The 57,671-nt window shown below is 52.8% G+C and carries 52 protein-coding genes and 1 pseudogene (1 of these 53 running past the window's edge); 23 read left to right on the forward strand and 30 right to left on the reverse strand.

Features of this window, described 5'->3' with window-relative positions; genetic code table 11:
• Nucleotides 1–270 carry the start of an XRE family transcriptional regulator gene (locus tag MRJ96_08505; GenBank protein MDR4501474.1) on the reverse strand. It extends 822 nt beyond the left edge of the window, so only the first 270 of its 1,092 coding nucleotides appear in the window; it begins with the start codon at nt 268–270; its stop codon lies beyond the left edge, outside the window.
• Nucleotide 271: 1 nt separating this feature from the next.
• Complete coding sequence (locus tag MRJ96_08510; GenBank protein MDR4501475.1) at nt 272–874, reverse strand: hypothetical protein; 603 nt, start codon at nt 872–874, stop codon at nt 272–274.
• A gap of 155 nt (nt 875–1,029) precedes the next feature.
• On the opposite strand from MRJ96_08510, the gene MRJ96_08515 reads away from it, so the two are divergent.
• From MRJ96_08515 to MRJ96_08535, 5 genes are all read left to right on the forward strand, one after another.
• Nucleotides 1,030–1,911 carry an IS1 family transposase gene (locus MRJ96_08515; GenBank protein ID MDR4501476.1) on the forward strand — a complete coding sequence of 294 codons (882 nt, stop codon included), beginning with the start codon at nt 1,030–1,032 and terminating at the stop codon, nt 1,909–1,911.
• 110 nt (nt 1,912–2,021) lie between these two features.
• Nucleotides 2,022–3,707, forward strand: coding sequence for an energy-dependent translational throttle protein EttA (gene ettA, locus MRJ96_08520; protein MDR4501477.1), 1,686 nt, complete (start codon nt 2,022–2,024; stop codon nt 3,705–3,707).
• A 9-nt stretch (nt 3,708–3,716) separates the two neighbouring features.
• Nucleotides 3,717–3,932 carry a hypothetical protein gene (locus tag MRJ96_08525; protein ID MDR4501478.1) on the forward strand — a complete coding sequence of 72 codons (216 nt, stop codon included), beginning with the start codon at nt 3,717–3,719 and terminating at the stop codon, nt 3,930–3,932.
• Nucleotides 3,933–3,943: 11 nt separating this feature from the next.
• Nucleotides 3,944–4,408, forward strand: coding sequence for a hypothetical protein (locus tag MRJ96_08530; GenBank protein MDR4501479.1), 465 nt, complete (start codon nt 3,944–3,946; stop codon nt 4,406–4,408).
• A gap of 231 nt (nt 4,409–4,639) precedes the next feature.
• Nucleotides 4,640–4,864 carry a hypothetical protein gene (locus MRJ96_08535; protein MDR4501480.1) on the forward strand — a complete coding sequence of 75 codons (225 nt, stop codon included), beginning with the start codon at nt 4,640–4,642 and terminating at the stop codon, nt 4,862–4,864.
• Between the two features lie 138 nt (nt 4,865–5,002).
• Here MRJ96_08535 and MRJ96_08540 read toward each other — a convergent pair whose 3' ends face one another.
• Together MRJ96_08540 and MRJ96_08545 are read right to left on the reverse strand one after the other, a co-directional pair.
• Entirely contained in the window at nt 5,003–5,638 is a 636-nt protein-coding gene (locus MRJ96_08540; protein MDR4501481.1) for a peroxiredoxin, read from the reverse strand.
• Nucleotides 5,639–5,884: 246 nt separating this feature from the next.
• Nucleotides 5,885–6,484: a TetR family transcriptional regulator gene (locus MRJ96_08545; protein MDR4501482.1), complete on the reverse strand. Its 600-nt coding sequence runs from the start codon at nt 6,482–6,484 to the stop codon at nt 5,885–5,887.
• Between the two features lie 729 nt (nt 6,485–7,213).
• Here MRJ96_08545 and MRJ96_08550 point away from each other — a divergent pair.
• A complete protein-coding gene (locus tag MRJ96_08550; protein MDR4501483.1) occupies nt 7,214–7,927 on the forward strand; it encodes a PEP-CTERM sorting domain-containing protein in 714 nt (237 codons plus the stop codon).
• Between the two features lie 102 nt (nt 7,928–8,029).
• Nucleotides 8,030–9,163 (forward strand): beta-propeller fold lactonase family protein, encoded by a 1,134-nt coding sequence (locus MRJ96_08555; GenBank protein ID MDR4501484.1) that lies wholly within the window; start codon nt 8,030–8,032, stop codon nt 9,161–9,163.
• Between the two features lie 201 nt (nt 9,164–9,364).
• Here MRJ96_08555 and MRJ96_08560 read toward each other — a convergent pair whose 3' ends face one another.
• Nucleotides 9,365–11,752: an autotransporter domain-containing protein gene (locus tag MRJ96_08560; GenBank protein MDR4501485.1), complete on the reverse strand. Its 2,388-nt coding sequence runs from the start codon at nt 11,750–11,752 to the stop codon at nt 9,365–9,367.
• A complete protein-coding gene (locus MRJ96_08565) occupies nt 11,749–11,976 on the reverse strand; it encodes a hypothetical protein (protein ID MDR4501486.1) in 228 nt (75 codons plus the stop codon). The genes MRJ96_08560 and MRJ96_08565 overlap by 4 nt, the downstream gene beginning before the upstream one ends.
• 106 nt (nt 11,977–12,082) lie before the next feature.
• Between MRJ96_08565 and MRJ96_08570 the strand changes: the two genes are divergently transcribed.
• Nucleotides 12,083–12,307, forward strand: coding sequence for a hypothetical protein (locus MRJ96_08570; GenBank protein ID MDR4501487.1), 225 nt, complete (start codon nt 12,083–12,085; stop codon nt 12,305–12,307).
• 597 nt (nt 12,308–12,904) lie between these two features.
• On the opposite strand, the gene MRJ96_08575 is transcribed toward MRJ96_08570, so the two are convergent.
• Complete coding sequence (locus MRJ96_08575) at nt 12,905–13,114, reverse strand: hypothetical protein (GenBank protein MDR4501488.1); 210 nt, start codon at nt 13,112–13,114, stop codon at nt 12,905–12,907.
• On the opposite strand from MRJ96_08575, the gene MRJ96_08580 reads away from it, so the two are divergent.
• Complete coding sequence (locus MRJ96_08580; protein ID MDR4501489.1) at nt 13,092–13,418, forward strand: hypothetical protein; 327 nt, start codon at nt 13,092–13,094, stop codon at nt 13,416–13,418. The two genes, MRJ96_08575 and MRJ96_08580, sit on opposite strands and share 23 nt — an antisense overlap.
• Here the strand turns inward: MRJ96_08580 and MRJ96_08585 are convergent.
• The 3 genes from MRJ96_08585 to MRJ96_08595 form a co-directional block, all read right to left on the reverse strand.
• Nucleotides 13,384–13,671, reverse strand: coding sequence for an autotransporter-associated beta strand repeat-containing protein (locus MRJ96_08585; protein ID MDR4501490.1), 288 nt, complete (start codon nt 13,669–13,671; stop codon nt 13,384–13,386). The genes MRJ96_08580 and MRJ96_08585 overlap by 35 nt on opposite strands.
• On the reverse strand, nt 13,668–14,168 hold the full coding sequence (locus MRJ96_08590; protein MDR4501491.1) for an autotransporter-associated beta strand repeat-containing protein: 501 nt from the start codon (nt 14,166–14,168) through the stop codon (nt 13,668–13,670). The genes MRJ96_08585 and MRJ96_08590 overlap by 4 nt, the downstream gene beginning before the upstream one ends.
• 202 nt (nt 14,169–14,370) lie before the next feature.
• Complete coding sequence (locus MRJ96_08595) at nt 14,371–15,270, reverse strand: autotransporter-associated beta strand repeat-containing protein (GenBank protein MDR4501492.1); 900 nt, start codon at nt 15,268–15,270, stop codon at nt 14,371–14,373.
• A 283-nt stretch (nt 15,271–15,553) separates the two neighbouring features.
• Between MRJ96_08595 and MRJ96_08600 the strand changes: the two are divergent.
• A pseudogene (locus MRJ96_08600) lies at nt 15,554–15,769 on the forward strand (hypothetical protein).
• 1,150 nt (nt 15,770–16,919) lie between these two features.
• Here the strand turns inward: MRJ96_08600 and MRJ96_08605 are convergent.
• Both MRJ96_08605 and MRJ96_08610 read right to left on the reverse strand, forming a co-directional pair.
• Nucleotides 16,920–17,594, reverse strand: coding sequence for a response regulator transcription factor (locus MRJ96_08605; protein MDR4501493.1), 675 nt, complete (start codon nt 17,592–17,594; stop codon nt 16,920–16,922).
• A gap of 226 nt (nt 17,595–17,820) precedes the next feature.
• On the reverse strand, nt 17,821–19,047 hold the full coding sequence (locus tag MRJ96_08610) for a response regulator (GenBank protein ID MDR4501494.1): 1,227 nt from the start codon (nt 19,045–19,047) through the stop codon (nt 17,821–17,823).
• Between the two features lie 262 nt (nt 19,048–19,309).
• Between MRJ96_08610 and MRJ96_08615 the strand changes: the two genes are divergently transcribed.
• Both MRJ96_08615 and MRJ96_08620 read left to right on the forward strand, forming a co-directional pair.
• Entirely contained in the window at nt 19,310–20,776 is a 1,467-nt protein-coding gene (locus MRJ96_08615) for an ATP-binding protein (protein ID MDR4501495.1), read from the forward strand.
• 90 nt (nt 20,777–20,866) lie between these two features.
• Nucleotides 20,867–22,063 (forward strand): response regulator, encoded by a 1,197-nt coding sequence (locus tag MRJ96_08620; GenBank protein ID MDR4501496.1) that lies wholly within the window; start codon nt 20,867–20,869, stop codon nt 22,061–22,063.
• Nucleotides 22,064–22,195: 132 nt separating this feature from the next.
• On the opposite strand, the gene MRJ96_08625 is transcribed toward MRJ96_08620, so the two are convergent.
• From MRJ96_08625 to MRJ96_08635, 3 genes are all read right to left on the reverse strand, one after another.
• The gene (locus MRJ96_08625) at nt 22,196–23,335 is read right to left on the reverse strand and encodes a response regulator (GenBank protein ID MDR4501497.1); all 1,140 of its coding nucleotides are present in this window, start codon (nt 23,333–23,335) and stop codon (nt 22,196–22,198) included.
• A gap of 225 nt (nt 23,336–23,560) precedes the next feature.
• Nucleotides 23,561–25,186: an ATP-binding protein gene (locus MRJ96_08630; protein ID MDR4501498.1), complete on the reverse strand. Its 1,626-nt coding sequence runs from the start codon at nt 25,184–25,186 to the stop codon at nt 23,561–23,563.
• 415 nt (nt 25,187–25,601) lie between these two features.
• Nucleotides 25,602–26,498, reverse strand: a complete 897-nt coding sequence (locus MRJ96_08635; GenBank protein ID MDR4501499.1) for an NAD(P)-dependent oxidoreductase — start codon at nt 26,496–26,498, stop codon at nt 25,602–25,604.
• A 216-nt stretch (nt 26,499–26,714) separates the two neighbouring features.
• Here MRJ96_08635 and purE point away from each other — a divergent pair, with 216 nt between their 5' ends.
• The gene (gene purE / locus MRJ96_08640) at nt 26,715–27,221 is read left to right on the forward strand and encodes a 5-(carboxyamino)imidazole ribonucleotide mutase (protein MDR4501500.1); all 507 of its coding nucleotides are present in this window, start codon (nt 26,715–26,717) and stop codon (nt 27,219–27,221) included.
• Nucleotides 27,222–27,253: 32 nt separating this feature from the next.
• Here the strand turns inward: purE and MRJ96_08645 are convergent, their stop codons facing one another.
• Together MRJ96_08645 and MRJ96_08650 are read right to left on the reverse strand one after the other, a co-directional pair.
• Nucleotides 27,254–27,481 carry a DUF1653 domain-containing protein gene (locus MRJ96_08645; protein ID MDR4501501.1) on the reverse strand — a complete coding sequence of 76 codons (228 nt, stop codon included), beginning with the start codon at nt 27,479–27,481 and terminating at the stop codon, nt 27,254–27,256.
• A 24-nt stretch (nt 27,482–27,505) separates the two neighbouring features.
• Nucleotides 27,506–28,171 carry a TrmH family RNA methyltransferase gene (locus MRJ96_08650; GenBank protein MDR4501502.1) on the reverse strand — a complete coding sequence of 222 codons (666 nt, stop codon included), beginning with the start codon at nt 28,169–28,171 and terminating at the stop codon, nt 27,506–27,508.
• 352 nt (nt 28,172–28,523) lie between these two features.
• Here MRJ96_08650 and MRJ96_08655 point away from each other — a divergent pair, with 352 nt between their 5' ends.
• Nucleotides 28,524–29,648 (forward strand): GGDEF domain-containing protein, encoded by a 1,125-nt coding sequence (locus MRJ96_08655; protein MDR4501503.1) that lies wholly within the window; start codon nt 28,524–28,526, stop codon nt 29,646–29,648.
• 15 nt (nt 29,649–29,663) lie between these two features.
• On the opposite strand, the gene MRJ96_08660 is transcribed toward MRJ96_08655, so the two are convergent.
• The 3 genes from MRJ96_08660 to MRJ96_08670 form a co-directional block, all read right to left on the reverse strand.
• The gene (locus MRJ96_08660; GenBank protein ID MDR4501504.1) at nt 29,664–30,641 is read right to left on the reverse strand and encodes an HDOD domain-containing protein; all 978 of its coding nucleotides are present in this window, start codon (nt 30,639–30,641) and stop codon (nt 29,664–29,666) included.
• 274 nt (nt 30,642–30,915) lie between these two features.
• A complete protein-coding gene (locus MRJ96_08665) occupies nt 30,916–32,805 on the reverse strand; it encodes a TonB-dependent receptor (protein ID MDR4501505.1) in 1,890 nt (629 codons plus the stop codon).
• Between the two features lie 347 nt (nt 32,806–33,152).
• Nucleotides 33,153–34,289 carry a DUF928 domain-containing protein gene (locus MRJ96_08670; protein MDR4501506.1) on the reverse strand — a complete coding sequence of 379 codons (1,137 nt, stop codon included), beginning with the start codon at nt 34,287–34,289 and terminating at the stop codon, nt 33,153–33,155.
• A 521-nt stretch (nt 34,290–34,810) separates the two neighbouring features.
• On the opposite strand from MRJ96_08670, the gene MRJ96_08675 reads away from it, so the two are divergent.
• The 4 genes from MRJ96_08675 (at nt 34,811) to MRJ96_08690 (ending at nt 39,313) form a co-directional block, all read left to right on the forward strand.
• The gene (locus MRJ96_08675) at nt 34,811–36,037 is read left to right on the forward strand and encodes a hypothetical protein (GenBank protein ID MDR4501507.1); all 1,227 of its coding nucleotides are present in this window, start codon (nt 34,811–34,813) and stop codon (nt 36,035–36,037) included.
• A gap of 48 nt (nt 36,038–36,085) precedes the next feature.
• The gene (locus MRJ96_08680; protein ID MDR4501508.1) at nt 36,086–37,306 is read left to right on the forward strand and encodes an IPT/TIG domain-containing protein; all 1,221 of its coding nucleotides are present in this window, start codon (nt 36,086–36,088) and stop codon (nt 37,304–37,306) included.
• A 359-nt stretch (nt 37,307–37,665) separates the two neighbouring features.
• Nucleotides 37,666–37,917 (forward strand): hypothetical protein, encoded by a 252-nt coding sequence (locus tag MRJ96_08685; protein MDR4501509.1) that lies wholly within the window; start codon nt 37,666–37,668, stop codon nt 37,915–37,917.
• 460 nt (nt 37,918–38,377) lie between these two features.
• The gene (locus tag MRJ96_08690) at nt 38,378–39,313 is read left to right on the forward strand and encodes a glycosyltransferase family 2 protein (GenBank protein ID MDR4501510.1); all 936 of its coding nucleotides are present in this window, start codon (nt 38,378–38,380) and stop codon (nt 39,311–39,313) included.
• A gap of 185 nt (nt 39,314–39,498) precedes the next feature.
• Here MRJ96_08690 and MRJ96_08695 read toward each other — a convergent pair whose 3' ends face one another.
• The 8 genes from MRJ96_08695 to MRJ96_08730 form a co-directional block, all read right to left on the reverse strand.
• Nucleotides 39,499–40,398, reverse strand: a complete 900-nt coding sequence (locus MRJ96_08695; GenBank protein ID MDR4501511.1) for a hypothetical protein — start codon at nt 40,396–40,398, stop codon at nt 39,499–39,501.
• A gap of 59 nt (nt 40,399–40,457) precedes the next feature.
• A complete protein-coding gene (locus tag MRJ96_08700) occupies nt 40,458–40,985 on the reverse strand; it encodes a hypothetical protein (protein MDR4501512.1) in 528 nt (175 codons plus the stop codon).
• Nucleotides 40,986–41,157: 172 nt separating this feature from the next.
• Nucleotides 41,158–41,637, reverse strand: coding sequence for a hypothetical protein (locus MRJ96_08705; protein ID MDR4501513.1), 480 nt, complete (start codon nt 41,635–41,637; stop codon nt 41,158–41,160).
• Between the two features lie 245 nt (nt 41,638–41,882).
• A complete protein-coding gene (locus MRJ96_08710) occupies nt 41,883–43,637 on the reverse strand; it encodes a hypothetical protein (protein ID MDR4501514.1) in 1,755 nt (584 codons plus the stop codon).
• A gap of 200 nt (nt 43,638–43,837) precedes the next feature.
• Nucleotides 43,838–44,437 (reverse strand): ATP-binding protein, encoded by a 600-nt coding sequence (locus tag MRJ96_08715; GenBank protein ID MDR4501515.1) that lies wholly within the window; start codon nt 44,435–44,437, stop codon nt 43,838–43,840.
• 82 nt (nt 44,438–44,519) lie between these two features.
• A complete protein-coding gene (locus MRJ96_08720; GenBank protein MDR4501516.1) occupies nt 44,520–46,319 on the reverse strand; it encodes a hypothetical protein in 1,800 nt (599 codons plus the stop codon).
• Nucleotides 46,320–46,788: 469 nt separating this feature from the next.
• Nucleotides 46,789–47,205 (reverse strand): globin, encoded by a 417-nt coding sequence (locus MRJ96_08725; GenBank protein ID MDR4501517.1) that lies wholly within the window; start codon nt 47,203–47,205, stop codon nt 46,789–46,791.
• A 308-nt stretch (nt 47,206–47,513) separates the two neighbouring features.
• Nucleotides 47,514–49,229 carry a cation:proton antiporter gene (locus MRJ96_08730; GenBank protein MDR4501518.1) on the reverse strand — a complete coding sequence of 572 codons (1,716 nt, stop codon included), beginning with the start codon at nt 49,227–49,229 and terminating at the stop codon, nt 47,514–47,516.
• A gap of 364 nt (nt 49,230–49,593) precedes the next feature.
• Between MRJ96_08730 and MRJ96_08735 the strand changes: the two genes are divergently transcribed.
• The 5 genes from MRJ96_08735 to MRJ96_08755 all read left to right on the forward strand — a co-directional run bounded on the left by MRJ96_08735 (nt 49,594) and on the right by MRJ96_08755 (nt 54,472).
• The gene (locus MRJ96_08735) at nt 49,594–50,610 is read left to right on the forward strand and encodes an XdhC family protein (protein ID MDR4501519.1); all 1,017 of its coding nucleotides are present in this window, start codon (nt 49,594–49,596) and stop codon (nt 50,608–50,610) included.
• The gene (locus MRJ96_08740) at nt 50,607–51,236 is read left to right on the forward strand and encodes a nucleotidyltransferase family protein (protein ID MDR4501520.1); all 630 of its coding nucleotides are present in this window, start codon (nt 50,607–50,609) and stop codon (nt 51,234–51,236) included. The genes MRJ96_08735 and MRJ96_08740 overlap by 4 nt, the downstream gene beginning before the upstream one ends.
• 63 nt (nt 51,237–51,299) lie before the next feature.
• Nucleotides 51,300–51,806, forward strand: coding sequence for a (2Fe-2S)-binding protein (locus MRJ96_08745; GenBank protein ID MDR4501521.1), 507 nt, complete (start codon nt 51,300–51,302; stop codon nt 51,804–51,806).
• Nucleotide 51,807: 1 nt separating this feature from the next.
• Nucleotides 51,808–54,108 carry a molybdopterin-dependent oxidoreductase gene (locus tag MRJ96_08750; protein MDR4501522.1) on the forward strand — a complete coding sequence of 767 codons (2,301 nt, stop codon included), beginning with the start codon at nt 51,808–51,810 and terminating at the stop codon, nt 54,106–54,108.
• Nucleotides 54,109–54,154: 46 nt separating this feature from the next.
• Nucleotides 54,155–54,472, forward strand: a complete 318-nt coding sequence (locus MRJ96_08755; protein MDR4501523.1) for a cytochrome c — start codon at nt 54,155–54,157, stop codon at nt 54,470–54,472.
• 140 nt (nt 54,473–54,612) lie between these two features.
• On the opposite strand, the gene MRJ96_08760 is transcribed toward MRJ96_08755, so the two are convergent.
• Both MRJ96_08760 and MRJ96_08765 read right to left on the reverse strand, forming a co-directional pair.
• On the reverse strand, nt 54,613–55,590 hold the full coding sequence (locus tag MRJ96_08760) for a hypothetical protein (protein ID MDR4501524.1): 978 nt from the start codon (nt 55,588–55,590) through the stop codon (nt 54,613–54,615).
• Nucleotides 55,580–57,409 (reverse strand): tetratricopeptide repeat protein, encoded by a 1,830-nt coding sequence (locus MRJ96_08765; GenBank protein MDR4501525.1) that lies wholly within the window; start codon nt 57,407–57,409, stop codon nt 55,580–55,582. The genes MRJ96_08760 and MRJ96_08765 overlap by 11 nt, the downstream gene beginning before the upstream one ends.
• Nucleotides 57,410–57,671: the final 262 nt, after the last annotated feature.

Consider the following 57,671-nt stretch of genomic DNA (forward strand, 5'->3'; position numbering starts at 1 on the left):
CTTCGTTGAAATATTCTTTTTTTTTCGCCACATGGGATGTACGCTCACGGGTGCCCCCAGAACTGCATCTGGTTGGCGAAAAAACTCGATTGGGATGTCGTAGGCGAAAGCTGCCTGTTTGAGAAATTCATCCGTGGGAGTCGAAAGAGAGTTCTCGTAACGGGAGAGTGTTACTTGTGGAATATTTAATTTAGTTGCAGCATCCCCCTGAGAGAATCCGCTAGCCTGTCTCGCGACCCGCAGCAACCCATTATTCACAAACGCTTTCATGTTATTTGCTGTCTTCATTTACTTGTTTGTTTGTTTTTCGTGGTTGAACCATCTTGTCAATATCGTTGTCTAACGGAGGTAGTTGAGATTGCGTGATTGGAATAACTGTTGCCTCACCACTCTCTGTAATGGCGTAGCTCCAGAGTCTTCGGTCACCATTTCGAGCAAGTACCGTGATTTCAGCTATGGCGCTTGCTGTTGCATTGAGGGTGTAGACAATCTCAACCTTTTGCACTCCAGGAAATCCTGGTAGATCAGTTTCTAGATCGCGAAAATCCATTTCTGTCTGTGTGCTGATGTTAGAACCCACGCCATGACTATTGGATTTTTTAAAGCGGATTACCAGGCGTTCCTGAATGATAAGCTTGAATGTTTCTCGTTCAAAGATGAATCGAGCTTCAGGATCATCGCTGAATTCATCAATGAGATGATTCGAGAGGTATTCAAAAAGGTTATTGGCTCTCGTCCGTGGCCATCGACTTAATTCCTGGCGTTTATCACTGCTCCACCAATCTATCCACGCCATTTTGTATGATCGATTAATTTTCGTCTCGCGTTCTGATGTCAGGATTGATCGTACTTCTATCTCATCAACAATAGCCATAGATTTTCTCCTTGTCTAAGTTAATAGTTCCTTGTATCATGACGCTACAAAAATATCAATATTTTTTCATATTTCAATCCATAAATCATAAATATTTGAATTACAAGATAAAAATAATGCTTGACGCTAAGCATAAAAGTTCATATAATATACAAATGAACAAACTCACTTTAGCCAAGCGAGTTCAAATCCTCTCAATGCTGGTGGAGGGTTCCTCAATGAGGTCTATTTCTCGTGTGGTGGATGTGAGTATCAATACCGTTACCAAGCTACTTGTTGATGCCGGGAAAGCCTGTGAGGAGTTTCACGATAAGCGAGTACGAAACGTCAAGGCCTCTAAAGTTCAATGCGATGAAATTTGGAGTTTCTGTTATGCGAAGGTAAAGAATGTGAAGACAGCCAAGGCTGCACCAGAAGATGCTGGTGATGTTTGGACCTGGACAGCCCTTGATAGTGAATCAAAGATGATTTTGTCTTGGATGGTTGGAGGACGAGACGTGGGATATGCCACTGAGTTTATGAATGACCTAAAAGAACGTCTTGCTCACCGCGTTCAATTAACGACGGATGGACACAGAGCTTATCTTGACGCGGTATGGGATGCCTTTGGGCCAGATGTTAATTATGCCCAGTTAGTAAAGCTGTACGGTGAGCCAAAAGAGCAAGGACCGGAGAGGAAGTACAGCCCTTCGGTTTGTAACGGTTCGCGAAAACAGAAAATACAAGGCAACCCTGATACTGCTCACATTTCGACTTCTCACGTTGAACGACATAACCTCACCATGAGAATGTCCATGCGCCGTTTTACACGTCTAACCAATGCGTTTTCTAAAAAGCTAGAAAATCACTGCCATGCATTAGCCCTGTATTTTGTCTATTACAACTTCGTGAAGATTCACAAAACCCTGAGAGTGACGCCAGCTATGGCCGCTGGACTGACTGATACGCTCATGGGTATGGATGATATTATAGCTCTTATCGACCAGCGAGAAGCTCCGCCAAAACGCGGACCTTACAAGAAAAGAAATTCAGACTGAGACATTATCCACGGTAGGTCCTGATTGTGGTAGTGTGATGGCCTTTGTTATGGTTGGAATCCCATATAAACTTGGTTATTCACGCCCACGGGCTAAAGGAACATGGATTCATGAGTGCTGATGAGAAGCAAGTGATTTTTTCGTTAATTGGGGTCGGGCGTGTCCATCCGCCCAAAAAACAAGTGTTGAAGGACATCTATCTGTCCTTTTATTACGGAGCCAAAATTGGCGTGCTGGGCTTGAATGGCTCCGGAAAAAGCACCTTGTTACGAATCATCGCGGGAGTCGATCAGGACTACCTGGGCGAGATCACGTTTTCCAAGGGCTATTCGGTGGGGTTGCTGGAACAGGAACCTCAGCTTGAATCAGGCAAGACCGTCAAAGAAGTCGTCGAAGAGGGAAAGGCTGAGCTGATTGGACTATTACATGAGTATGAGGCGGTCAGTGCCAGGTTTGCGGAAGAAATGTCGCCAGAAGACATGGAAAAGTTGATCGAGAAGCAATCGCAGCTCCAAGAAAAAATCGAAGCCGCCAATGGATGGGAGCTCGAACATGAATTAGAGGTGGCGATGGATGCGCTCCGGTGCCCTCCCTCCGACACGGTCGTGGATCATCTTTCTGGAGGAGAGCGTCGCCGGGTGGCACTCTGCCGACTCATGATCCAAGAGCCTGATATCTTACTCTTAGACGAACCGACGAATCATCTCGACGCTGAATCGGTGCAATGGTTAGAGCAACATTTACGGCAATACAAAGGAACGGTGATCGCGGTCACGCATGACCGGTATTTTTTGGACAATGTGGCCGGCTGGATTTTGGAGTTAGATCGAGGCCACGGGATTCCTTTCCAGGGCAACTATTCGTCCTGGCTGGAACAAAAACAGCAGAGACTGGAAAAAGAAGAAAAAGCCGAATCCAAGCGTCGTAAGACGCTGGAACGTGAGTTGGAGTGGATTCGTATGTCGCCAAAGGGTCGCCAAGCGAAAGGGAAAGCTCGGGTCACACGTTATGAGCAACTCATGAGCGAGGAACAGGACCGGCAAAGTCAGGAGTTAGAAATTTATGTGCCGCCGGGGCCCCGGTTGGGAGATGTGGTTATCGAGGCCAAAGGGCTTTCTAAATCGTTTGGAGACAAGCTGTTGTTTGACGGTTTGTCTTTTACGCTGCCGCGTGGTGGAATCGTGGGTGTGATTGGACCGAACGGCGCTGGTAAAACCACGTTGTTTCGTATGGTTATCGGACAGGAAAAACCGGATGCTGGCGACTTCACGATTGGAGAAACGGTCAAGCTGGGCTATGTCGATCAAGACCGGACACTCGATGGCAACAAGACGGTGTGGGAAGTGATTTCCGATGATCAGGAAACCATTACATTGGGGAAATCTGAGGTGAATTCTCGAGGATATGTGTCTCGATTTAATTTCGCCGGTGCTGATCAACAGAAAAAAGTGAACGACCTCTCGGGCGGGGAACGCAATCGGGTACATTTGGCGCGGATGCTGAAGGAAGGCGCGAACGTCCTCTTGCTCGACGAGCCCACCAATGACCTGGATGTGAATACTCTCCGTGCCTTGGAGGAAGGGTTGGAACAATTTGGGGGATGCGCTGTCGTGACGAGCCATGACCGGTGGTTTCTCGATCGTATTGCCACGCATATTCTCGCGTTTGAAGGAGACAGTGATGTGGTCTGGTTTGAGGGAAATTATAGCGACTATGAGGCTGACCGAAAGAAGCGATTGGGAAAATCCGCTGAACGTCCGCATCGAATCCGTTACCGGAAACTGAAACAAGCTTAACGGCATCCTATGTTTGGCCAACGTCCTGAAGTATTGATTGCGCGATCAGTTGGGATCGTCTGTATTGCCCTAGGGTTTGTCCTTGGCATGCATGGGTTAGACCATCCGGACACGATCTGGCTGCCCACGGCTTTGGGATTGATCGTCACCGGGATGATCGCACAATTATTCGCGCTGATTCGAACGTTCATAAGAACGACAGAAAAAAAAGGTCCAAAATCTTAGCGGTGCCATTCATGTCTCAAAGTTCTCTCCGTTCCTGCAACATCATGAGGTTCTGGTGGGGGGCTTTGCTCGTGCTTCTGTTGTGCATCATGGTGAGCTGTGCACATTGGCGCGACAAGTATTTTGAGGGCGGCGTGGGGGAACTTACGCAATTCGACGTGCGAGAACGATTTGGGAAGCCACATATCGTGGAGCACTCCCTGTTAGATAAGCAAACCTTGTGGGTGTACCGCATCGCGATTCCGGAGAGCGAACTTGATCCTTCCGGGCTCAAAGTATTTGGGTCCGGGGTCGCCGAAGTCGGTGAAGCTGTCGCGTCGTTGGTGGGCAAGGGCGGTCAAGGCGGGGCGCCTCGGGACCGTATCGTGTGCTTACGGTATGAACTGACCTTTGATCAAGAACGTATCCTCAGAGAGTGGGTCAGGGAGTTTTGTCAATTGAAAAAGCCGAAAGATCCGTTCGCTGGCGATCAATAGAAGTCCATCAGCGTCGATGCGAAGCTCCAGCGGTACATATGCTTTTCCGCCGGGAGGCGAGATTCTAGAAGAGTGAGTCCCGAGACGAACGATTGTTGACTTGATGATGTAATGCCAATTTTTAAAAGCCCAGCTTTCATACAGCAATGTTTCGCTGTTCATCCTTTGTCGCTCAACGTCAAGATGGTGTCGTTACCTCAAACGGTTGGAATTCTCTGTACGAATTGCAATATGCGACATCGTTTGCAGATTCAGTCTTGTCACACTCAGCTAGGGGAAGAGCCGTTTTCCGAAACCAGCGCTGCGCAAAGTTTAGAGCATTGCATGGCCGATCACGCCATCGATCTGCGGGTCAGTGAGGTTGATGCGAAATCGGGGACCGTGCAATTTCGCTGTCGTGTGTGTCGCCGTGCGTATCATCTGGCGGTCTCCCTGTTCGAAACCCACCAGCGATAAGCCATCCTAAGATCCTTCTGACCGTGAAAAAATGTACGACGTATTAATTCGGACGCGTGCGGTCTGTGTCTGAGAGCAAACAAGAAGAGCCGCTTTGGAGCGGCTCTTCTTCGAAGACACACGTTCATGTTCCGTGACTTATTTATTGGGTTGTGGCGTGTAGCGAAGGTATGGCTTCACGACCCGATGGCCCTTGGGAAAGAGTGAAGGAATTTCTGCATCGGTCACCGCCGGTGTGATGATACAATCTTCTCCATCCTGCCAGTTGGCAGGGGTGGCGACCTTATGCTTGGCCGTTAGCTGTAAGGAATCCACGACGCGAAGCAATTCATCAAAGTTTCGCCCACAGGATGCGGGATAGGTCAACGTAAGCTTGATTTTCTTATCCGGGCCGATGATGAAAACCGAGCGAACCGTCATGTTGTCAAGGGCATTGGGATGGATCATGTCATACAGGTTCGCGACCGTTTTCTCCGGGTCCGCGATAATGGGGTAGCCAACGGTACAACCTTGCGTTTCATTGATATCGTTCACCCAGCCTTTGTGGGAGTCCAATGGATCGACGCTGATCGCTAGCACCTTGACGTTTCTTTTCTTGAATTCATCGTTGATCTTCGCGACCGTGCCCAGCTCGGTCGTACAGACCGGAGTAAAGTCCTTGGGGTGAGAGAACAGAATTCCCCAACTGTCGCCCAACCAATCATGAAAATTGACGGTTCCTTCCGTGGTTTCTGCGGTAAAGTTTGGAGCTTCGTCGCCTAATCGCAGTGCCATACTGTGCCTCGCTTGTTATGAAGTGGATAGATAAAGTCCTCTGAGAGAGAGGGGCTGTTATTCTCGCCTGATTGACTGTTGAATATTGGAACGTGGGGCTGCGCTGACTCTCAGGTGGAAAGTCTACGTCATGGTAGAGAAGATGGTCAACTTCCTTGTGCTCGGGAAAAACGAGGCTTGTAAAAGTGATGTGTCTGGTGAGGAAGTCTCAAAAGAGGAGAACAATCGGATAAGGAAAGCCGGCTGTTACCCCTGAGATTGCGTGATGTGCTGTTCCTGGGTTTTGCTGAGAGCATGGTCGATCATGATTTCAGCAGAACGCCTGGCATGTAGGGCGGCCGTTTTGGGCTGACTCACGTGAGCGGTAATGACGGCGCCTTCCATTAAGAGCAGTAATTGTTCAGCGAGTTCATCGGGTTTTTGTACGTCCAGCTTTTCGATAATCTCCCTCACGTGACGACCAAAGATGCGTTTGTGTTCGGCGGCGGCTTGATTGATGGGGTCGTTCGCATCTGGGAACTCGACCGTGGCGTTGATAAACATGCAGCCACGATAATCTTCCGTCTGAAAAAACTCGCCTAACGTATCAAACAGCGCCAGAAGTTGCTCCCGAGGCGTTGATCCGCGACGTTCCATTTCCCGCATCAACCAATTCCGCGATTGTTCGTCCCGGCGGCGAAGAGCTGCCAAGATCAGTTCGTTCTTCGAACGGAAATGTTTGTACAGTGTCGGCTTCGAAATTCCGGCTTCAGCCAGGATCGCGTCCACACTTACGACATGAAAGCCCTGGTCGTAAAAGAGCTTTAGCGCGGTGTCGATGAGTATATCCCGTGATTTGGCAGTCATCTCATTAGCCCCTTTCTCCTGAAACAACGTAGTTCAGGGCACCTCTAAAAACTGTCTGTCCTTTTCCGCGCGCGGTTTCCTTGCCCTCACAGGAAAAATCCTCGTTTTGAGAGATGCCCTTCATTGCCTGGCCCTGTTGACGTGGCTCGCATTGCTCATGTTCATCGCCACTAGCCCATTTCCTCGAACTCATAAGCATGGTTATGGAGAATCACAAAGCCATAATAGTTACTTACCAGTAATTAATGACTATAACAATTATGTTGACATGTTTGAATATATATGGGGCCTAGCAAGTAAATTTCGATTATATGTAGTGTATCCTTTAAGAGATAAGAAAATTATCTATATAAATTTAAGTTCAAAACATAATTAAGTATTGACAAATACTAACTAGTAAGTAAACATGCTAAAATGCATTACTTACTAGTTAGTAAATGTATTTCTGACATCACAAGACTTGCCAATTTTGAGACACGAGACGTTTTGAGACTACACGTGTCTCTCGATACTTCTCATCGGAGAATGCCTCTCCGAATTATTCACCTTCATTTCTCAACATCATAGGAGGATGCCATGAGACATCACATGGGTAGGTGGGCTTTCATGTTCACAAGACGAGAACCCTGTCACCGTAATGGGAATTTCGAGAAGACAGGTGCCCAGTCGCTTTTCAAGCTGTCCAAATACATAGCCCCGGTCATGATGATCAGCCTTACGATGTTGCTGATGAGTGCTGACCTCCATGCCGCAACTCTGCGCTTCACGAGCGATTCTGCATTTCAGGCGGCGTTGCCGGGTCCGGCATCCGTAGTCAATTTCGACAACGTCAATGCGGGTACACCGATTTTTGAAGGGGTTCCCTTTCAAGGCATGACCTTTATGAGTAACGTCGACACTGTGCCCGGGCGAGCTGGATTACTCGTTTCAGCGCAGTTTCTGACGACCTCACCACTTAATTTTCTGGGCGTGGATGATGGGTTTACGAATGAATTCCTGTTCGGCGATGAACTGACCTTGGATTTTACCGATCCAATACAGGCCATTGGCCTGTCACTTGTCGCTGCCCCTCGCGCTACTCTGGCCAATGATTTCTTACTCGTAGCGGGAGGAGGTAGCGTGTTCAATACAGACATTCCAGAGCAAACCCTGTTCGATGGGGGCGAAGTGTTCTTTTTAGGGCTGATCAGCGATCAGCCATTCAGGACAGCGCAGATAATCAGCTTTGGCGATCAACTGGACACAGCTCTCGGGTTTAATATCGACGATATCACCTCTGTGTCTTCGGCGAATCCCGCAGCAGTCCCGGAACCATCCGCGTTGCTCCTGCTTGGCACGGGCTTGCTGATGCTTGGAGGGATCGCACAAAGAAAAAGACAGAGCCATGCAAAACTTATGGGAACGCCTGACGGGCTCACATCGCTTCCATCTGACGAACCCTAACCCGATTCGAGAGGAGAACAAACAAGGAGATTGTAGCACTCGAACGGCCAACGTATCGATTGTAGTGAGGTCTTATTCACCTTTCACATTTGGAGAATAATCATGAAGATGTTTTTCCATTCTGTAAAAAATTTCATTGGGACAGCCGTGCTAGTCACAACGCTTGGAATCACTGGATTGGCCGATGCGATCGTCTATACCGCCAGCAATGAGATCAGCGGCAACGATGTCATTGCGTTCGATATCGACAGTCGAGGAAATCTCTCTGAAATCGGCCGATTCCCCACGGGTGGGACTGGCACGGGGACTCCGCTGGGAAATCAAGCCGCATTGATGACTGATGCCAGCGATCGCTGGATGTTCGTGGTCAGCCCAGGCAGTGGGGAGATCACCAGTTTTCGCTTGCAGCCGGACGGATTGCAGTTTGTGAACAAACTGCCGTCTGGCGGGTTTCGGCCGTTAAGCGTCACGGTATTCGGCACGTTGGTCTATGTGTTAAATGAGGGAAGCGGAGACGAACAGGATTCCCGGCGCATGCGCTATGATAATCTGAGCGGATTTCGCTTTACCGGTGGCGGGATTCTTGTCCCGATTCCCGATTCCACACGCATCATCGATCGTACACAACTCACTGCGCCAGCGCAGATCGGCTTTAATAAATCGGGAACCGTGTTACTCATCACGGAAAAAGCCACGAATACGCTGACGACGTTCGTTATGCGACGGAATGGCACGCCAAGACGACGACCGGAAAAACGGCTGTCGTTTATTCCGACCCCGTTCGGATTTGCGTTTGGTGATCGGGATTTCGTCTTTGTCACGGAAGCCAACAATGGCGGCCCCGGTATGACCGTCTCCTACCGGATCGATCGAGAAACCGGTGAAGTATCAGGAAGAGTGGGCTCGCTGGAGCAGGGGACTGCGACGTGCTGGACGGTCCTCTCCAGCGATCAGACGGTCGGCTATGCGACCAATACCGGGGATGGCACGGTTTCGTTGTATCGAGCAGGTTTTGGCGGCGACATGGAATATTTTTTTCCAGCCAACCAGGATACGCCTATCCCGACGGGAGCTGGGGTGCGTGATGTCGTGTTAACCCAAAATAACCAGTTTTTGGTCACGCTCAATAACGGAGACGGGGCAATTCGCGCATTTTTCGTGAATCCCACCGGCGCCATTGCGCCACGAGGGACCGCGCCGGTTCCTGGAAGCGTCACGGGGTTAGTCGCCAGGTAGTGAAACAAGGCTATTTATGCATTTCCGAATATGCGCCCCCTGAGTCGTCCACCGGCGGAGAGTATGTGTAAACCTCCGCCGGTGGTCCTGACTCGACATGGCCAAGACGACGGTCAACGTGGATTGGCCCGGTCAACAACTCCGGAAGTGGGGTGTTCCGAATCGTATCCACAAACATCCCTCGGTAGGGTTTTATGATTATTACCATGAAAATCCAATGTTTCCCGTCAGGGTGTGTGTCACCAAACGATCGCTAATTTGGGAGTAATAACTCATCCCAACTTGGTACCTCGATCCTAGGCTCCCCATAATGCTCGTTCCGAGAATCCCTCGATTCTCTCGTGGCTGGTAGGATTGAATACGAAACACGTGACTCGGAACATCAGCAAACCTGGCCGACAACTCGTAATCACTCTCAAAAATCTTTCGATTCCACCTTCCCCAGATATCGCCTATCACTTCCGTCTCTGGACCTAGGTAGACGGGTATCGCGACTCGAAGACCAAGTGATGTGCGGAATGAGTGGGCCGTAAAATCATCGACGGATAGGTTTAAAGATTGAGCGCCTGATTCAGTGCTTCCTTGTTGGTGCAGGTAGGAGTAGTGGAGTGCCAGCAATGGTTGAATTTCCATGTAATGAGAAGACCAACGATGTCCTGACTCAAGATACATGGATGCTTTATACCCATTGAATGTCGAGGCTGCCGTCCGGTCGAGCGTACCAAACGCGATATGACGTTCGTTATCGTAATGATTAAAGGCGAGCGTGACTCCGCTATCAATATACGGTGCTCCTCGTGAGAAACTGCTGTAAAGCCCCAAGAGATAACTATCGATAGTGTGAGTATTCGGCGTACCCTCGAACGTGACATTGGTGGTGGTGTATCCTCCAACTATCCCGAAGAGCCAGGAGGAGCCTAATCGTTTGTCCACACCTAACAGTACGCCTTCGTTGTGAAACTCAAAACCGGCGATGTTGGAGCCATCAGAAAGTTTCCCATAGACACCGAGTCCCTGCATCCAGAACCCAGGCTTCCATAGGGGAAACTCGCCTGTCGTGTGATGAAAGGGCGACCGATCGACCGTGCCTGGTAACCGAAATGTCCCGATGGCTTGGTCGAGATCGGTATGTCCACTCTGAGAGGTAAAGGATTGTGCTTGAAGGTCCTGCAGTGTTTGCTTCCGTCCCTGCCGTAACCCCCAAGCGCGCCGCCTCAAGGTTTGCAAATACAGATTTGTCGATGTCTCAACTGCTGAGATAAGACTTCCCTTAAATTGAGCACCTGTTCCAATCTGTCTGAATGCATCGCGCGCTTGATCGGCGTTCAGCCCCCAAAGCATATTGATAACGGAATCCATGTCGCCGGTAGCTCCGGCGCTGAGGGTGTCGAGTTTGGTCGCGACAGCTAGCTGGTTACTGGTGTCAGCAAGATCCGCAAAGTTTATGGAATTACGTGTAAGACGTAACAGTACACTATGACTGAGATGGGTTAACGTTGGAGTGAGAAATGCGAAATTGTGAGACAGAGAGCCCAGTGTACCGCTCACTCCTCCAGCCGCAGTCAGGATGGTATAGTCGGTCCCTGGGATGAAACCTGATCCCAATGGCTGAACCTCCACGATGCCACCATTGAGCGTGGCTGAACCGGTCACTTGTATCAGGTCAGAATTTCCATTGGGGTCGATTTCGACTTCATACTCGCTATTGGCCTGGCTGGTAAAGTTGCCATTGACCACTAATGTTCCTATTGAGTTTCCCGGCGCAACTTGTCCGAAATTTTCGAATGTCCCAATCTGTCCAATTCCTGAGAGCGTACCTCCTGTTTGGTTGGTGACCGGTCCTACCAGAGAACCGTTCACTTCAAGCCTTCCCGCCGAAATCGTGGTTGTTCCCGCATACGTGTTGGCGCCTGAGAGCATGACCGTCCCCGTCCCTGTTTTCGTCAGCGCACCGGTTCCGCTGAGTACGCCCGTATAGGTGCCAGACCCCGCTTGATCAAACGTCACCATCGCGTTGTTCGTGATATCCCCTTGCAGCGAGGTCGTCGTTCCCCGCAGTGTGCCGGCGCTCACCGTGGTGCCGCCGGTGAAGGTGTTGGCGCCTGAGAGTGTGATCGTCCCCGTTCCCGTTTTCGTCAGCGCACCGGTTCCGCTGAGGATGCCCGCATAGGTGCCAGACCCCGCCTGGTCAAACGTCACCGTCGCGTTGTTCGTGATATCCCCTTGCAGCGAGGTCGTCGTTCCCCGCAGTGTGCCGGCGCTCACGGTGGTGCCGCCGGAGTAGGTGTTCGCACCGCTGAGGGTTAAGGTGCCGGTGCCTTGTTTGACGAGGCTCCCGGTCTCGCTGAGGATGCCGGCGAAGGTGGTGCTGGTGGTGTCGCCGACGGTCAAGGTGCCGGTGCCAAGGAGGGCGGCCCCGGAGCCGGTCAACGAGCCGATGGTGGCGCTGACATCATTCAAGTCCAGGGTGCCGCTGGCGCCCAGGGTGACGGCACTGCCGACCCCCAGGGTGCCGCTGCCGCTGAGTTGGAGGGTGCCGGCCGTGATGTTGGTGGCGCCGGTGAAGGTGTTGGCGCCACTGAGAGTCAACGTGCCAGTGCCCTGTTTGACGAGGCGCCCGGTCCGCTGAGGATGCTGGTGCTGGTGGTGTCGCCGAGGATGCCGGTGCCGAGGAGGGCGGCCCCGGAGCCGGTCAACGAGCCGATGGTGGCGCTGACATCATTCAAGTCCAGGGTGCCGCTGGCGCCCAGGATGACGGCACTGCCGACCCCCAGGGTGCCGCTGCCGCTGAGTTGGAGGGTGCCGGCCGTCAAGGTATTGGCACCCGTGACCGTTCCCGTGCCAGTGCGCCGGTCCCGCTGAGGATGCCCGCATAGGTGCCGGACCCTGCCTGATCAAACGTGACCGCCGCGTGTTGCCTTGCAGCGAGGTCGTCGTTCCCTGCAGAAGGCCGGCGCTCACGGTGGTGCCGCCGGAGTAGGTGTTCGCACCGCTGAGGGTCAACGTGCCGGTGCCCTGTTTGACGAGGCTCCCGGTCTCGCTGAGGATGCCGGCGAAGGTGGTGCTGGTGGCGTCGCCGACGGTCAAGGTGCCGGTGCCGAGCAGGGCGGCCCCGGAGCCGGTCAACGAGCCGATGGTGGCTGACATCATTCAAGTCCAGGGTGCCGCTGGCGCCCAGGGTGACGGCACTGCCGACCCCCAGGGTGCCGCTGCCGCTGAGTTGGAGGGTGCCGGCCGTGATGCGCCGGTGAAGGTATTGGCACCCGAGAGCGTGACCGTGTTCCCGTTTTCGTCAGCGCGCCTGGGATGCTAGGTGTTCAAACGTGACCGCCGTTGCCTTGCAGCGAGGTCGTCGTTCCCTGCAGAAGGCCGGCGCTCGGTGGTGCCCTGGTTTCGACCGCTGAGGGTCAACGTGCCGGTGCCTTGTTTGACGAGGCTCCCGGCTCGCTGAGGATGCCGGCGAAGGTGGTGCTGGTGGCGTCGCCGACGGTCAAGGTGCCGGTGCCGAGCAGGGCGGCCCCGGAGCCGGTCAACGAGCCGGGTAGCGCTGTGGTACTGACATCATTCAAGTCCGTTGAGTTGCAGGTGCCGCTGGCGCCCAGGGTGACGGCACCGCCGACCCCCAACGTGCCGCTGCCGCTGTTTGGAGGGTGCCGGCCGTGATGTTGGTGGCGCGGTGGTGCTGGTGGCGTCGCCGACGAGTGCCGGTGCCGTTCGCACCGCCGGTCAACGAGGTGGTCATCATTCAAGTCCAGGACCGCTGCCGGTGACCTTGTTTGACGCAGCGCTCCCGGTCCGGCCGTCGCTGAGGATGAGAGTCAACGTGGGTGCCTTGAAGGCGGTCTCGCTGAGGATGCCGGCGAAGGCGGTGCTGGTGGCGTCGCCGACGGTCAAGGTGCCGGTGCCGAGCAGGGCGGTCAACGAGCCGATGGTGGTACTGACATCATTCAAGTCCAGGGTGCCGCTGGCGCCCAGGGCGACGGCACTCCGACCCCCAGGTGCTGCCGCTGAGTTGGAGGGTGCCGGCCGTGATGTTGGTGGCGCCGGTGAAGGTGTTGGCGCCACTGAGAGTCAACGTGCCGGTGCCTTGTTTGACGAGGCTCCCGGTCTCGCTGAGGATGCCGGCGAAGGTGGTGCTGGTGGCGTCGCCGACGGTCAAGGTGCCGGTGCCGAGCAGGGCGGCCCCGGAGCCGGTCAACGAGCCGATGGTGGTACTGACATCATTCAAGTCCAGGTGCCGCTGGCGCCAGGGTGACGGCACTGCCGACCCCCAGGGTGCCGCTGCCGCTGAGTTGGAGGGCGCCGGCCGTGATGTTGGTGGCGCCGGTGAAGGTGTTGGCGCCACTGAGAGTCAACGTGCCAGTGCCCTGTTTGACGAGGCTCCCGGTCTCGCTGAGGATGCCGGCGAAGGTGGTGCTGGTGGCGTCGCCGACGGTCAAGGTGCCGGTGCCGAGCAGGGCGGCCCCGGAGCCGGTCAACGAGCCGATGGTGGTACTGACATCATTCAAGTCCAGGGTGCCGCTGGCGCCCAGGATGACGGCACTGCCGACCCCAGGGTGCCGCTGCCGCTGAGTTGGAGGGTGCCGGCCGTGATGTTGGTGGCGCCGGTGAAGGTATTGGCACCCGAGAGTGTGACCGTTCCCGTTCCCGTTTTCGTCAGTGCGCCGGTCCCGCTGAGGATGCCGGCGAAGGTGGTGCTGAGGATGCCCGCATAGGTGCCGGACCCTGCCTGATCAAACGTGACCGCCGCGTTGTTGGTGATGTTGCCTTGCAGCGAGGTCGTCGTTCCCTGCAGAAGGCCGGCGCTCACGGTGGTGCCGCCGGAGTAGGTGTTCGCACCGCTGAGGGTCAACGTGCCGGTGCCCTGTTTGACGAGGCTCCCGGTCTCGCTGAGGATGCCGGCGAAGGTGGTGCTGGTGGCGTCGCCGACGGTCAAGGTGCCGGTGCCGAGCAGGGCGGCCCCGGAGCCGGTCAACGAGCCGATGGTGGTACTGACATCATTCAAGTCCAGGGTGCCGCTGGCGCCCAGGGTGACGGCACTGCCGACCCCCAGGGTGCCGCTGCCGCTGAGTTGGAGGGTGCCGGCCGTGATGTTGGTGGCGCCGGTGAAGGTATTGGCACCCGAGAGCGTGACCGTTCCCGTTCCCGTTTTCGTCAGCGCGCCGGTCCCGCTGAGGATGCTCGCATAGGTGCCGGACCCTGCCTGATCAAACGTGACCGCTGCGTTGTTGGTGATGTTGCCTTGCAGCGAGGTCGTCGTTCCCTGCAGAAGTCACGGTGGTGCCGCCGGAGTAGGTGTTCGCACCGCTGAGGGTCAACGTGCCGGTGCCTTGTTTGACGAGGCTCCCGGCCTCGCTGAGGATGCCGGCGAAGGTGGTGCTGGTGGCGTCGCCGACGGTCAAGGTGCCGGTGCCGAGCAGGGCGGCCCCGGAGCCGGTCAACGAGCCGATGGTAGCGCTGACATCATTCAAGTCCAGGGTGCCGCTGGCGCCCAGGGTGACGGCACTGCCGACCCCCAGGGTGCCGCTGCCGTTGAGTTGCAGGATGCCGGCCGTGATGTTGGTGGCGCCGGAGTAGGTGTTCGCACCGCTGAGGGTCAACGTGCCGGTGCCCTGTTTGACGAGGCTCCCGGTCTCGCTGAGGATGCCGGCGAAGGTGGTGCTGGTGGCGTCGCCGACGGTCAAGGTGCCGGTGCCGAGCAGGGCGGCCCCGGAGCCGGTCAACGAGCCGATGGTGGTACTGACATCATTCAAGTCCAGGGTGCCGCTGGCGCCCAGGGTGACGGCATTGCCATTGCCTAGTGCACCACTACCAAAGAGTTGTAGGGTGCCGGCGATAATGTTCGTTGCGCCAGTAAATGGATTTGAACTGCCCAGCGCGAGTGTGCCGAGACCTTGCTTACTCAATCCTCCGGTCCCCGCGATTGCTTCCGGTAATATCAATGTATAGCCGGAGCTGATATCCCACAGTGGCGTCACCACATCGACGAATAACACACCGCCCAATGCCTGGCCAGCTGTCGAGTCTACACCTCCAGCCGCGCCAGCCGTCACCGAGCTATTGGCAAAGCTTCCATCTTGGATAGTCAGGTTTCCGCCTTGTCTCACAAATATCGCCCCGCCCAAACCCGCCCCGCCCCCGCCTGTAACAAGACCACTACTGCCAGCCCCAGAGCCGGCAATCCCACCATTACTTCCTGCGCCGGCACCAAACCCTCCATCGCCACCATTGCCACCACCACCACCACCGTATCCGCCATTGCCACCATTGCCGCCGCCGCCTCCCCCAAATCCTCCGATTCCTCCAGTCCCATCGGCCCCTATGACGCCAACCCCGCCGCCGCCGCCGCCGCCGCCAAAACCACCGTCTCCACCATCTCCTCCAGTATTCGTGCCCAAGCCGCCGCCGCCTCCACCACCTCCATCGCCGCCAGCCGTCCCGTCTCCTCCCGTTAAAACATTTCCGACTCCTCCCGTTCCACCGTTAGGGGCGCCGCCTGAGCCTCCGAAATTAAGAATACCATCGCCTCCGTCACCGACTTCACCGCCGCCGCTCCCGGCTCCTCCCAGCAAGGCCGAACCTCCGTCACCCACAAGGCCGCCCCCGCCTCCATGTCCAATGGGATCCGCTGGCTGTCCCCCATCTCCACCAAGGCCGCCCCCGCCTCCAAAAACCATGTTTACTGATCCTCCTCCATTTCCACCCACGGCTGAATTTTGATCAAAGTCAACATTTTGAAGAGTGACGTTTGCACCGTCATTCACGAAGAGCCCTCCACCTGCCCCTAGGCCGCCTCCACCTCCAAGCCCTCCCGCGCCTCCTCTTGCGCTTCCATTTTCTACGTTAAAGTTTGAGATTTGAACGGTCCCTGCTCGAACAAAGAAGATGCGGTGAGCGTTATTCCCGTCAATCGTGACCTCGCCTCCAGTTGCGCCACTGGCATCAATTGTGACGGACTCATCGATTAATGGGAGCGCGCTAGATAATGTAATGGTGCCGATGGAGCCTGAGAACACGATTGAATCCGTGCCCCCTGTACTGTTGGCATCTGTGATGGCTTGTCGCAGTGAGCCCGCACCTGTATCGTTGTTGTTGGTGACGGTGAAGATTGCGGAATGACTCGTCGAGGGAATGAGGAACCAGGCAACGCATAAAAGATTCAGTACGGCAATCCGTAATTTCTGAGAAAACCGCAAGGTGAACACCTCTTGTTGCTGTATTGAGTATTGCCGTATTGACCGAATTCTTTGGCAGGGGGACGCCCAAGATCAGTCGATACGTGTTTGGAAATTCTCTCAATCAGAATCTAGGTGGCAGTGTCCCTGTGTAGAGATGAAGGAATACAATGAATGAAAGAGAGGGACTCCAACTGACAATATGAATGATGGAAGATAAACGGAGGTATGAAGACTTGGGCTTGCGCAAGATCAATGAGATCTCTGGTCGAATCGGCTGAACACGTCTGACGACAAATAGAAATTATGGAGGAACGTCTCCCGAGATTGCTGATAAATTCACCGAAAAAATGTGTTGATAGTTCGTACGGTTCGATTTCTTTCCTTGAAGAGAAATCTTTTTACGAGACACGCAATGTAGTGCTGATGAAGAGTTTTCTTCATCAGTTTGCATGAAAGGCGAAGAACGTTCTTTAATCTAATTATGGCGGTTCTTTGCTATGTGATGTAGAGGCTATCGGGCAGGTGTGGCTAGTCCATTGCTCTAAGTTTGACTAGTCCATTCTCTTAAGTTTGATAATTTAGGATTTACTGCTTAGAAGTTTCCCTGATCCTATCAGTGAAGCAATTTGACTCCGTCGAGTGACGTGCAGCTTGCCGAACAGATGCGAGATGTAGTTTTTGATTGTTTTCTCACTCAAATTCAGATTCTCCGCGATTTCTTTATTCGTGAGTCCCTGTGCAATCATGACGGCAATGTGTTTTTCTTTTTCGGTCATTGTCTCCATGCTTGATTGGTCATGATGCCCGGCGTTCGAACGCCACTGCGCTTCCTGCAAAAGCAGGTCGGAGAGATTCGACGAAAGTACCGGTATCCCTGTGTGGAGTAATCGAAGACATCTGATCAGCTCCGCGGCTTTGATATTTTTGAGCATGCAGCTGGTATCCTCCATGTGAGAGACTGTCAGGAACACCTGTTTTTCTGCGCTGCACGCCAGCAACATGAATTTGGCATGAGTATACCGCTTAGCGAGCTGTCGATATGTTTTTAGAGGATTGACGTTTTCTGGAGAGATCGCCCAGATCAGAATGTCGACCGGCTCTGTCGACTTCGCGGATAGTGAATCTTCCGGTGTGTCATATTCACAGGCAATCTCAAATTCGGCTGTTTTTTCAAGGACCGTACGCATGCCTGTGCGCATCAATTCGTTTTCATCGATCAAGATAAGTCGAATGCGTTGAGGGTTTTTGCTCATCAGGAGTATTGAGTCTATTTTGTGAACAAGAGATAGCAGGTTCGGCGTGAGGACCACTCATCTGTGAGAACAGGGATGTTCTACGAAAGATGATGGTGTAAGGCCTTAGCCAGACTCACCAAGAAAATGACCATACGTTGAATGTGGAATCTTAGAATGTCAGGTCGCTATGTTGCAAGATGCGTCGTGGATCGATACGTATGATGCAAAGGATTGGGGTATGCCACTATGATTTTTTGGCCGTACCGGCCTCTGCGAGTTCTGACTCCAGGGGCTGGGTTTCGGGAACCAGGGCTTGAACATGCTCGTTAATGTTTCGCATTTTGTGAAAATTCTTCAAACGCGAGATTAAAAGCGGAGTCGTTTCGAGTCCTTTCGGCACCAATAATGTGCCTTCCGTATCGCGCACTTCTTGCGCCAGAAGCATGTAGGGTTTCAGGTCGTCTAGATGAACGCGTTGCTCGATGTAGGTCACTTCAATGACACATGTCTGATGAAAACTCTCAAGGATGGCGGGGTCATACCATCCTTCTCGAAGACTCAGTTGTTTGACGGCTTCGGCGTGGTCAATCCCACGGCCGATCAGCGCGTCATAATCCAGGGCAATTCTCAAAATTCGAGATCCGATCGGAATCTCGTCGCCTTTTTTCCCGTCTCGTGGACATCCTCCCCCATCAAACAATTTCTCCTGCGATGCGACCATTCGAGCCACTTCCTCCATTCGCGGGATTTTCCTGAGCAGGTCGAAGGCAATGAGCGGGTGTTGGGCGAATAATTCATATTCGTCTTTCGTGAGCGATTCGTCCATATGGACCTTTTGCATGATGGTTTCCGGAATAATCACACATCCTATCTGCGACAGGATGGCCGCCATCTCGTACATCCAAATGTCCGGAAGGTCTAATTGAGCCGCGGTCAGCTTAACACTCCGTTGAATGCGGGATGCACGACTAAATGCTTCGGGGTTGAGTAGGGATAAAATTTCCCCAAGCACTCGAATACAGCCATTCAATGTATCTTTCAATAGCTCGGTTTGCGCCATGACCAGACGATATTGTTCAACGCCTGCCCGTAAAGCTGGAATATAGATTTCTGGTCCACAGGGCTTCTCGATAAAACGAAAGATGTGGCCATCGTTCACGGAATCAATCGCCGTCCGCATATCGGCATTGCCTGTCAACATCATACGAGTGGTGTCAGGTGCAAGTTTTCGAAGTTTCCCCAAGAATTCGACACCATTCATCCCCCCCATTTGCATGTCACTGACGACGACCGCAAAGGGTCCTTTTTGGCTGACGATTTCCAGTGCTTCTTCTCCACTTAATGCCGCTTCAATCTCGAATTCGTTTCGGACGTTTCTCTTGATTCCTTGGATGAGCGAGAGCTTATCGTCAACGATAAGAATTTTAGGGATAGTAGGTGTGTCGTTCATGGCCGTTGCTGGTGGTTCCATATTTTCTTTGATTGCTGAGATATCTATACGTTCCGTTAAGAGTCGTTTCGCTCGGTAGACTGAGATTCCTTTTAACGCTTTCGGGTTTAAAGAAGAAAAACTTGAGAGCGTCTGCTCACGAGAGGAGGCACGATCACCTCACAAGAGGAGTCTGCCAGCGTTCGATTTTCTGGCTTTCTGACGTATGCCTAAGACTTTAATTTACCCTGCAATAGGCCGATAGAGAACGAAGACCATGTAGTGTCTTTCCTGGAGTTGTTCTATGAATCAGAGTCCTTTTTGTCCACGAATCCTCGTCATCGATGAAAATCGAGATATTCATGATGATTTTAGGAAGATTCTTGGCCATGACCAATCCCAGGTGGTCTCCTTCGATGCATTCGATGCGTCCCTATCCGACGATACCGCTACGGTTACTCATGAACAGACCCTCTCGTTCGATCTACAGTTTGCTCAACAGGGAGAGGAAGGCTTTGAAATGGTCAAGCGCGCCATTGAAGAGGATTGTCCATTTTCATTGGCATTTGTCGATAAGGAAAGGTCCCCTGGGTGGGATAGCCTCGAGACCATTTCGCATATTCTGAGGGTTGATCCCAAAATTCAGGTCGTCATCAGTTCAGCCTATTCCGGTTATCTTTGGAGCGATATCGTTCAGCGCCTGGGCATTCTTGATAATCTGTTAATCATCAAAAAACCCTTTGATGAGGTCGAAATCCTACAATTGGCCCATGCGTTGACCAAAAAATGGTCGCTTCAAAAAGAAAACGACGCCTCGTTCGCGGTGCTTGATCATGTCATCCAGGAACGGAGCAGTGAGTTGGAAGAAGCCACGTTCCATCTGAAGCAAGAAATCGAACAACGTAAACACATCGAGGTCGAGCTTCGATTGGCGCATAAGCTGGAGTCAGTCGGGCGATTGGCGGCAGGGGTCGCTCATGAGATCAACACGCCGACACAGTTTATTGGTGACAATCTCTGCTTTCTGAAAGACGCCTTGGCCGACATTTTTCGTCTCATCCAAGAATTCCATGTTCTCTTGGAGGCCCTCGGAAAACGTGAGGACTTCTCCGATCTGACGCGACACGTTCACCAATGTATGGACGATATTCAACTGCCGTACCTCGTCGAAGAAATTCCGAGAGCCGTAACAGACGCCTTTGCGGGAAATTCACATGTCGCCGACATCGTCGGCGCGATGAAGGAGTTCTCGTATCCTGGGACCAAGATCAAGGAACAGACCGATCTCAACGCCCTGATTCGGAATGTGATTCTTGTGGCCAGTAATGAGTGGAAACATGTCGCGTACCTCGAAGCTCATCTGGATCCCTCCCTTCCGGCTATTCCTTGCTTGCCCCAGGAATTCAGACAATGCATCTTGAATCTTCTCGTCAATGCTGCGCATGCGATTTCGGCGCTTCACACGGGGGGAGGAGAAAGGGGCACGATCGTCGTTACCACGCAATTGAAAGACGAAATGGTCGAAGTCACCCTGTCTGATTCTGGGGTTGGTATTCCTGAAGAAATTCAGGATAAAATTTTTGATCCCTTCTTTACGACGAAACCTGTTGGCAAGGGGACGGGGCAAGGCCTGTCTATTGTCCATTCGATCATCGTCGATAAGCTGCGTGGCCGGCTCTCGTTTCAAACCGCGAAGGAGAAAGGTACGACATTTGTGATCACGTTGCCAGTCAACGCGATATCAGAACATCTCTCCGTTGCGATGGTTTGACCAAAACGTCATGTCTCTATACGTTCAAGATGTCGGAAGGCCTTGTCTGTTCTCGATTCATCGAAGGACAGGCTATTGGAGATTCCTGAGATGAAACAACAGGTCCTTTTCGTTGACGATGATCCGTCAATTCTCCGAGCCATGCAACGAGTCATGCGAACGCTCCAGGATGATCTCGATATGGAGTTCAAGGCCAGTTCCAAAGAGGCCCTGCAAGTGATGGAGCATCGCCGATTTAATATCGTGATCTGCGATATGCGGATGCCTGGGATGGATGGCCCGGATTTTCTTGGTGAAGTCAAGGCTCGGTTTCCTGAGGTCGTTCGCATCGTCCTCTCTGGTCACTCGGACGACAGTATGGTGTTTCGAGCGTTAGAGTCGACCCACCAATATCTGGCGAAACCTTGTAGCGCGGAGACCGTCAAGCAGACGATTCATCGTGCCTGTGAGATGCAGGCCTTGCTCACGGATGAGAACTTAAAACGGGTCGTGACCGGCGTGAATCGCTTGCCGAGTCTTCCTAAAATTTATGCCCAACTCGTCGAAGAACTCCGAGAAGATCGCTGTGATCTGGAGCGAGTTGGAGAGATCATCGCGCAGGACAGCGCGCTGTCCATTAAAATTTTACAACTCGTCAATTCGGCTTTTTTTGGATTGTCTCGTCCGATTTCAAACCCCGCCGAAGCGGCGAATCACCTGGGTCTTGATACGGTAAAGACGTTAGCGCTGGTGGTGGAGGTCTTCGAGGCGTTTTCAATCGACCATGTTTCGACATTCTCGATGGACGCCTACTGGAAGCATTGCTTGAGAGTGGGGTTTCTTGCCGGAGCCATCGCCAAACACGAAGGTGGAGATCTGTTGCTCCAGGATCAATCCAAAATGGGTGGAATGTTGCATGATGTCGGAAAGCTGATTCTCGCTTCGTTTGTGCCTGAAGAGTATCAACGTATCCAAGAAGTCGTGATGGCTGAGTCGGTACCTGAATGGCAGGCAGAGGAGCAAATTCTTGGCACGACCCATGCGAGGATTTGTGGATATCTCCTTGGGACATGGGGATTGCCGATGGGCATCGTAGAATCCGTCCTCTATCATCACCAGTTAGATCAACTCTCCGTGGAAACGTTTTCTCCCCCTATTGCGGTTCATGTCGCCAATGCGCTCACCCATGAAGAGGATGGCGTTTCGCCGCAAGACCACAAACTTGACGAAGAAACCTTGGGTCGAATGGGCCTGCTGATGAAGCTTGATGACTGGAGAGGCCTAGTTCAGAAACCACTCACAGAATAAACAATCTGCTGATAAGGATTTTTATGATGGCGAACAGACTTCGTGACAGCGATGCCGTGGGTGGACGTTCTGTTTGGTGGTATCCTCAGCCTCAGCCTTGAGCGTGACGGGATCAGCGGTTTTTGGCGAAGCTCATGTCGTCACCTGTTCTTCCTGCGTCACCACGGCGATCGGTTCTTGTATCGGACACCATTTCGTCCGTTGCGAAAGCCAAGTAATCATCCATTCTGAGAGATCTTGCCCCTTGGCGACGAGGGTCTCGCCCTGTTCGCTGAAAATACCTTCGGCGAGGACCATGTGGGGTTGAAGGGCAGATAAGGGAAGTTTTGAGATAATATGTCGTTGGTCAGGGACAAAAAGCTTTTTTAATGATTGCATGACTGCAGGGTCATACTTTTCCTGATTATCAACAAGGTGTTCATAGGCCTGACCTCTCGGCATATCTTGCATGCGGAGCCTATCAAAGTCGGCTGCGACTTGGAGAAGTCTTGCGCCAATGGGGGGGTGCTCTCGCGTCTGTGATTGGCTGGCGCACTTCACGTCATGATGGTGATGATCTTGGTACGATAAAATTTCCACGACATCTTCCAATCGAGGAATATTGGCTAACACCTTGGCTCCGATGAATGGCGGCTTCTGGGTAGACTCTGTTTGAGAGATTGGATGGCCATTGGCATCTCCAGAAGATGGAGCCATTTCAATGCAATCCATCTGAGAGAGCAGTGCTGCGATTTCGAATTTCCAGCTATTTTCAAGCCCGAGATCTTTGGAAAATTCTTTGACATACCGTCTGAGTCGATTCGCTCGACCCATTGCTTCGGGATTCACCAACGCAAGGACCTCGATTAATGCCTTGACACTTCCTGTGAGCGTCTGTTCGAGCAACTCTTTCTCGGCACGCACCAACCGATATTGTTCAATCCCGGCCTGTAATGTCAGCTTGAAGTCCTCTATCGAGCACGGCTTGGTCAAAAATCGAAATATCTGCCCACGATTGACCGCATTCATGGCGATCTCGAGATCGGCAAACCCTGTGAGGATCACGCGAATGGACTCGGAATCGATCTTCGTAACTTCTTCAAGAAACTGAACCCCGTTCATGTCCGGCATCGCATAATCTGACACGATGACGGCAAACGGACCGTTGGACCGAACGACTTGCAGCCCTTCAGCTCCCCCACCGGCGGTATGGATTTCATAGTGTTCCCGTAAATGGCGGACAAATCCGTTGACGACCTTGGGCTCATCATCAACGAGCAAGAGCTTTTCCATTTCTGCGATTCTCCCTTATCGAGTGCTGAAGGTCTTCGTGTGGCCGTCCGTATTCTGCATGGCGATCGCATCGACGTCCATGGACGCCCTTCTCCTGGCAATTTTATCGGTTGTTCTCTTGGATACCCTTAGGCACGTTCACTCGACAACCGCTCGTTTTTTTCGCTTATTGTCTCTTGTTTTTTGAAGATTCCAGGCTTCTTGTGCGAAGTCTTCTTGCCCTGCTCAGGTAGTGACATCTTCTGTTTTGAGCGGGAGGTGAATAATAAACGTGGTGCCACTTCCCACTGCTGTTTTTACGGTAATGCGGCCTTTATGTTTTTGAACGATGACATCATGCACGATAGCCAATCCCTGGCCTGTCCCTTTTCCCACATCTTTGGTCGTAAAGAACGGGTCAAATATCCGATCGCGAATCTTTTCCGGAATACCGGTCCCGCTGTCCTGGATGCGCAATTCTACCCAATCCTCATGCTTTCTTGTCTGAATGATAATCCGTCCCTTGGGACCTTCTTGGTTCCCGTTGGCTTCCTCGATGGCATGGGCCGCATTCACGATGAGATTGAGTAATACCTGATGAAACTCTCCAGGTAATGCAGGTATCTTCGGCAAGTCGGGGGCCAGATCCGTCTGTACGTCCGCGACGTATTTCCATTCATTGCGGGTTACGGTTACGGTATTGGTAATGGCATGGTTCAAATCAATGGTTTTCTTCTCGGCTGTCCCGGGATGGGAGAATTCTTTCATCGCGCGGACAATTCGGGAAACGTTTTCCGTGCCCTGTAATGCATCGGCGAGGGCTTCAGGTATTTCTTCTTGAATCTGTTTCAGGTCCGATGCTGATAATGGGGAGGGCGGTTGAGGTTCGGGGGATTCGCCGTGAGGCGTCTGAGCCTTGGCTTCAATCTCCGCGATGGCCCAGGAAAGTTGTGAGGAGAGTAAGGCAAATTGGTCTTTCAGGAAGAGCAGATTGTCGCCTATGTATTGCATCGGGGTATTGATTTCGTGCGCAATGCCGGCCGCGAGTTGGCCGATCATTTCCATCCTCTGGGCGAGCGTCAGTTGCGCCTCCAGCTCCTTGCGCTCTGAAATATCTAGTCCCATGATTAATAGCCCCTCGGAGACTTCCTGTTCATTCGTGATTGATGTGACGGTTAAATCCAAAAATCCGTCTTTCTCCGAAGGCCGGGTAAAGAGAATATCCTTGATCTGTCTCGATCTCCCTTCTTCGAGGCATTGAGTCATGGTCGGGCAGAGGATATCCCAATTGAGGGAGAGCAGGGTTTCATCGAAGGCACGGCCTGTCGCGGTCTCCGACTTGACGCCAAAGGCATCTTCTGCGAGGCGGTTCCATCTCGTGACCTGAAATTTTGTATCGACGCCGATGAGAATGGCTGGGATCGCTTCTAAGATATTGGCATTTTCAGCGTGAGCGACTCGCAAATGTTTTTCAGCATTTTTTGCGAGTACCCTGTCTTTCTCCGCGTGTTCCATCATAGTGATGGCTGCCTCTTGGGAGGCTTGTAGTTCTCGGATGAGCTCATTCACTTTATCTTCCATGGTGGCCATGAGTGTTTTTAAGATTGTCAGTACTGATTTGGTCTGACCGCGAGCTTGTCTGAGAGCTTGATTTTTCGATTCGAGTTCATGACTTTTTCGTTTGAGGCGACCGTTCATCACGGACATTATCAGGATGCCACCAACGAGAAAGATCGTTCCGCCTATCAAGGCGACGATGCTTACTATGGAGGTGTCCATTGAATGGACCAGCATACCCATCTGTTGGGATGCAGTTGTAATGGGTACTCCAGCCATCGCGGAATCGTGAATGAATGAGATTGCCAATCCCATGCGTATGGCGCTCCTCCCTATCTTCCAGGTTTTTTGATGAGAGGCGGACTTCTCATGTAAGCCGCATTTGACTCGAATTGCCAACCACGTTATGAAAACGGCGAGGCTGCCTAGCTCAATCATTGGGGGCTCTGTATTGAAATCTGGTTCATCAGGCCGGGATTGCCTTCAATGAGAGAATGGCATGGGTTGTGGTTTGCCCCGAGCGGCGTAACATGGGTCAATTTCTTTTCTTTTGTTATCGGATGATCGGAATCTCGGCTTAATGACTCAAGTCTGATTACAGAAAGTCAATTTCCAAAGAGTCGATATGGCAGGGTAGGCAAAGACGTCGAATAGGGACGACAAGCCGTCATGGAAAGGCACGTGGAAGAAGGTTAATGAGAAAGAATGGAATCGGATAGGGAGGTTCGTTTTAATCACACCGACTTTTAAAGGTAAGTTCTGCGACGGCTGATTTGTCGAGGTCGCCTTTCCCACGTTGAACGAGGCGCGTGTATTGGTCCAGTGTGGCCTGGGCAAGCGGAAGCGAAAGTCCGGCCTCTTGTCCGAGGCGAAGGGCAATGCCTGAGTCTTTGGCCGCATGTGCGGCTGAAAAATAACATTCGTGGTCGCGATTGATCATGTCTTCTCCATCCGTTTCCAGAACGCGTGAAGCCGCGCCGGTTTGAGCAAACACTTCCCGTAACATCGTGAGATCTAAGCCGAGAGCCTCGCCCACGCCTAGCCCTTCCGCAAGGCCAGCCGTGTTGATGTTCATGACCATATTGACCAGGGCCTTTACTTTGGCGGCCTCTCCGGCACGGCCAATATGACGGAGTGCCGAACTCATGGATTGCAGTAATGTTGATGCGCGTTGAAAGGCGTCAGGCGTTCCTCCACACATCAGATAGAGAGTACCTTCCCGTGCTTGGGTAATACTGCTTGCCATACAGGCTTCCAGGCTTTGCCCGCCCCGCTGGCCGACCAATGCCTCGATTTCAACGTGTACGGGAGGAGAGATCGTGGCGCAATTGATGAATAAACGATCGGACGCATGCGTGAGCAAGCTGTCTGTCGAGTCCGGGTTGAAAATGTCGCGCGTGGCCTGATCGTCGCTCACGACGGTGAGGATCGTGTTCGAACTTTCTGCGACCTGAGCCGGAGTCTGGGCCAGTTGGCATCCGAGTTCCTGAGCTACTTTTGTCGACGCCTCGAGATTCCTGTCAAAAATGGCCGTCAGCTTATATCCATGGTCGTGAAGCCGGCGGGCCATATTGGCTCCCATTCGACCGACTCCGACAAACCCGACTCGAAATTCATGTTTCTGCATGGCGCCGTTCTCCTTTAGCGTCCTCACCAGGGATGAAAACTTCCTCACTGTACGTGCTGATCGAGTTGATAGTGTGTACCATGAACCCTGGTGGGTTGTCAGCGAAGAGTCCAGCAAAAAGCTCAGGCAGGAGAGTAGATCTTTCATACAGGATGCAGGTATGGTACTTTCTCTCCCTTGACTTTTTATGAACCTCAAAATGTGAGTAAAGGTGTGATGGCTCAAGAAACTCAATCCTCGTCTCCTCAGGTAGCGATTTTGATGGGGAGTCGAACTGATCTCGAAACCATGAATCATGCGAGTGATATGTTGAAAAAACTCGGGATTTCCTATGAAGTACGAATCTTATCGGCCCATCGTGCAACGGATGCCCTTCTGGACTATGTCGGTCAGGCAGAAGAACGTGGCATTCAAGTGTTTATCGCGGGGGCTGGTGGGGCAGCGCATTTAGCCGGTGTTATCGCAGCCAAGACGATTCTTCCCGTCTTGGGAGTTCCGATGCAGTCCAAGGCCTTGCAAGGCATGGACTCACTCTTGTCCATGGTGCAAATGCCCAAAGGCATTCCCGTTGGGACCTTGGCGATCGGGAATGCTGGAGCGGCCAATGCCGGCTTGCTTGCCGCCGCGATTATCGCGTTGTCGGATAGCGGGGTCCGTGATCGCCTGAAGGCCTTCCGGGAAGAACAGACCCAAAAAGTCTTAGCCGATCAGATCGCGGATTGATCGGTACAGATGAATTGATATCCGTCTCGTCACTACATTGTCCCGTCGCCGTCTTCCTCGAGGCGTTGGAAACGAGGTTGGCGTACACCTGCTTTCTCGATCTCCTCTTCGAACATGTGTTTGGGCCTGACCCATAGTCCATGGTCTCCGTACAGGGCCCGGTACACGACGAATTCTTCTTCGGTTTCCGTATGTTTGGCGCATCCAAGCACCTGATAGTCTTTTCCTTTGTAATGTCGATACCGTCCGGGGGTGATCATAAGCTTCTTCTCCTTAACGACTTGTTAGAGGGGAAAGCGTTGGCGGTAGGTAAACAGGGCGATACTCAACGCTGTTGCCGCATTTAAGGAATCGAGCGTCGGTGCCTGTGGAATCGTGAGCGTTTGTTGAAACGCGCCATTCGGCAATCCCAGTCCCTCTTCACCGACGAGCAAACGAATATGTTCAGGACATTCCCATGTCGATATATTTTCTCCGTTCAGGTCTAACGCGACGATCCATTGGCTGATTTCAGGTTTCAGGAGCTCAGCAATGGCCGGCCCCGCATAGAGAGCCTGATCGAAGGCCATCCCGCTGGATGCTCGAATGGCTTTCGGGTGAAAAGGATGGGCGGCTTCTTTCAGTAAGATCAGCCTTTGCACGCCAAAGGCGGCGCAGCTTCTCATAACCGTTCCAAGATTATTGGGGTCGCCGAAAGGGCAGAGCACTTCCAGGCCATCAGGGGGACGGGAAAGGCTCGCGGACGGATATTCAGGAGCATCACAGATCAAAATCGGGGAGGCCGTCCCGACGATATCAATCCGTTGAAACAGCGTAGCGTCCAGTCGAAATACCGGGAGATGCTGAGGAAGTGGCAGTTCTTGGAGAGACGTGGCAGAGCAGAGAACCTCGCGGCATCGCGAGGGATGTCGGTCGAGAATTTCTCGAACGATTCTTTTACCGGATACCATACATTGTCCGTACCTTTTGATCCCTTTGCTCTCATGAAGCGATATCCAGCGCTTGAAGTGGACATTCTGCGTACTGCCAATCAGGGGTCGTGAAGGGGACAAAGACATTAGGTATGCGAACGAAGAAACACGGCTGAGGATTGAACGGCCCCCACATGCACTTCACATCGTGTATGCCTGAGGAATGAACGACAATGTTCAATATTTTAACAGAACCGGTATTCAGAAACTGATGTTTTGGCCGATAGAGATCTATAGCCGCATGTGTACCTGGTTGAGACGTCCCATGCGAAATCATCTCATGATCAATCATCATGAGGCCATCAGCGAGTGTGATTGGTAAGGAGGGGATATGTTTAAACTGTGGTCTGGGGAGGACAGGAAGGAACAGTCCACGACCATGAGCATGGACAAGGCTCAAGAATCATCGGTCACGAGTCGGGATGATCAGGCGACAGAAGCGTTGGCCAAGATCATGCGGATTTTTGGCCGTCATTCGTTTGAACTTGACTCTATGGGAGTGGGTGAAATTGAGAAGGAATTTGAGCGATGGGCAATGCATGTGCTTGTGGGGACTCCTGTTGTCGAGGATGAAGAGGCTCCGAATGACGGGCGACGGAACTGGGGCGAACTCAACCGGTTTGTGAACACGCATCGACAGCATGAAAAACAATACGTGACCGACAGTATGGGAGACTTGCGAGACGTGCTATTGACCTTCACGCAAACGGTGGTCCAGGCCGTGGTCGAGGATAAAGAAACCGATCGGCAGATGGTCAAACATATCGATGAATTGCAAGTGGCCGCGGCGACAAGCTCTGTGACGGAGATGAAAAAGGCGTTGCTGAGCGCCGTCCATGGCATTGGCCAAGCCATGGAAGAACGAAAGGTGCGGCAAAAGACACAAGTAGAAACCCTTGGCTCAAAGCTTCAAAAAGTTCAGGCTGAATTAGGGCAAGCTCGCAAGCAGATGGAGTTGGACCCCTTGACGCAACTCTACAATCGAGCAGCCCTGGATACCCAGTTAGAACGAATCGTCAGTCTCAGTATGCTCTCCGGGTCAGCAGCCAGTTTGTTCATGATCGACATCGACCATTTCAAACGAGTCAATGACACGTATGGGCATCGTGCAGGGGATGCCGTGTTGCAGCAATTTGCGGAGCGTATGGTCTCGATCTTCTTGAGAAAGTCTGACTTTCTGGCTCGGTATGGCGGGGAAGAAATGGCCGTCTTACTCCAGGGCGATGGATTGGAGGTGAGTCAGCGCATCGCCAGTCGCTTATTGGAAGCGATCCGGAGCCGGCCATTCATTCATGAAGGAACCGAGATTTCGGTTACCGCCTCGATAGGACTGGCTGAGCTGATTCCGGGAGAGCCGCCTGGCGCGTGGGTTGAGCGGGCCGATCGCGCCCTGTACCAAGCCAAAGAAACGGGACGTGATCGGCTGTGCCTTGCATCGGGAACGGTGGTCGTCTGAAGATGGGCCTGAAGTTTATGTGACGGGCTCAGGCTGTGATTCGCACGATGCGTCGGGAGAAAGAATGTTTGCCGAGATCTGTACCGGTCGTACGATGTCTTCCTGACGACCGATATGGACTTGGAAAAAGCCGGAAATGTCTGAAAGTCCATCTGGAATGAGACTGATGATGCCTTGAACTTCAACGGGATCTAAATCCAGCCACTCTTTGGCCGAATTTGCCGCTATTTCGGTCGTTTGGGCGAGGTTCTTCGGATAACACCATAGGTCCGCCAGTTGGCTGGCAAGCGCCACACACCGTATTATGCACGCTTCTTCTTCTGATTGACAGGTCCATGCCAGTGGATCATGGCTCGCCTTGATGGCAGTGTGATATTCCTCCGGAAGTTCCCAGGTCATGGCAATCCAACTTCCTACTTCAGCGTGATCACAGCCAAAGTGTGTTTTCTCCAAACCTGCAAATTCTAGGTGACTATCTTGCGCGTTTTCCATCAAGTCGCGCATGACGTGCGGGTCGACTCCATTGAGGGCTAAGAGGCCGATATCTTGTAGAAGCGAGGCAAGGAAGACAAATTCAGGGTCTGCTACGTTATGCCATTTAGCGATGGTGCGTCCCGTGATGCTGCTAATTATCGAACGGCGCCAAAATGTCACATGATCAATCCCCGATGAATTCGGTCGTTCGATGTCTCGACAGAGGCGGTAAAAGCAGAATGACAAGGCTAAGGAGCTGACGGCATCCATCCCTAGCAGGGTAATAGCTTGGACGATGCCCGTGACTTTATGCCGGGCTCCACCATAGTAGCTGGAATTCGCGATTTGCAAGAGGCGTGCGACAACCGCTGGATCTTGACTCATCAAGTGAGCGAGCTGCTCGACCTCGGTGTTTTCGTCTCGGCACATCTTCATGATTTGAGAGGCGATCGGAGGCAAGGGGGGAAGATGCAACGATTTCCTGAGGCGCGCGAAAAGAGGCGAGTCGGCGTTCGTCATCGTACCTGAATCGTTCTTGAGTTCGTGTGAAGATCTGGAGTTTTGTTTGCAGCTAGCACTCAATGTGTTGCCCTCCGCATAAGATCAAAGATTGCATCGGCATGCCTTCTATTACATTTCGGAGAAAAACGTGAAGCCTTAAGAACGTTTTTGTAGGCTGAAAGTATGAGTCATTGCCGGGGAATACCTCATGTTTGTGGAAGGTGGCGTAGGCAACTGTTCGTTGTCGATCAGAAGGGGGCGCGTGATGCCGCCGCAAAGGGAAGGCCGGAGATCAACGGGCGTAGGTCAATCCAAAGCGAAAGGTGATTCCAGGAGCTTCAAAACCCAGGAACTCTTCATAATGCGAATCCGTAAAATTTTCCAGTACGCCAAATAGGCTCCATGCGGAGGTTGGGCGATAGGTCATCGTGAGGTCAGATTTGACATACCCTGGCGCTCGATCGTCTTGTGTGGGAATCTGTAAGTCAAACCGCTGTCCAACTGCTCGGATTTGGGCGCGAAGGGTCCAAGAGGGGGAGGGTTCGGCAAGAAGAATCACTCCCCCGCTCCATGTCGGACGATTGCGAAGATGGTCAGAAGTCCCTTGAATATTGGTGTCCAAGTACGTCATGAATCCTTGAATCGAGTATCCCGTCAAAGGGCTCAGGCTTGCGGCTAGTTCAATGCCTTGCGTATGCACGGTCCGTAGATTCACGAGTTGAAAGATGCCCATCCGTGCCAGCGTCGGCTCTAAATCGATCAACCGGGAAAAGGTATTCCGAAAATACGTCAGCTCTACTTGGCCCGAGTATTGGGCAAAGCTATGTTGAACGCTCACGTCCCAGCCTCGACTCGTTTCAGGTCTCAAGCGGCTATTGCCGATGAACGGATCTCCCAGACTGGCCATGCTCGGTAGCTTGAACCCTTCACTGTAGCCGGCCCGTAGGCGTGTTGTGGGGGTAGCCTGATAATTGAAGCCGACGCGGGGACTCAGCTCGGTTTCAAAGCCTTCCGGAATATCGACTCGCAGACCACCAGTCATCTGAACATCATCGGACAGTGTTGCCGAGAGTTCAGCGAAGAAGGCGCTGGTCGATCGGGTATTCTCAAAATTGGATCGTTGATTGCTGGGCGCGCCTACCGCCGTGAGTTCTTGATTTCCCCGGCGTTTTCCGATTTCAATCGTCTCCTGCATGCCGACGGCCACTGACCATTCTGGAATCAGCGTCACCGAATGGATCCATGTCGGTTGAATGCGCGTGTACGTGGTCCGGGATGTGTTGGGAGGAATACCAAACAGCACCGGAGTCGCTAAGACGCCAGGATTGTCACTGTCCTGCGTGCGCCGGAAGAGATTAACGGAAAGAGCCTGTTTCCATTCAGGGAGAAGCTGATGGTCAAGGTGTAAGCCAGACACCAGTTCGGAGGTATTTCGTCTTTCGGTGTCTTGGAGAAAAGCCAGACGCGACCCTCCACTTCCTTCAGGAAACGCTCGTGAGTGCGTATGGGTGAATTTCCCGGTCAGACGGACATCAATTGGAAGATCATCGAGCCAATTGATATGCCAACCGACAGTTCCTAACTGAAATCGGTCGTGCTTGACCTCTTCATCATTCCGTGTGTGAGAGAGCGAGAGCGCATATGTGGCTGGACCGATTGGCCCATTGGCTTGAAGCACTTCCCGTGTGTACCCGAAGCGGCCTCCGGCTACCCGGAGCGATTGGTGCGATTCTTCGCTTCCTTGTTGCGTGCGGATATTGATCACGCCTGAGACCGCCTCTGAGCCATAGCGCGCTGAGAGGGGGCCACGAATGATTTCGATCTGTTCAATGCGTTCTGGAGTGAGTGTCGAAAGATCGACAGACCCTCCCCGTTGATTCGTCGGGTCGTTGATCGGCACTCCATCGATCAAGACCAGCGTGAAGTTCGGGTCGCCTCCGCGAATATAGACGGAACTGATCCCACCTCGTCCTCCCATCTCATCGACGTGAAGCCCGGGGACTTGTTGCAGCAGCTCAGCGAATCGGTTGGCCTGCTGCCGTTCTATATCATTTCTCGTGATCAATCGGACACTCGCTGTCGAACGTAAGGCGGTGGTCGGAAGGACGGAGGCGGTGACGATGACGGGATCAAGCTGGGTAATCTCAGGTTCTTGAGCTTCAGAGCCCGAGGCAACTCTCACGAACAACAATGTGGCGAAAATGACGAAAGAGAGTGCAGAGAAAAACACTTGAGTATGGCTAAGGGATGCACGATCGTGACAGCGGTGCATAAAACGTGAGTGACTATAGCGAACCCAAAGACGTTTCAATCGGCAAATATGACAAACTCCACGCGTTACGATGTTGTCTCAAACGGAAGGTGATACCCGCTTGGATGTTCTGACACACATGGATGTTTCTCTCACGTCTTGCAAAGCCAAGGCGTGCAGGGGCGCACTGTATCGTTTCGGTATTACTGAAACGGCTATACGACACAAGTTTACGGAAGAATGAACAGCTGGATATCGCGCACGAGATTTCTTGTGTCCTAGTGAGCCGCGATGGTGGTTCGATCGAAGTTGGCCAGCCTGTCTAAGCCTACTTGTTTAAGTAAGGAGGCGCGTTGCTCCAGAAACGCAGGATTTTTCGGGTCTGAACGAATCAATTCGGAAAGGGCCCAGAACGCGTCATACCAAAGGCCGGCATGAGCATACAGAAGAGGAGCTTCGGGCGAGGGGGGCTGTTGGGCCAAGGTCATGGGTAGCGAAGAAGTATTCTCCACTCGCTTGATGAACCCGCTCGCTTTCATGGAATTCTGTGGGGTATCGGCTAAAAGGGACACTTCCCACTGGTAGGCCACGTTTGCTAACAGTCGAATACCATAGTCTTCAAGGGACACCGAATGGACTCCAGCTTCCATGGGAGGCAACAAGCGCATGTCAAATACGACCTCGACCGCTCCCAGTTCTGTGAGTATCACGTCAATAGGATGCTCAATTGGCTCCGAGAGATGCCAGAAAAGACGGGGTTGTTCGTGGATCGTCTGCCCCAGATGATTTGGTGCGTAGACCGAAAGCAGGCTGAAGTCATCCTGGGGTATAAATAGAGAATCGGTCTGTTCTTGCAGGTCGGTCGTGGACGGAGCCTGGTAGGCCAGAGCCGGTTTCTCAAGAGCCGGCGACGGTGTTTTTCGAATCATCGGCTTCTCCACGGAGGGTAATGCAATTTCCGCGGCTGTACCTGGTTTTGAAGCAGGTGGAGTCGTTGTTGGAGCCAGGGCAATGTGTGGCATTGTTGGCGGGGGAGGCGCTTTAGTCGAGCCCACGGCCTCAAGTTTTTGCCCACCAGGGAGCAGCAAAGTAATAAAGAATTTCCCTTGCTTCGACGGCCGAGTCATCGCCATTGGGGAGAAAAGCTCATATTGTTCATGGGTTAAGGCCTCGGCATGCAGGACGATATCCATTTGTTGTCCCTCTCGTGTCAACCGTAACTCAGAATCTCCGGCGGGCTCGACAAAGTATTTTCCCGGCTCCAACGTAATGGGATGGCCATTCGGATCGCTAAAGTGTAAGGCTCGACTGAGCACGATATTTGGCTGACTGGCCCATGCGCTTTGGAACGCGAATACCAGAAGACAGAACAGGCTTATTCTGAAAAGAAATTGGCTATTTCCCGTTCGATACATGGTTGCCTCCGAATCTCACGCTCTTTAGAGAAGTCGATAGGGGCTTTTCAGCCGGTACGCAAAGAGTTTTCTATTCTAATACTAATAACCAGTCTTACACCACCATTCGAACAAGTAGTTGTCTGGCGTGAACCAGGTAGCAGTGATCCTGAGGAGAATATCCTGGGAAAGAAGCTTTATGGTGGGTGTTGAAAACGGCCCACTATGCTGAGCCGGAGAGACAAGTGCTATGGGAAGAATCATGGAAGCTTGATAAGCAGAATGTCCCCTTTTTGTGCAAGTCAAGACCCTCGTAGTATGATGATCCGCTTGTGGCCCCATGAACCTTATTGATAGCTAGGACGACTCATCTGTTATGGAGCAGAAATCCCAGGTTCAGGTGTCAGGTGACACGGGGAATATATCTGTCACTTCTCGTGGGTTGCTTCATCAGCGCGCGCACGAGCAATCATGCCATACACATTCCAGTCCTACGTGAGAAACCGGTTGTACCGCAAGCAACCAGAGGGGAGAATGACAAGATGAGAAAACAACAAAAATACCAATGGTTGATGCCGGTCGTATTGATGATGGTTGGTCTGTATGGATGCACGTCGGCTCAGATAACCGAGGGAGAGATAGAGGCTGATGCCAGGCCGGCAGAGTTTGAGCAAGTGATCGAATTGGACAAAACCGTATATTTTCAATCACCGAACGGGGAACCTGTGATGGTGGTTCCAGGGACCTATGCCGTAGAAGCGGCAGATGATGTACTGAAACTCACATCAAGTTCAGAAGCTAACGGAAAACCGGTGACGATTCATGCTGAGGCGGCGACCCATGAAGAGTCAATCGCTGATTCCGAGTCTCTTTCAATGAGTGGCGAAGACGATGATCATCTCGTGACGTTGCTTAAACCGGATGGGAAGGTCTTACAGGCGACCGGGTCCTATAGTGGAGTGACAATGAGGGGCAAGAAAGAAGCGAAACGTTTTAATTTTGATTTCAAGGGGCTCTTAAAAGTCATCCCCAAGATTCAAGGTATTTTTACTTCACCGAAATTTGGCGCCATTACGCCGGGTGGAAATCTTTACCTCAAAGGTAAACAATTTGGGAAATCGAAGGGAACGCTTGTTCTGAGCGTGAAAAATCGATTTGACAAAGTCCAAAAATATCCTCTCACGGTAGAGAGCTGGAGTGATACGAAGATCAAAGCTAAGATTCCGAGTCGTATTTCGGAGATTCCAGATCATAACGCCAGTTTTGTCCTGAAAACCTCGCAAGGCATTTCTCATAAAGCCTGGACTGTCAATTTCTACGCAACTCGGAAGATTCATGTCCTGAAACGTAATGATGCCGTCGTGCGGGTAAAAACCTGCTCACGTGGGGCAGATCACAATAATTGCAACGGGGCCAGTTATAGTGATCAAGGAGCATGCACGTTTAGCCACCCTCATCTCCGAACAGATGCGACGTACACGATCATGCATCTCAACTGTGATGCCGTCATTGATTGGGATGATGGGACCGATATTTTGGAAGTCAAACTCAAAAATGGATGGGTGATCGACAAGATCGATATTTCAGGAGGCGGGAGCAGTCCGAGTGAAAAACTGAGACTTCCAACGCAGGAAGAATTGAAACGGTCGACGTATGACACGTCCGTTTGGAGACAAAACGTTAGCTGGGAAGTCAGTCCTGGGAAAGATTATGTGCTCTATAGTTTTTGGGTCAAAATCAAGGGACCTGAGGGGGTTCCGTATAAGTAAGGGAGATCGGTGAAAAGGCGTGATCAAAATTTCTGGAGGGGGAGAGTCATGAAATATTCGAATAATTGGTTAGCCGTTGGAATTGTGGGATTCGTCTGGGTAATTTCTGCCTGTTCATCAATGAACATCAAAGGAGATATAGGGGAGAATGACGCCGGGCCAGTGGAAATGGAGAGCGTTGTGGAGATCGAAAAACCCATGCACTTTCTGACGGCAAGCGAGGAAGATGTCATGATTTCCATGGGTACCTATACCGTTGAGGCGGATGAGGAGACTCTTCGTTTAACGTCGAGTGATCAGGAAGGCGTCCGCCCGATTACACTTCAAGTCGAGACGTTTGTTCATCAAGAACCGATCCATGTCGCTGAACCGCGGTCCATTTGGCTCAATGAGGACACGCAAGTGATTATGATGCTTATGCCTGGAGGAAAGGGGCTGCAAGCAACCGGATCGTCTAGTGGCGTTCAGGCTCGAGGGGCAAAGAATTTCAAGCTCACCCCAGGCTTTCTCAAAGATTTAAACCTGCCGACGGTCAACGCAATCTTCACCACCCCGAAGTTAGGAGCACTCACGCCCGGAGGGACTCTGTATATCAAAGGGACGCAATTTGGTGAGAAGGGGGCTAAGTCAAAGGTTGTTTTGCATTTTACGCATCCGAACGAGCACCAGAGGACTCTACAGATTAAAAACTGGAGCGATACGAAAATTACGGTCCAAGTGCCTGGCGATATTTCTGGAGTGGCGGATCACAAGGTGAAATTTCAAGTGCAAAATGCGAAGGGAGTGGGAGGACTGGCCAGAAAAGTCCCATTCTATGCGTCACGAAGAACCAAGCTTCTCAAACAGGATGATCCAGCGGTCCATGTTGTTCATTGCTCAACGGGTGCTGATAAAAATTTTTGCAATGCACTTAACACCAGTACGGGAGGCAGTTGTTTCTCGAGTTCAGTCAAGAGTTTCCGGGAGGGGAGCACGATCTATGGGCGTCACGTCAATTGCGATACGGCCGTTGATACGGATGGAGGAACTGACCGGTATGCGGTGACGTTGAAGAACGGGTGGGTGTTTAAAAAGGTCGAGTATTCCTATAAAAAGAGTTCAGGCAGTGAAAAAATTATTCCTCCCGACTATGGGAAACTCCGTAAAACGCTCCCTGGAACATCGTCGTTCAACCCCAACATTAAGTGGGAAGTGAGCCCAGGGCCAGATCAGCTCGAATATGTGTACTGGCTCACGATTGAAGGACCCAACGGGATTCCGCATTATTAAACGGCGATGCGGTGGGCATTTGGCCGAGCCCACCGCACGATATGGGGAAGATGGGCTTTCGGCTTTTTGATCAACTTACTCCTTTCCGTCTCGTGCGCACGTCCTTGTGCGGTGAAGGGATTTTCCTTCGTTTGCAGTGGTATCCCTACATATGTATTGGGGGACTTCTTGTTCCTTTGCAGAGATGCTGTCCCTAAATTATTGATCTTCTTTCTATTTCTGCCATTCCATTCAATGGATTTCAAAGGGAACACGATTTGCTTTTTGTTCTTTTGAACGCTAATTCCGGGTAAGGCATTTCGAAGTCTTTACATGCATACATGATTGATGACCCTTTCCGTTAACCAGGAGGTGTTCTGATGATGTCTCGTATACTTTCTCACGGTATAGCTGTCGCTATTCTGATTACGTTTATGTTCGTGCCAGCATCTGTTTTCGCCGGAAGCGCCGCTGAGGCGATGAATAAATTGAAAGAGCAAACGAACATAAAGACTGAGTCGTCGTCGGTCAAGGCTAGTGCGTCACGTGCGGATGCTGAAGCTGCTGATGCGAAGGCCAAGGCGAAAAAGGCCGTCAAGGAATTATTAAAAAAAAGGAAAGAAACTCAGTAATGAGTCTTAACAAAAGGCCAGGCTTCTGTGACACAGCGTCAGGGTTAGTCTTGCACTCCCATTGCATACCCCGCTAATTCTGTTGCAAGAACGGGCTCAACCGTATGGATGCGGCTGAGTCCGTTTGCTTGCTGGTTCACATACCTGTTTATCCCTTCTAGGCATCCTCCTGTCTCCCTGATATCTGCCGTTCTCCTTCCCCAAAACATTCCAGAGCGTTTTAATATCCCTTTGTATAGATTGCCCGATGTCTGACGGCTATAGCTGCTCCAGTGATACCAAAACGATGCCGTGCGCTCTTGCAGGCCTAGGCTCTGCAAGACGTGAGGGAAACATCCATGTGTGTCAGGACAGCCAAGTGGGTATCACCTTCCGCTTGAGGCAACGTCCTACTGCGCGGGGGGTGTCGTTTGTATCGACTGGAACGTATTTGGATTCGTTATAGAGAGCGCACGACTGTGTGGGGTTGAACCATGATGATATTTGGGGTGTCGATGTGCGAAGATATGCCACCTCCACCGGTATAGCCCATGACGAATGGTCCGGACTCTATGGTCCTTATGAGTCGAATCTTGAATTGCGACCGCACGAAATGACACAAGAGTTCTCCAAGCCAATCCTTTCCGTCATTATCCCTGTGTTTAATGAGCGGGACACGATAGAGGAATTGCTCCGGCGAGTCTTGTCGGTTGAGCTCCAGGACGTGAGAAAGGAGATCATCATCGTTGATGACGGATCGGCGGATGGGACCACAGCATGGCTGCGTCATCAGGTGAGTGCGCCGGAGACCAAACGCGGCCTTGATTGGCGTTCGCACTGCGGAAATGCTGTTACGGACAGTCTGAAGATCGTCTTTCACGAGGCCAATCAAGGGAAAGGTTCCGCTTTACGTTCGGGGTTTGGGCAGGCGAGCGGCGACATTCTTCTCATTCAGGATGCGGACCTTGAATACGATCCCAAAGACTATGATGCTCTTCTCCGCCCCATCATCGATGACGAGGCTGATGTCGTCTATGGATCCCGATTCCTCAGCCCTGACGAGCCGGCTTGGTCTCAGTTTGGATATTTTGGGAATAAGGTTATTACGGCTTTGTCCAATCGATTGACGGGGTTGTCGTTAACAGATGTCTGGACGGGGTATAAAGTGTTCAAGCGACCCGTGATTCAACAGATGACGTTGCTGGAATCAGGATTTGAATTAGAGCTGGAAATTACCAGCAAAGTGGCGCATGGACAGTGGCGTATCCGTGAAGTGCCGATCTCGTACAGTCCTCGTAGTCGAGAAGAAGGGAAGAAAATAACCTGGCAAGACGGGATCAAAGCCATTCGAGCCATGGTGCGATATCGTCATGACCTGAATCAGGTTCGGTCAGAGATCATGCAAAAAACTCACTGACAGCCAGGATGTGTGAATTGGTTTGAGAAACCTGTGTGTTGAGGTTGTATGCGTTCTGCCGGGAGCATGCGTCACGACCAAATCTTCCGAACGGCTCTTATCCTGCGAAGAAATGACATGCGGGCCTTCTTTCTTCCTGAAATAAGACCCGCATGATACTTTTTGCCTTTCTTCCCCCAATATAATTATTGAAGGTCTTCGTATTCGGGAGCCGCGCCCTCAACTGGTAGTTCGACTTCCCCGAGTTCCATGTCTTGCATGGCATCCGAGGCTCCACCTGGGTCAATCCCCCGGGGACGAATTTTCCCCTTGAGACCTTTCAGCATTTCTGGCTTGACTTTGAGACTTGGGAGGATCATTTGCCCCGGTTTTTCCCCAGGAATCGGCTTCAGCGCTCCTGTTTTTTGGATGGTGGCTTTGAACTCCTGTAATGGCTCTCCCTTGAATTGAAGCCCGAGCCGGTTTTGGACGATCGGACTGATCTTATTGTCCTTTCCGATGCGAAATCTGGTGCTTGGATTGACCAGGGATTTTGTGTCCACTCGTCGCCCTTTCACCTTCACGGTGGGGCCGTTTCTCAAGAACATCATGTATCGTTCACCCTTTTTGTATTTCACGTCGTCATGAATGTTGATGGTGTTGGCGTTAAAGGGTGTGGCACGCTTGGGTGGGTTTGTGGCCCCTTTGGGTTTGGGGGGGGCCTGGCTCATCGGGGGCATCTCACGGTTACTCACCGGGATTCCGGCTGTCCGGAATACCTGAACCTCCTGGGCAGGTTTTCCTTTCAGAGTTCCTTGGACTTTCATCGTGACGACTTCGATCGCGATCCGTTCGACGCCTCCCGGCTCACCCGGCGCCTTCACGACTAGGTCATCGGCCCGCTCTACGTTCGTCACTTCGGCTTCCACGACTTCTTGGGCCAGGCCTTTTGCTTCGACCATAGTACGGGGATCATAGGCCCAAGCCGCAAAGACTGTCGGCTTCGGCTTGTTAAACCAGTATTCGTAGCCCACTTGTCCCACGAACGCGACGAGCAAGACGGCAATGAGCCCTTGCAAGCATTGATGTGTTTTCTTGGATGTCATGTGACGGTTCTCCTTCAGAAATTGAGACAACAAGTCGAATGTGTGAATGACACAATCCGCTAATACATCGAGTTGATGTCAGACCAATTGTGACTATTACTCACATTGCTGCTCGGGCTGTAATAGCCCTTCGCCATGCAGCCATTCGTATTGCTATGGTCTAATCCGAAGGTGTGTCCAACTTCTTGACAGAACACGCCCTGCGCATTGCTATTCGAATATCCGTAGTAGGAATTGTATTGCGCGTGAGCATGCTTAATTCGGCACCAACACCACTTATGCCACCAATCGAACTCATACGACTTGATCGAAGCCAGTCCGGCCCAGCCTGTTGCACCGGAATTTTGTCCAAAAACACTGATGTCAGTGTGCGAAGACTTGGTTGGTAGGCTAAGATCGGTATGGGAATCCCAATCCTGTACCGAGGCTTTCGCTTGTGTCTGATGACTTCCCCAGTAATACATGCCGAGTGTCCGCTTGTCCCAATGCCAGCTTCCCCACTGGTGGGCATCAAGCACTTGGGCATTGAGTGTAAGCAATCCCAGGGCGACCAAAACATACGCCGCCGTTAAAATTTTCCCTCGCATGTGCAACCTCCTTTAGGGTGTGTGTGAAACGCCATCTGTCCTATTCAGGCGTTTCAAGAATGACTTCATGCCTCCTGTCCCTGGAACGTATTCCGTCCATTGCTAAAAGGGCCATGACCTTTTTCCCCCTTCCTTTCCTTCCTTCTAGGCCTCCCTTCTAGGTCACGTGATTTTATGGTTCACCGGCTATCTGCGGGCCCAACAAGGTCCCGAGTGTTTTTAGGACTGTTTGGTCTGAGCCGATATAGAGCACCAGGATTTTCCCATTTTGATAAAAGTGCGTTGGCCCGACCCACCCCACGATCGTATCGTCGATGGCCTTGCCGTCAGGAGAGATGCTGTGTGCCTGCGTTTGCGCAGCAGAAGACGAAGCATACTCAAAGACCTGAATATCTTGACCGTTTACTCGTAAAATCTGGCCTGGAACAGCGAAGAAAGGTTGAGAAATCGATCCGGTTGGCGAAACTGTAAGGCCCTGCGCTCGAAGATTATCGACGAGACTCACGTGATCCTGGGCCGGTCCTCCATGCGAGTTGACCGGCGACTCGGCCCCGTTACAGCTTAAGAGAGTCAACGTCACGACCGTGGCGAAGACTGTAGCCATCACACCCTGGCGAAGCGAACATCCAAAGCAGATCAGGTCATTCTTCATCACGCATACCTCCCCATGGTCATGACCGCACAGGTTGGCAAGGGGCCGTGATTGTAAGATATCTCACAAAAAAATCCAACATTGTACTGGGTAATCTGCATGAAACTTTTCCGTCTCACGTTGACAATATTCAACAATTTCAATTAGTTAAGTGAATTATGACATTATGTTCTGTAGAGTGAGTCGTACCGTGGAGTTCGACGGTTCATAGATTTTGTAAAAATTTTCGGATTTTTGTCGGGGGGTTAGCAGCGCGAGTCGGTTGTGAGGAGCGAGAAAATTTTGACCTGCGGGTCTTCATACAACGGCTTGCTCAACGGCGAGAACGTCTGGAGTTGTGGCTCGTGGTCGCGTGCCCAGTGACGATCGATGATGATGGTATCGACATGGAGTTCCTGAATGAGAAAACAAAGAAGATGAGTAGTTGGAAAATGTCGAGCCATGTCTAACTGAAAATTCGAATAGCCGGGTGGAAAGTAACCGGAATAGCCATTCGCAAGACGTTTGCGATGCTGAACCTGTGCGAGCATTCGGACTGTTTCGAACTCATAGTCGGAAACATGCTGTCCGCCGGGAAAGGGGACATGTGCGACGACGCGTCGTGATCCCTGTTCTCGCAACCACGAGACCCATTCTTGCTGTTCAACGCGCGGAAAAGAGTGAAGAGGCTGGGGGATGGCCAGGTTTTCCAGAACAGCCAACAAGCCAACAACGCTGAGAACGAGAACGCTCTTGAACGGAGTCTGTACGTGCCAAAGCTTCCATAATCCAAAGGCGCTGAATACGCACAGACTCATCTGAAACAGAATGGCGAACCGGAATGGACTGCGAAACTCATGATATCCAGGAATGACTGTCCGCAAGGTGTTGAATGGCTGCCACCCGCCGATCGACAGATTCAATCCGAACGAAAGGACCACGCTTGCCCCACCGACGACAAGAAAATACATGACCCATCGTCGTTGTTTCGTCGCTCGAAGACCGTACACGATTCCCAATCCGCTCAATGTCAGCACACAGAAACCGGGGAAAAGTCCGCCGGTATCGCCATCATGCTCTTCACGAGGAGGGAATCCAATAAGAGCAGTTCGGGGTCGTGTGACGTAATCTCCAGGCAGAGCCGAGAGAGCCTGTACGACTTGGTCCGTGCGTGTGAAGCCTTGATTCTGGTGGATCTGTAGTGGACCCCATGCAAACCCCACGCAGGCAAGTATGGTTACCAGGCCGACGCCGCTTAGTGTGATGACTGCCTTCTGAGAACATTGTCGTTGATGCAGCGCGATAATTCCGGCTAGCAAGGCAAAAGGCGCAAAGAGCAACATCAACTGTTGTGATGACAAGAATTGCCCCGTGATCCCTAACCCCGCCCAGATTGCGCTCTGGATGGAACCTTCTTTTCCGAACCACACGAATCCTTCGAGCGCCCACAGTATTCCGAACAATGGGATCAACGGGAGGACGCCCAACAGCTTCGCGGTCACAGGCATCCCGATCACCAATATTCCACAGAACAGAGAAGGTGAAAAAGGCATATCCAGGCTCCTGGCCAGTCGATAGGCGCACAGTCCGTTCAAGAACAGGCAGAGCAGAAGAGTGATGTTGTATACCGTGGCCGACGAGTCGGTGAGCCACCATACCGGGATGGACAAGATTCCCGTGAAAAGTTGAGGCTCAGAGAATGAAAACGTGCCAGGTGACGGGTGAAAAATCGGGGCATCCCAATACCCGGGGAAGCCGTTCATGGCCTGGGTAGCGTTCCACCAGAGTGTCCAGAGATTGAGAAGGGGCACGGTTAATTCATGTTCTGTTCCGATGGGAAGCGCGTCACTGAGGTGCCAGACGAGTGGCCAAGTGATAGCGACAGTGGTCAGTGCGAGAACGATGAAGGCAACGACGAAGCGCCGGAAGTCTGTGATGTTCATATCGCGCGCGGGAATAGAGTGTCTTCTCGATGAACCTTGCATCGTCAATCGTCGACTCATCGCATAAGGTTCATACATCAGGCATTGTAGCCTATACCTCACGGCGATGTATGGATTGACCATGTGAACATGGCGAAGGCTTAGAGGGGGATCTCAGGAAGCCCAGGTCATGTTGACGGTGGCGGAAGATGAGGGACTCCAGAGCGGGTCCCTCAGCCACTTGGGTATGCCACGCTGCGTCCGCTCGCTTTTTCAACTCGCCTACGAATTCTATTGAGCTAGGGAATGGAAACGATGGTTTGATGCTCGGTGATCCGAACCTTCTGAATGCCAGATGTGTCTTGTGTACTGAAAATCATCAATCCCGTGTGTTCTCTGACACGTTGAAGAAGATAGGAGACTTCCTGATTGGCGTAGCGATCATGCGCATCTGTCACCGCTGTTCGTTTGCCAAACAGCGCGTCGGCTTCATCGAAAAAGAGGATGGCTTTCTGCGCTTTGGCTCTGCGGAAAAACGAATCGATATTCTTCTCCGTTTCTCCGATGTAGCGGCTTACCACTCTTCTGATATCTATCTTTACGAGCGGGCGCTGCAACTCGAGAGCGAGGGCTGCTGCCGCTTCTAGTTTTTCCTTTTGACGGGGTCCCGCAAAGACGAGCGTTTGCGGGGGAGGTTGTTTCCTGACCTTCCGAGCAAGCTTTTCGAGCTGCGTTCGTGTTTCAGGAGGTACGTTAAGCTTTTCAATGGGCTGTCCTTGGCCGGTGGCGTGGGGCAATGAAGCGCGGGGACGTGTCAATCGTTCTTTGCCGATCGCGAAATCGGTACATGCCAGGATCATCAAGGCACCGAGTAGAAACAGGTAGGTTCGAGCTGTCATGACGAGCCTTTATACGACAGAGGTTGCGGCCTGCCCCCTGTGCACGGGCAGGCCTTACGGGTGAGGTTCTTCGAAACGTTTCTTACTTTTTACTCAAGCGAATGCCGCCCCCGATTTTCAGCGCGATATCCGCGGGCAGAGCGTTTTTCCCTCCTCCGAAGCTCACGCCAAACCCCTGGAAGTGATCGAGGAAGAACTTGGCGGATGTGAGGTTCCACTTGAGTTTAAACGGTTTTTGTATTTCGAGTGGAAAGTCAAAGTAAAAATCGAGGCCGCCTCCGGTATTTTGGGGAACTTTGGGAAGCGGAAAGCTGACACCGGCTCCCAAAAACCATCCACCGGTCTGCACGGGGTCTTTACGGGGAAAGATTCCCAGTTGTACGCCCCCACCCCCACCCACATTAGTTTTTACCATGCCAGCCAAGTCAAGAAACCAGTGTGATTGATTCACGAAGTCAAACGCAAACCGGACTCCGATTTCTCCTCCACCGACCTTGGCCGCGTTTCCTCCCAAGGCCAGCGTCGCAGAGGCAAACGACCCTCGAGATCGGACCTGAGATCCATTCCCGGAGTTCACGACGGCCAATGCCTGGCGGATTGGCCCCCCGATCATGTTTTTAAATGTGTTTTGCACGGTCTGAGCCGGTTTGTCGCACATTCTGTCGGGATCCATGAGCTGTTTCACCGCTCGCGTATTCTTCGGATTCGATAGGATCTGTGCGGCTTCTATCACACGTTGGATCGACGCGGCCTGCTGTTGTTTAATCGTCTCGATCGCGTCGAGAAGGGCTTTCTGAGCTTTGGGGAGTTGAAGGGCTTTGGCGAGTTGTTTTTTGAGCGGATCGAGAATCATGGCCTTGGCTTTAGCCACAGCTTGCGTCGTTTTGAGCGCGACTTTGCAGGCTCCGATGGCTGTCTGTTGCGCAAGATATTTTGCTTTTTCCGCTGCGTCTTTGGCGGCTTTTTCTGCTGCGCGTTTAGCTTGTAAGGCTGCCTGGTTCACGTCTTTGCCGACTTTTTGCGCCGTTCGTCCCAAATTTTTGCCTGTTTTTCTGACCGTGCTGTGGGCTTGTTTATACGTCTTGTTGACTTGTTTTTTAGCTTTCTGGAACGTCTTGTCCAGCCAACCACGAGGTTGAATGCCGCTATACGATCCCGTGGCTTCCAGGGTCTGTCCGTTGGGGAGCATGAGCATGAGATAATGTCGGTCCGATTCTTGTTCTGTAGAACCGGGAAGAGACAGCGCGATCAGTTCGTCAAGTTCAGCATCGTTTGTCCCTTTCTGCGCTTCGATCAGGAGTGCGTCGTGTCGTTCGCTCCCGGGAATCAAGCGAATCCAGTCTTGCGCGTCTTCGGCCGTATAGTCTCCTGCTTCCACGATGACGGGACTGCCGTCCGGGGCGGTAAAGTACACGGCTTTGTCGAATGTGACGGTGTTAGGGCTTCCTGAAAGCGGCATGTCCTGAGGAATGGCCCGGCTTTGGATGCCTGGGTATGTGCCTACAGCCTGCCACACCTGTCCGTTCGGTAAGAACAGCATGATGATATGGGTATTGGCTAAGGGGCCTTCCTGTCCAGGAACTGACACGGCGGTCGGCGTGGAGATTTCAGATGTATGAGATGTCTCATCTGCTTCGAGCGTCGTGGAGGTTTTTGAGAGCGTGTTGGTGAGTTGAAGGGCGTTTTCTTCTTTCGTCACCATGTAGTTTCCAGGTTCGACGAGGGTCTCTTCTCCCTGGAAGTCTTCGAATTGCACGGTTTTTCCCAAGGAGATGAAATTGGCTGCGTCCTCAGGCACTGCGGCGTGGATCGTTGAGACGAAGCTGAGCAGTCCAAGAACTGCGGCATGAGTGAATGTGTTCATGAATCGAGGGAATCGCATAAAAACTCCTCATTTGGGGGCTATGCCCGTGAAATATTCAATCGGGACGTTTCTCGATTAGTCGCCTGAATTGGCACAAGGGTTCAACAATGAATTCGAATTTCCTCCATTGGTGTGGCTCAGACGCAAGCCGAGAGCGTACCCAGGGCGTGGGAACACAAGACGGCTATTCGTACTCAAAGGGATATTGTTATCAGACGGCATACGTGAAGTTATGTCAAGAATCAGGAGTCGCATGTTTCCATTTCCGACCCTTCGGGTTGATTATTGGCCAGATAGGAAGCTACCACGTCTGTCGAATGAGATGGAACGCTCGACTGGAAAACATCGGCCTCGATCACATGCTTCTAGGTACCCAGAGCACGACCGCCGAGAAACATGTTTGAATGAACCGATGTGAACGGGAATGGGAAACTGTTGAGAGGTTCGCCAGTGACCTGACGGAACCCCTCATCGACGGTCGATAGGATTAGGAAGCAGGGGCATCATACCGAGCGGTGATATAGTCAACTCCGGCACGTAGAACCTTTTGCCAACTTCGTTCTAAATCAGGGGAAAACTTTTGATCGCACTGCTTGACGGATTTAATCAGACTGTCGATCCAGAATTGGTAGAGATTCGGGTTGATGTTCATGTGTTGTTTGTTGTGGCTTTCTGCGATCCGATCGAGCGTCATGGTCCCTGCGGGCTTTCCTTCAAGGTGCGCTAGCAGCATCCCGATGCCAGTGCGCAGCAATTCTTTTTGTTTTTTGAAATCGGTATTGCTGAACATCGGCTTGATGGAAGGGTGACTTTTCAGAAATTCTTCATAGAAGTAGTCGATAAAGTTCGGATTCATGGCACAGCGTCCATAGCTTTGCCGAACAGGGGTTAATAATTCTTGCATGCCTGCCCTCCTGAGTAATGAAGAGATTGATGTTCTGACGATTATCGGCGACGTCTTGCTGTTTCTGTAGCCATAGCAATCTGACAGGACTGTCCCCGACAGATTCATAGGACCTTTCTCATGAATGATTAAGAAAATGAACGCAGAATATCGTGCTTACTCTGCGACAAGGCGTGTGACGCGAACTGAGTTTGAGACACCGAAATGCCTGAAGCCGGCTGGTAAAATTGCTAGAAATGATTTTAACGGAGGGTCTTGGTCAGTGGTTTGAGGTCGATCGTGTCGAAAGTGCCAACAATTTTGAACAATCACGTGGTTCCGGCCAGCAATTCGCGCGCATCGACAGTTTCCAGCGCTTGCTCCTGCTCCCGCCGCATCCATTTTTGAATTTTGTCATCGCTCACTTTATGCTCCCGCAAGACTAACGCGGCCAAGTCAAGGCCTTTCGGAACGCTCCGCGTCACAATGGCCTTCATGCCCAGTGTTTCGAATTTTTGTCGTTCTTCGTCATTCTCAACGGAGACAAACCGCGTCAGATTGGGATAGCGTTCTCGAACGATCGGCGTGAGAGCCTGGGAGATTTCATAACGGGCAATCGTGATGACGATCGTCGGCCTCTGAGCCATGTCAAACGTTTCCATGAGCCGCACATCCGCCACGTCGCCAAACGCCACCGGATAGCCATCCGCATGCGCCTTAATGAACCGGTCGTGGTCCATCTCGATCGCGGTGTAGGAAATTCCGTGAGCTTCTAACCCATCTGCGACGCGTTGACCGACTTCGTTCATGCCGAAGATAACGACTGGCGCAATCTGGTGAACGGGCAAAGACTCGGTGGCATGTCCCGCTTCTGAATCCTTGTTGGCGAGGTGCGTCGCGAGCCGATGGCCGAGTGTCGCTAATAGGGGCGTCAGTGCCATGCTGGCCGCAATGCTGGTGATCAGAATCGCTGATAACTCTGGTCCCAAGGCGGCTTTGAGGGCTGGCATCCCAAAAATCACGAACGCGAACTCACTACCTTGCGATAAGAGGAAACTAAGCTGAATGGCGCTTGGCATCGGTCTACGCAAGCTTCTCGCTGCGAGGTAGACCATGATGGTTTTGATGCTGACGAGCAGAGAGACAGCCAGGAGTATCTTCCACCATTCTCGATACAGGATTTCGAAATCGAGAGACATGCCGACTGTCACAAAGAAAAACCCCAGGAGCAACGCGCGAAATGGTTTGACTTCCGTCTGAATCACATGCCGGTAAGGAGTTTCAGAGATAATCATCCCGCCGAGAAACGCTCCGAGTGTGAGTGACAAGCCCATCGCGCCAGTGGCCGCCGCAGTCGCAAGGACCACGAGCAAGGCTGTTGCCGTAAAGATTTCCTCTCGTTTGGTCCTGGAAAGAAATACAAAAAGCGGGCCGACGACAAACCGGCCTATCACGATAGCCGCGACGAAAGCCACGCCGCCCTTGACTGTCGCGCTCGTGATGGCGCCCGCAAGCGATTCGCGGCTTTCACCCAGCGAATTGGCGAGAATGAGGAGGAAGATCGCGCAAATATCCTGAAAGATCAGCACCGCTATGGCCGACTGTCCGATCGGGCAGCGTTGCTGGCCGTACTCGGCCAATGTCTGTACCGCAACGGCTGTGGATGACAGCGCCAGTGCGGCGCCGAGAACGATAGAAATATCCTTGGGTAAATCGCCCGATACAGCAAAGACCAATGCCAGAGCGGCTGTACATAAGACCATCTGCAATGGTCCCAGTCCCAGGATGTCACGCCGGGCATCCCAGATATGTGAAAGCGAAAAGTGTAAGCCAATATCGAAGAGCAGAAACACGACGCCCAGCTCTGCCAGGAGATGCGTCGTTTCACTATCATGGATCAGCCCCAGACCGTGCGATCCGATCATCATGCCGGCTAGCAAATACCCGACGATGGGGCTCATGCGCATCGACCGCATCATGACGATCGAGACGATGCCGATAAAGAGCAGCAGAATTACCGGCTGGAGTGTGTGAACGTATTCCATCTTCGTGTCTTTACCTGAACTCCGCCATGGTTCCGTTTGATATCATGGGTAATGCGAGTCTCACACGGTAAGCTGGCGAAGAGTAATGATGTCAGGGGTGATGGTGAATGTCGTACGAGAAGGAAAATGACTTTCTATCAACAAATTGTGACGAGGAAGCCAGAGCCTGACTTGTGTGATAAACAACCTCATGGTTACATAAAGTGTCCTGAATCATCTTAGTTACTGATTGTCTCGTAAGCAACTTTGCCGACACCCCTTGGAGTTTCTGACGTAAAGTTTCATAATGCTTGTCAGTTTTGACAAGTGAGATGGAGGTGCATGAGAATAGCGCGACCTCGCGATCACGAGAGGGCATCATGAGATGGCGAATCATCTATTACATTTGCTGACGCAGTGGCGAAAACAGCCAGAGGACTGTGAATGGGTGCTCGGCACGGTCTATAAAACCGAGGGACCCTGTTACCGAAAACCCGGGGCCATGATGCTGTTCAATGGACTGGGAGAGCAGTTCGGGCTGTTGAGTGGGGGATGTCTGGAAGCAGATATTCAACGGCAGGCCCGCCGGGTGATGCTGGAAGGCCGGGCCAGGACGTGTTCTTACGATACTCACGAGGATGAGCACATATCTCATGTAGCGAGTGGCTGTGGCGGGACGGTCCACGTTCTTCTGCAGCCGGTGAACGCTCAGGCACACTTCCTCCATTTGGAAGCGGTCTTCCAGGCGCTCAGTGAACGGAAAACCGGTTTGTACTATCAACGTATTCCTGATTCACGGGGTTCCGTCGAGTCCCGATTCATCGGGACGGAAGCGATTCCCCGGACCGGTGTCCCGCCAAGAAGCGAGTTGATCGAGGAAGACGACGCGGAATGGCTCATTACCCCAATCGTCCCGGTTCCACATTTGTTCGTGGCGGGCGGGGGAGCCGATGCGCGGCCACTGGTCGCGATCGCGCACCAACTGAGCTGGCAAGTGAGCGTGTGGGACCCTCGCCCGGCGAATGCCCGACGAGAACATTTTTTGAACGCAGACTGGATATTGAAGGGAGCAGCATCGGACTTGTTCGAGTTTGTCCTTCGGAAGTCTGTCGACGCCGTCGTACTGATGACGCACAATATTCAGTTGGACAGCGAAGCCCTGAATGTCTTGAGGGATGTGCCGTTACACTATATGGCCTTGCTCGGTCCGATAGATCGCCGCCTCAAGGTATTGGAACAAGCCCAGATGACAGAGTCCGAACTCAAGACGCCGTTAGCCGGTCCTGCCGGGCTGGACATTGGGGCAGAATTACCGGAAAGCATTGCGCTTTCAATCCTGGCAGAATGCCATGCCAGCCTCATGCGACGGTCCGCCTGTTCGCTGACGGGAGTACTGGTGTGACGCGATCAATCGCTGCGCTGATCATGGCGGCCGGTTATGCCTCACGTTTTGGCCGATGCAAACAACTGACGCAGGTAGGTGGAAAGGCTCTGCTCCAGCACAGTATCGATTCAGCCCAGGCGGTCTGCCCGGGGAAGGTCTTCGCGGTGAGCGGTGCGTGGCATGAAGCACTGAGGAAGGCCATGCACTCTGAGGAGCTCCGGAATGTCATCCTTATTTACCACCCTGACTGGTCTGAAGGGTTAGGGAGTTCGATCGCGCGAGGGGTGACCGGCATTGGCTCGCATGTCGACGGCATTCTGGTTCTGTTGGCTGATCAGATAGCTGTGACAGCGGAGGATCTTCTTCCATTACGCAGGAAGTTTACCGGTGACAACATTGTTTGCAGTGTCTACGCCGGGAGTCGGGGAGTGCCCGCGATCTTTGGCCGGAGTAGCTTCGGAAAATTAAGAGAGCTGTCAGGTGATCGCGGGGCCAAGGCGCTGTTGTATGATGAGCATGTTCCCGTCGTCGAGTGTCCACTGGATCACGCCAGCATCGACGTGGATACTCCGGAAGATTTGCACAGATGGGTTACGACAAGAGACCACGCGTATGGACTTGAGGCACGAAGGAAGTGTGTGTGACGAAAGTCGCTGTCCATTCCCTTTGTGGCGGTCTAGGAATCTGTTATACAGGAGGGATTCGGTATGATTGAATTTACCTTGAACGGGAAAAAGGTTTCGACCACAGCGTCTCCCGATACGCCGCTTTTATGGGTCATACGCGATGAGTTTGGCCTCAAGGGCACGAAGTTCGGTTGCGGGATCGCCATGTGCGGAGCCTGTACCGTTCATCTCGATGGTATCGCACAACGTTCCTGCATTTTGCCCATCAGTGCCATCGCCAATCGTACGATCATGACCATTGAAGGACTCAATGGAGCTCATTCCCTTCAAACGGCTTGGATTGAAGAGCAGGTCCCTCAGTGTGGATACTGCCAATCTGGCCAGATCATGCAAGCCGCCACTTTGTTGGCGGAAAATCCTCGGCCGACAGATCAGGACATCGAGGCGCACATGAATGGCAACCTCTGCCGGTGCATGGCGTATGCCCGTATCAAAAAGGCCATTAAACGAGCTGCCCGGTCAGCGGCAGGACATGCGTCGGCTGACACGCAGGGTTCAGAGACGAGAACGGCCAAGGAGGTGAGCTGACATGGCTATCACGCAAGAGCATGAACAGAGCCCAGGAATGACGCGACGCTCGTTTATGGTGGGGACGGTTGGAGCATCCCTCATGATGGCGTTCGGGGTGTTCCCGAAAACCAGCAAGGCCGCTGCCACCTCGACGAATGAAGCGTTGGCGGCCAGGCAGTTCGCCCCGACCATTTGGTTCGAAATTGATGCGCAAGGCCGGATTCTCGTTAACATTGCGAAGGCTGAAATGGGGCAACATGTCGGGACGGCTCTCGCCCGTATCGTTGCCGATGAACTGGGAGCGAATTGGGATGATATTCATATCAAATACGTGGATTTCAACCCCAAATGGGGGTTCATGATCACGGGAGGATCGTGGTCGGTTTTTAAGAGCTTTACGTCGTTATCCCAGGCAGGAGCCGCAGGCCGATTGACATTGATCGAGGCTGGGGCCCGATTACTGGGCACGCAGCCGGACCAATGTCATGCCCGTGACAGCAAGGTTATTCATGGAGATCAATCGCTGACGTTTGCGGAGATTATACGACGGTCAAAGATCAGCCGTACGTTTAGCGATAAGGAACTGTCCGCACTTCCCGTGAAACCTTTTCAACAACGACACTTGATCGGGAAAGAAAGCCGTGCATTGGACATTCCAGCCAAAACGAATGGCACGGCTCAATACGGGATCGATGTGGACATTCCCGGCATGGTGTACGCCCGGCCGATTGTACCGCCCACCCGCTATGGCAGCAGCGTCACGACCGTGGATGATTCCAAGGCCAAGACCATACCCGGGTATATCGGATTCAAGGTGCTTAAGGATGCCAGCGATATCCTCCAGGGATGGGTCGCGGTTGTGGCCGAGAACTATTTCGGCGCGATACAGGCCGCGGAGCTCGTGAAGGTCAGTTACACACCAGGGCCAACCGCAAATATCAAGGAATCTGATATTCAGGACGAAGGGGAGCGGCTCACCAAAGACAGAGCGGCCGGAGTCCTGTTCGTCGATGAGGGAGACGTGGAGCGATCTCTGGCCAATGCCGCCACGACGCTTGAGGCTCGGTACCGCACCTCATCAGTCCTGCATTTTCACCTAGAGCCGGTCAACGCGACGGCGGAATTCAAAGACGGGAAATGGCACATCCATACAGGATGTCAATCGCCGACGATCATGCTTCCGCACATTGCCAAGGCCCTGGGGGTGAAGGAAGAGACGATCGAGATTCATCAATATTATCTTGGCGGAGGGTTTGGACGCCGGTTGTACGGGGATTACATCATTCCCGCCGCTCTCACGGCCCAGGCCGTTGGCAAGCCAGTCAAGATGATCTTTATGCGACCTGATGACTCACGCTTCGACTGCATACGCTCTCCATCGGTTCAGCAGTTTCATGCGTCGCTGGACTCAACGGGCCGTCTTACCGGTTTCGAGCATGCGGCCACCGCCGGGTGGCCAACCTTGTCGATGATGCCGGGATTTTTGATTGAAAGTTTGGATAAAAAGGGCAAAATCGATCCATTTTCCAGTAGCGGGGCAGACCATTGGTATACGATGCCCAATCAACGCGTACGAATGGTGAACAACGATCTGGCGCAACGATCATTTCTTCCAGGCTATCTTCGTGCCGTGGGGCCTGGGTGGATTGCCTGGGGGTTGGAGTCGTTTCTTGATGAAATCGCGGTCGCGGCGCACAAAGATCCCCTTGAATTTCGTCTGGGAATGCTGGATGGCAAGGGGAAGAATGCGGGAAAATCCCCTGAGAGCGTCGGGGGCGCTACACGGTTGGCGAATGTGTTGCGAAAACTCAAAACACAATCCGGCTGGGGAAAACCGTTACCGGCCGATGAAGGCATGGGGGTGGCGACGGCCTTTGGGCAAGAGCGAACCATGCCGACCTGGATCGCCTGTGCGGCGCATGTTCATGTGAATAGGACGACGGGCAAAGTGACCGTCAAAAAACTCAGTATCACGTTGGACTGCGGTACGATCGTCCATCCTGACGGGGCGATGGCGCAAGTGGAAGGATCGACCTTGTGGGGCGTCAGCCTCGCGCTCCATGAAGGAAATCGAATCGAGAACGGACATGTCTCAATGGACAATCTTCATACCTATACGCCACTTCGCATGGCGGATGTCCCGGAGCTGGATATTCAGTTTGTCGAGAGTGAAGAGTTTCCCGTCGGCCTGGGAGAGCCTGGCGTGATTGCTGTCGCGCCTGCCATTGGCAACGCCATTTACGCGGCCGTTGGTGTTCGATTGAGGGATTTACCGATTCGTCCAGACGCGATTTTGGATGGACTGAAGAGGAAGAGTTAGACACACCCATTTCATGTTATGAACCATTTCTAAGGGGTTATCCGTCATGAAGGTTACGATAATTGTGATGATGCTTGTGGTCGGGTTGGGCAATGTCCCGCCGGCGTTCGCGGAAAAGGCGGATATCCAAGCCGGCAGGCTTGCCGCCTCGAACTGCCAGGGTTGTCATGGCCCTGACGGCATCTCACCGGTGCCGATCTACCCAAATCTTGCCGGACAGCAAGCAGCGTATTTTATCAAAGCGTTGCAAGACTTCAAGCGTGGCGAGAGGAAAAACCCTATCATGCGTGGCATCGTCGGCAACCTTACCGACGACGATATCAAAAACCTGGCCGCCTTTTTTGCGAGTCTGCCTGTCAAATAAGGGCTGTTGAAAAAAGCCGCCAGCGGCGTTCTTGGCCTCTCGCCGCTTGAACCCCATGTGGTGAGTGAGCAGGATTTCCGCGCAAGGATCGACGCAAGGGGCACACCCCAGCGTGTGGCTGATTCGCGAGGGTGCCGTGCTCACGGCGAGAGCGGATCTGTCCCCTCCGCGAAGGTCACGGCCTTGAAATTCGGGTTCAAGGGGGCGGCAATGCACTCGTCGGAGTTTCGGGGACAGGGCCCTTTCACATCCGTTCCTGCGGCAATCGGTTGGGTGACTTTGAATTTCACCGTATCCTTGGCGGCATTGGGAACGAGTTCTCCGGTTTTCACCGCAAACGCATAGAGCTGATCCGTCGAGACGACGAGTTCATGCGCGGACACCTTTTTATAGGTCAGGCCAATCTTCCCGCTAGCTGGGACGGTGGGTGGGCCACCGACTTGTAAGCTGGGGGCGATATCCGTTCCATCCACCGAAGAAATCTGCACATGATCCGAACGATGCACTTCATAGACCACAAAGGCGCGCTCTCCGTCGTTGAGCGTATCCAAGACGAACCGGGCCGCTGGGCGGGCCTCCCGCTTTTTGAAAAACCGGTCGACAGCAGCGGGTTCGATCTTCTCGAACGTGGAACGAATCTGGTCGATGCGGACCTCACCGGTAAAGCCCAGATCAACGGACGGTTGCCATTGCAGAAGGCCCTGGAAAAACGACAGGGCTGCGGCAAACGTGAGCGACCGGTCTTCCCGGTACCCGCTCAAGATCCCTGCGCATCTCCTGGCGGCTCCACAATCACTGACCGGCAGGAGCGCGTGAGCACGCTCGGGCTGGGTCAGGTAGGTGCTCAGGTGCCCGCGTAAATAGGGCGTGCCGTCCTTCCCTACGATGATCAGCATGCCGGGGGTGAGATCCGTCCGAAGCATGGCCAGGGGATTGAGGCCCTTGCCGGCAAAGTACCGATGAATCGCCTCCTCGGGGTCGCAGCCGAAGAGGGCGAGCGCGAAGAGCATGACACTCATCATTCGCACAAGATGACGGCCGGGCCAAATGAATCCCGTGCGTATGGGGAGACAAGATGCGTGAGGGACGCGTGGCGATCGACGGACATTACTCGGCATGGGGTTCAGCCTCCTTCGCAAAGATCCCGGGGAAAGCCGCTCGAAGGTCAGGGACCAAGGGAATCAGTTTGTCCTGCATCCCGGCCTTCAGCAAACACTCCGCATAATTATTCAAGACCGTTTTGGTGTTGGGATGGGCGAGCCCCAATCGGGCTTTAAAAATTGTATAGGCGCGCTGGTAGAGGGGCTCGGCCTCGGCGTACTGGCCTTGTGAGTCATATAAGGCCGCCAGGTTGTTGAGGCGGATGGCGACTGACGGATGCTCAGAGCCCAGTGCGGCTTCGGATATGCGTAGGGCGCGCTGGTAGAGGGGCTCGGCCTCGGCGTACTGGCCTTGCGCCCGATAGAGTTCCGCCAGGTTGTTGAGGCTGGTAGCTACTTGCGGGTGTTCGGTTCCCAAGGCCTGCTCATTGATGGCTAAGGCGCGCTGGTAGAGGGGCTCGGCCTCGGCGTACTGGCCTTGTGAGTCATATAAGGCCGCCAGGTTGTTGAGGCTGACGGCCAGGTCGGGGTCGTTGGGTTCCAGCGTGTTTTCGCGAATAGCCAAGGCTTCGGTGAAGTAGGGAAGGGCTTGTTCGTAGCGCCCGGCCCGGGCCCAGGCCTGTCCCAATTCATTGAGGCGCGTCGGGTCTTTGGTGGGCCGCAGGGCGACATGCTTTTGATACCATGGCAGGGCTTCTTTGTAGTTGCCACGGAAGGTTTCATTCCTGCCCCGTGCCAGGTAAATCTTGGCGAGTTTCTCTTCATGGTCGGCTTCAAGGTTCGTGGCTTGCGCGAACAACGTGCCGGCTTCTTTAAGGCGGCCTTCAGCTTGGGCCTTGATGCCCTGGGCGTAGGGGTCGTCCTTGTTGGGGATGAGTCGCGTGGCCAGGCGTTGGGCTTCCTGTGGAATTTCGGGTTCCTGTTGCCCATCTGTGGTGACGATGGACGTGGTGGGCACCAGATTACGTTCGAGCGCGGCCAGTTGCAGCGCTTGTCTGGCTGACGATTCCCATCGCCGCACCTTGGTCCGGTCGTAGGCCAGGATGACTTCCTCGTGACGGCCGCCCACCAATTGGGGATGCATGTGTACGCGCGCTCCATTGACGGTGAGCCGGCCGGCGAGCGACCACTGTTTGAGTTGATTCGAGGTATAGGTATGGACTTCCCCGAAGCGTAAAACGCCGTCCCCATTGTCATCGGCTGTGCGCCACTCTTCGCCTAAGGCTTGCAGTAGTGTCTGGGTGAAGGCGCTCAGTTTGGTGCCGTTTTCGAGCGTGATCGCGATGGAGTTTTGCGTCGTAGAGCTTGACGTGAGAATCGTGGTCTTGGAGCCCAGCTCTTTTAACGTCAAGGCTCCAGAAAACGCGCCTGTCCCGCTGAAGCAGGCGTCGATGATCAGATGCAGCTCACCGAAGTATTTCTTATCGCCTCGGGCTGCCTCAATCAGATCTGACACCTTTATCCCCTTGCTGTAGTCCAAAGAGGATTGTCCGGCGAGTTGTAGCGACACATCCTTGTCGTTGGGACTGGCCACTCCATGACCGCTGTAGTAGATGACGACTGACGCCCATTCCCCTAGCTCGCGGATTTGTTCTAGCGTTGTTGTGAGGTTATCACGGGTGGCAATGGGTCCGACGATTGGCTTTTGGACCAGCGGGCGGTACCCCAGAGTGTCGAACTGTTTGGCGACTAACGCGGCATCGGTGAGCGTGAAGGGAAGCTTGGCTCCCGGCACGTCCCGTTGGTCGACGGCTACGATGAGATAGTATTTGGCCTTTTCGTTCCAGACTTGGAGAGGGCCGTCTTCCTCTTCTGGTATGGGGCCGGTGGAGGCCATGGCCGCCGGTGCCAGGAAGCTGAAGAGCAGGGCCACTCCCCATGCGAGCCGGGTCCATAAGAGGCGGGCCTGCCGGTTCCCGGGAGCGCGGGGAGTGCCGGGAGTGGTTGGAGCGTGCGCGATCATGAGTGCGTTCCGCCTGACCCATGGCGGGGCTAGGCTGTTATCAATCCATGATTGTACGACTCAGTGGGAAGCAGTATAGCGGGTCGGGCTAAGAAAGCAAGACCATCATGGACTGTTGTGAGGGTATTTCAACGCT

This window comes from Nitrospirales bacterium (assembly GCA_031315865.1).
Lineage (GTDB): Bacteria > Nitrospirota > Nitrospiria > Nitrospirales > UBA8639 > JAGQKC01.

Excerpts from the sequence above, each read along its gene's own strand:
- MRJ96_08605 (MDR4501493.1), bottom strand. The coding sequence starts at position 17,594 with ATGAGCAAAAACCCTCAACGCATTCGACTTATCTTGATCGATGAAAAC.
- MRJ96_08705 (MDR4501513.1), bottom strand. The coding sequence starts at position 41,637 with ATGAAGAATGACCTGATCTGCTTTGGATGTTCGCTTCGCCAGGGTGTG.
- MRJ96_08750 (MDR4501522.1), top strand. The coding sequence starts at position 51,808 with ATGGCTATCACGCAAGAGCATGAACAGAGCCCAGGAATGACGCGACGC.
- MRJ96_08680 (MDR4501508.1), top strand. The coding sequence starts at position 36,086 with ATGAAATATTCGAATAATTGGTTAGCCGTTGGAATTGTGGGATTCGTC.
- MRJ96_08620 (MDR4501496.1), top strand. The coding sequence starts at position 20,867 with ATGAAACAACAGGTCCTTTTCGTTGACGATGATCCGTCAATTCTCCGA.
- MRJ96_08755 (MDR4501523.1), top strand. The coding sequence starts at position 54,155 with ATGAAGGTTACGATAATTGTGATGATGCTTGTGGTCGGGTTGGGCAAT.
- MRJ96_08635 (MDR4501499.1), bottom strand. The coding sequence starts at position 26,498 with ATGCAGAAACATGAATTTCGAGTCGGGTTTGTCGGAGTCGGTCGAATG.
- MRJ96_08650 (MDR4501502.1), bottom strand. The coding sequence starts at position 28,171 with ATGGTATCCGGTAAAAGAATCGTTCGAGAAATTCTCGACCGACATCCC.
- MRJ96_08670 (MDR4501506.1), bottom strand. The coding sequence starts at position 34,289 with ATGTATCGAACGGGAAATAGCCAATTTCTTTTCAGAATAAGCCTGTTC.
- MRJ96_08545 (MDR4501482.1), bottom strand. The coding sequence starts at position 6,484 with ATGACTGCCAAATCACGGGATATACTCATCGACACCGCGCTAAAGCTC.
- MRJ96_08710 (MDR4501514.1), bottom strand. The coding sequence starts at position 43,637 with ATGTATGAACCTTATGCGATGAGTCGACGATTGACGATGCAAGGTTCA.
- MRJ96_08540 (MDR4501481.1), bottom strand. The coding sequence starts at position 5,638 with ATGGCACTGCGATTAGGCGACGAAGCTCCAAACTTTACCGCAGAAACC.
- MRJ96_08730 (MDR4501518.1), bottom strand. The coding sequence starts at position 49,229 with ATGGAATACGTTCACACACTCCAGCCGGTAATTCTGCTGCTCTTTATC.
- MRJ96_08510 (MDR4501475.1), bottom strand. The coding sequence starts at position 874 with ATGGCTATTGTTGATGAGATAGAAGTACGATCAATCCTGACATCAGAA.
- MRJ96_08765 (MDR4501525.1), bottom strand. The coding sequence starts at position 57,409 with ATGGCCTCCACCGGCCCCATACCAGAAGAGGAAGACGGCCCTCTCCAA.
- purE (MDR4501500.1), top strand. The coding sequence starts at position 26,715 with ATGGCTCAAGAAACTCAATCCTCGTCTCCTCAGGTAGCGATTTTGATG.
- MRJ96_08655 (MDR4501503.1), top strand. The coding sequence starts at position 28,524 with ATGTTTAAACTGTGGTCTGGGGAGGACAGGAAGGAACAGTCCACGACC.
- MRJ96_08695 (MDR4501511.1), bottom strand. The coding sequence starts at position 40,398 with ATGACATCCAAGAAAACACATCAATGCTTGCAAGGGCTCATTGCCGTC.
- MRJ96_08725 (MDR4501517.1), bottom strand. The coding sequence starts at position 47,205 with ATGCAAGAATTATTAACCCCTGTTCGGCAAAGCTATGGACGCTGTGCC.
- MRJ96_08660 (MDR4501504.1), bottom strand. The coding sequence starts at position 30,641 with ATGACGAACGCCGACTCGCCTCTTTTCGCGCGCCTCAGGAAATCGTTG.
- ettA (MDR4501477.1), top strand. The coding sequence starts at position 2,022 with ATGAGTGCTGATGAGAAGCAAGTGATTTTTTCGTTAATTGGGGTCGGG.
- MRJ96_08535 (MDR4501480.1), top strand. The coding sequence starts at position 4,640 with ATGCGACATCGTTTGCAGATTCAGTCTTGTCACACTCAGCTAGGGGAA.
- MRJ96_08530 (MDR4501479.1), top strand. The coding sequence starts at position 3,944 with ATGTCTCAAAGTTCTCTCCGTTCCTGCAACATCATGAGGTTCTGGTGG.
- MRJ96_08555 (MDR4501484.1), top strand. The coding sequence starts at position 8,030 with ATGAAGATGTTTTTCCATTCTGTAAAAAATTTCATTGGGACAGCCGTG.
- MRJ96_08550 (MDR4501483.1), top strand. The coding sequence starts at position 7,214 with ATGAGTGCTGACCTCCATGCCGCAACTCTGCGCTTCACGAGCGATTCT.
- MRJ96_08645 (MDR4501501.1), bottom strand. The coding sequence starts at position 27,481 with ATGATCACCCCCGGACGGTATCGACATTACAAAGGAAAAGACTATCAG.
- MRJ96_08615 (MDR4501495.1), top strand. The coding sequence starts at position 19,310 with ATGAATCAGAGTCCTTTTTGTCCACGAATCCTCGTCATCGATGAAAAT.
- MRJ96_08745 (MDR4501521.1), top strand. The coding sequence starts at position 51,300 with ATGATTGAATTTACCTTGAACGGGAAAAAGGTTTCGACCACAGCGTCT.
- MRJ96_08735 (MDR4501519.1), top strand. The coding sequence starts at position 49,594 with ATGGCGAATCATCTATTACATTTGCTGACGCAGTGGCGAAAACAGCCA.
- MRJ96_08675 (MDR4501507.1), top strand. The coding sequence starts at position 34,811 with ATGAGAAAACAACAAAAATACCAATGGTTGATGCCGGTCGTATTGATG.
- MRJ96_08685 (MDR4501509.1), top strand. The coding sequence starts at position 37,666 with ATGATGTCTCGTATACTTTCTCACGGTATAGCTGTCGCTATTCTGATT.
- MRJ96_08580 (MDR4501489.1), top strand. The coding sequence starts at position 13,092 with ATGGTGGTACTGACATCATTCAAGTCCAGGGTGCCGCTGGCGCCCAGG.
- MRJ96_08720 (MDR4501516.1), bottom strand. The coding sequence starts at position 46,319 with ATGCGATTCCCTCGATTCATGAACACATTCACTCATGCCGCAGTTCTT.
- MRJ96_08525 (MDR4501478.1), top strand. The coding sequence starts at position 3,717 with ATGTTTGGCCAACGTCCTGAAGTATTGATTGCGCGATCAGTTGGGATC.
- MRJ96_08760 (MDR4501524.1), bottom strand. The coding sequence starts at position 55,590 with ATGCCGAGTAATGTCCGTCGATCGCCACGCGTCCCTCACGCATCTTGT.
- MRJ96_08515 (MDR4501476.1), top strand. The coding sequence starts at position 1,030 with ATGAACAAACTCACTTTAGCCAAGCGAGTTCAAATCCTCTCAATGCTG.
- MRJ96_08630 (MDR4501498.1), bottom strand. The coding sequence starts at position 25,186 with ATGGGATTGGCAATCTCATTCATTCACGATTCCGCGATGGCTGGAGTA.
- MRJ96_08700 (MDR4501512.1), bottom strand. The coding sequence starts at position 40,985 with ATGCGAGGGAAAATTTTAACGGCGGCGTATGTTTTGGTCGCCCTGGGA.
- MRJ96_08625 (MDR4501497.1), bottom strand. The coding sequence starts at position 23,335 with ATGGAAAAGCTCTTGCTCGTTGATGATGAGCCCAAGGTCGTCAACGGA.
- MRJ96_08610 (MDR4501494.1), bottom strand. The coding sequence starts at position 19,047 with ATGGAACCACCAGCAACGGCCATGAACGACACACCTACTATCCCTAAA.
- MRJ96_08715 (MDR4501515.1), bottom strand. The coding sequence starts at position 44,437 with ATGACAGCTCGAACCTACCTGTTTCTACTCGGTGCCTTGATGATCCTG.